Raw genomic sequence first — 57,671 nt, 5'->3', positions numbered from 1 at the left:
GCCAACGGCGGCTATTCGGTGAAACAGGCGCTGGGGCTCGCCGAGCGTTACGCCGTACTCGGCGTCAGCTGGTTCGAGGAGCCGGTTCCGCACCAGGATTTCGCCGGCCTGTGCCTATTGCGCGAGCGGGTCCCCGCTGCGATGGAGGTCGTCTCCGGCGAGTACGGCTTCGAGCTGGACTACTACCACCGGTTGTTGCAGGCCGGTTCCGTCGACGTGGTCCAGGCCGATGCCACCCGCTGCGGCATCACCGGTTTCCTCCAGGTGGCGGCCCTCTGTGCGGCTTACCGGCTGCCGCTCTCTTCGCACTGCGCACCCTCGCTGCACCTTCCCCTTTGCTGTGCGGTCGAATCCGCGCGGCACCTCGAATACTTTCACGACCACGTCAGGATCGAGCAGCACCTGTTTGAAGGGACCCGCGAACCGGTAGGCGGCGAACTCGCCCCGGACCGGGGCCGCCCGGGGCTGGGGCTCTCCCTGCGCGAAGAGGTTGCCCGCCGCTACCAAACCGAGAACTTCTGCTGGAGGTAACCATGTCGAACCACCCGGAACAACGGAAGTTTGTACAGGAGAAGCTGAACCCGGGCGCCCTCGAGGCGGAGCTGCGCCGGGCGGTCGACGGCGAGGTCCGCTTTGATGCCGGGAGCCGGGCGCTCTACGCCACCGACGCCTCCAACTACCGCCAGATCCCGGTCGGCGTGGTGCTCCCGCGCAGCAAGGAGGCGGTGGTCAAGACCCTGGAGATCTGTAGGCGCCACGGAGCCCTGGTGGTTTCCCGCGGGGGGGGCACCGGGCTGTGCGGCCAGACCTGCAACGCCGCGGTGCTTATCGACCACTCGAAATACCTGAACCGGGTACTCGAAATCGACCCGCAGCAGAAGTTCGCCCGGGTGGAGCCGGGCACCATCCTCGACGACCTGCGCAACCAGGCCGAAGAGCACGAGCTCACCTTCGGCCCCGATCCCGCCACCCACAACCACAACACCCTCGGCGGTATGCTCGGCAACAACTCCTGCGGCGCGCACTCGGTCATGGCCGGCCGGACCGTCGACAACGTGCTGGAACTCGAGGTGGTCACCTACGACGGCGTCCGGATGACCGTGGGGCGCACCTCCGAGGACGAACTGGAGGCGATCGTCAAGGCGGGGGGGCGGCGCGGCGAGATCTACCAGGGGCTGCGCCAGATCCGCGACCGCTACGCCGACCTGGTCCGCTCCCGCTACCCACGCATCCCGCGCCGGGTCTCGGGGTACAACCTGGACGAACTTCTGCCGGAGAACGCCTTCAACGTCGCCGCCGCTCTGGTCGGCACCGAGTCCACCTGCGTGACCATCCTGGAGGCCAAGCTGCGCCTGGTGTACAGCCCGCCGGGGCGCAGCGTCCTCTTGCTCGGCTACCCGGACGTCTTTAGCGCGGCGGACCACGTCATGGACGTCCTCAAGTTCAAGCCGGTCGCCCTGGAAGGGATCGACGCGCTCCTGGTCAACTTCATAAGGACCAAGTCGCTGCACCTCGAGGACTTGAGCCTGCTTCCCGCCGGCCACGGTTGGCTCATCGCCGAGTTCGGCGGCAAGGACCGCCAGGAGTCCGACCTGGTGGCCCGGCGGGCCATGGAGGCGTTGCGCAAGCTCCCGGATCCCCCCTCGATGAAGCTCTACGACAGTCCGGACGAGGAGAAGCAGATCTGGGAACTGCGCGAGCAGGGGCTGGGCGCCACGGCCAACGTCCCCGGTCTCCCGCTGAGTTGGCCGGGGTGGGAGGACGCCGCGGTTGCTCCGGAGAAACTGGGCGGCTACCTGCGCGAGTTCAAGCACCTGCTCGAGGCCCACGGTCTGACCGCCGCCCTCTACGGCCACTTCGGGGACGGCTGCATCCATTGCCGCATCACCTTCGACCTGGTGACCCGGGAGGGGATCGACAACTTCAACCGGTTCCTCGACCAGGCTTCGGACCTGGTGGTGCGCTACGGCGGCTCCTTCTCGGCGGAGCACGGCGACGGGCAATCCAAAGCGATCTTCCTGGACAAGATGTACGGCGACGAGCTGATGCAGGCCATGCGCGAGTTCAAATCGCTGTGGGACCCGGAGTGGAAGATGAACCCGGGCAAGGTGATCGATCCCTACCTGCCGGACCAGAACCTGCGCCTGGGGACCGAGTACAACCCGTGGCAGGCCGAAAAAACCCACTTCCACTTCCCCGGCGATGCCGGAAGCTTCACCGCGGCCTCCTTGCGCTGCGTCGGGGTGGGGACCTGCCGGCGCACCCACGACGCCTTCATGTGCCCGAGCTTTCTGGCCAGCCGCGAGGAAAAGCACAGCACCCGCGGGCGGGCGCGGCTTATCTTCGAGATGTTTCGCGGCGACTTCCTGACGGACCGCTGGCGCAGCAAGGAGGTGCTGGAGGCCCTGGAGTACTGCCTCTCCTGCAAGGGGTGCAAGAAGGAGTGCCCGGTGAACGTGGACATGGCGACCTACAAGGCCGAGTTCCTGTCCCACTACTACGAGGGGCGCCTGCGCCCGCTGCCGGCCTACTCCATGGGGCTCTTCGGCATATGGGGGAACCTCGGCTCGCGGCTTCCGGGTCTGGCCAACTTCCTGTTCCAGACCCCGGGGGTGCGCGACCTGGTGAAGCTCATGGGGGGGATCGCGGCAGAGCGCGAGATGCCCCGCTTCGCGGCCGAGCCGTTCACCCGCTCCGCTGCCGGCAGGCAGGCGGCCGAGCTGAAGGATCCGACGGTCGTCCTGTACCCGGATGTCTTTAACGACTGCTTTTATCCGGGCTCCCTTAATGCGGCACTTGAGTCCTTGCAGCGGCTGGGATACCGGGTGGCCGTGCTGGCGCCGCGCCCACCGGCCGTGCGTCCCCCCATCGACTACGGGATGCTCGACTTCGCCAAAAAGCAGATCGCGAAGAGCGTCGACCTCTTGAGCCCCTTCGTGCGTCGCGGCGTCCCGGTCGTCTACTTGGAGCCGAGTGAGGTCGCGGTGTTCCGCGAGGAGCTTCCCAACCTGATGCCGCATCACCTGGATGGCGAGCGGGTGACCAAGCACAGCTTCCTGTTCAGCGAGTTCCTCATGAGGGAGGGACACCAGCCGCCCAGGCTTTCGGGTCATGTTGTCCTGCAAAGCCACTGTCACCAAAAGGCGGTCCTGAAAGGGGAGAGTGCCCATAAGCTGCTCACCACAATGGGGCTCCAGGTATCCGAGCCACAGACGGGGTGCTGCGGCATGGCAGGTTCCTTCGGGTTCGAAAAGCACAAGTACCGCATGTCGCAGGACATCGCCGAGGAGGCGCTCCTGCCGGCGGTGCGCAAGGCTGAGCCGGAGACCTACCTGGTCGCCGACGGCTTCAGCTGCCGCACGCAGATTGGCCAAGCGACCAACCGCCAGGTGCTGCACAGTGCCGAACTGGTGCGGCTGGCCTGGGACGGAAAGTGAACGTTACATCAGGCGGGGGAGGGCGCCCGCAGCGGGGGAGATCATGAGCGAGAGACTGCAGGGGAAGGTGGTCGTGGTAACGGGGGCGTCGGCGGGGGTAGGGCGGGCTACCGCCCGTGCCTTTGCCCGCGCGGGGGCGAGCGTGGCCCTTCTGGCACGCAACCAGGAGCGTCTGGACCAGGCGTGCGCCGGGCTCGAAGGGGCCGGGGTGCGCGCTTTGGGGATCGTGGTGGACGTCGCGGATGCGGAGCAGGTTGAGGCGGCCGCGGCGCGCGTCGAGGCGGAGCTTGGCCCGATAGAGGTCTGGGTGAACAACGCCATGGTCTCGGTGTTCTCTCCGGTCAAAGAGATGCAACACGAGGAGTACCGGAGGGTTACCGAGGTCACCTACCTCGGCGCCGTGTATGGCACCTGTGCCGCCCTGAAACGGATGCTGCCGCGTAACCGCGGGACGATCATCCAGGTGGGGTCGGCCCTGGCCGAGCGGAGCATTCCGCTCCAGTCGGCATACTGCGGTGCCAAACACGCCCTGAGGGGCTTTACCGATTCGCTGCGCTGCGAGCTGATCCACGACCGCTCCAAGGTGCACCTCACCATGGTACAGCTCCCCGCGCTCAACACCCCGCAGTTTGCCTGGGTGAAGTCGAGGCTCCCCAGGAAACCGCAGCCGGTGCCGCCCATTTTCCAGCCCGAGGTCGCAGCAGACGCCATCGTCTGGGCGGCACTGCACCGCCGGCGCGAGCTCTACGTAGGGTTTCCCACGGTACAGGCCATGTGGGGCAACAAGTTCATCGCCGGCTGGCTGGACCATTACCTCGCCCGGACCGGCTATGCCTCCCAGCAGACCGATGAACCTGAGGATCCCGGCCGCCCCGACAACCTCTGGCAGAGCGTCTCCGGCCCCTTTGGCGCCCATGGCAGCTTCGACTCCAGCGCCCATCCCGCCAGCTGCGAGGTCTGGATGGCGGAGCGCAAGTGGTGGGGCGCCGCACTGATCGGAGGCGGATTGGCCGCCGCCGCGCTTCTCTGCAGCCGTCGGCGGTGCTGCTGACCCGCTGCCGGGACGGTGTTCCGCTATCGACAGCGTCAGGAGAAAAGAGTTAGCATTAAATAAAACACATAATAACCCGGCGATATCCGATAGAGGCAGCCATGGCAAGCGCAGCGGTGAGTATCACGAAATACTTGAGGTTCTTCAGGAAACAGCGGTTGCACTCGGTGCTGGACTACGGTGCCGGCACCTTGCGCAACGCACGATATCTGGCCGAGGAGGGGTTCGAGGTGTACGCCGCCGACCTCCCGGCGCAGGTGGAGCGGATCATGGCGATGGCCGGGCGCAGACAACTGGCTGGTGTTTTGAACTGCGACGAGTTGGGAGCCAGCAGGCTCGGCGTCGACCTGGTCATCTCCAATTACGTGCTCAACATCATCTCCGACGGCAGCGAGAAGAGCAGCTATCTGAAGAACATCGTGTTGAACCTGCGTCCCCAGGGGTATTTGCTGGTCGAGGTGCGCTGCCGGAACCAGTCTCTGGAGTGCTGCCAGGGCACCTGCGCAGGCGGCCACAGATGCTCCGACTGCATCAAGACCTACAGCCATGGCGAACTGAACGACCTCCTGGCGCCCTACGGGTTCCGGCACGTTTGTCACTACTACCGCCGCCACTCGGTTGCGGTTCTCTATCAAGTCATGGGCCACTGAAATTCCCTCGGGACAAGGCAGGTTGCCCGGATCGAAGCTGGCCCGCTTCCTGGAATTACTCCATCCGTTCACGCTTTTGATTACCCTCCTTAAATCCCACCACGGCACCATACAAATCCACCCTGTTTTTGTTTGACCATTTCCGCGCTGCCGGGATGGACTTTCTGTGTCTCAACCTCAATCCGGGTCAGCTACTCGACAGCGAAAAGACATCAGAAACGCATGGAGAGTCTGCAGGGCCACCTCGCTTGCGGCACTCAAGAACCTGCGGCGAGCACCGATCCATGGAGGTTCAGGCGCCCCGTGATTCGCCTGTTTACCCTGATTGTCAGGAGATTTGAATACCCACGTTAGCTGCTGTGTTTACTTCGCTCAAATATATACAAGCAAAATGCTGTGACAATAAGAGATATTTTTCTTGACTAAACAGGTTGAGTTATTATATACGTCAGTCCCAGAACAAGTGGCGCACCAGGTGCGCATGTGAACACGCGAAAGGATCTCTCAATGAACGTAGTCCCCGTAGTCCCCGCAAACGCCTCGGCTCAGGATATTCTGAAAACCGGCGTGGCCGCAGCCGGCGGGCCCGTAAAACTCGCCTGCTCCTTCTCCCTGGAAGACGTCGCCATCATCGAACTGGTTAAGGAGTTGGGACTCGACGTCGGTGTCTTTGCCTTGGATACCGGGAGGCTGAACGAAGAAACCTACGAGGTCGCCGACGCCCTGACCGAGCGCTACCGGATCAAGATCGACTGGTACTTTCCCCGCCACGAGGCGGTGGAAAAGCTCGAGCGGGAAAAGGGGCTCTTCTCGTTTCGCGAGTCCCTGGAAAACCGCCACGAGTGCTGCCACATCCGCAAGGTGGAGCCCCTGGGGCGTGCGCTGAAGGATCTCAAGGGGTGGGTGACCGGCATGCGCCGGGAGCACGGCGTGACCCGCGGCGATCTGAAGGCGATCGAGATCGACCAGGTAAACGGCGGGATATTGAAGCTGAACCCCCTGCTTGACTGGTCCGAGGAACAGCTGCTCGCCTTCGCCAAGGAGCGCCGGCTGCCTCAGAACCGACTCCTTAAGGAAGGCTACCGCTCCATCGGTTGCGCCCCCTGTACCCGCGCGGTGCAGCCCGGCGAGGACGCCCGTTCGGGACGCTGGTGGTGGGAAAACCCGGAACACAAAGAGTGCGGCCTGCACAGAAGATAGCGGGCATCAGTTACTGCTCTTCTTCAGTATCCCGTCCGTGGCGCCGCCGCGTGACTGATCAAAACCTGGTGTCCCACTGGCAGTAACCCGCTTACGGCGTATACTGATCTATTCAACGGCACGATATAAACCTCCACCTTCTAAGAGAATCGAGACATGACCAGTAACCTGACCCACCTGCAGCAACTCGAAGCCGAAAGTATTCACATCATCCGTGAGGTGGTGGCCGAATTCGACAACCCGGTAATGCTCTACTCTATCGGCAAGGACTCCGCGGTCATGCTGCACCTGGCGCGCAAGGCCTTCTACCCGGCTCCGGCTCCCTTCCCGCTTTTGCACGTCGACACCACCTGGAAGTTCCGCGAGATGATCCAGTTCCGGGACCGGATGGTGCAGGAGTCGGGCTTCAAGCTCATCGTGCACGTCAACGAGGAGGGGGTCGCCCGCGGCGTTTCCCCCTTCACCCACGGTTCGGCGCTCTACACCGACGTGATGAAGACCGAGGGGTTGAAGCAGGCCCTGGACCGCTACAAGTTCGACGCGGCCTTCGGCGGCGCCCGCCGCGACGAGGAGAAGTCCCGCGCCAAGGAGCGCATCTTCTCCTTCCGGAGTGCAAACCACCGCTGGGACCCGAAAAACCAGCGCCCCGAACTCTGGAGCCTCTACAACACCCGGATCAAGCCCGGCGAGAGCATCCGCGTCTTCCCGCTCTCCAACTGGACCGAGCTCGACATCTGGCAGTACATCCACCTGGAGAATATCCCCATCGTGCCGCTCTACTACGCCGCCGTGCGCCCGGTGGTCGAGCGCGACGGCATGCTGATCATGGTGGACGACGACCGGCTGGAGCTGAAACCGGGCGAGGTGATCCAGCACAAGTCGGTGCGCTTCCGCACCCTCGGTTGCTACCCGCTCACCGGCGCGGTCGAGTCCGAGGCCGACACGCTGCCGCAGATCATCCAGGAGATGCTCCTGACCCGCACCTCCGAGCGCCAGGGGCGCCTCATCGACCACGACCAAGCGGGCTCCATGGAGAAGAAAAAACAGGAAGGGTACTTCTAATGGCACATCAATCCGAACTCATCGAGAAAGACATCCTCGCCTACCTGAAGAGCCAGGAAGAGAAGTCCCTGTTACGATTCATCACCTGCGGCAGCGTGGACGACGGCAAGAGCACCCTGATCGGGCGTCTTTTGTGGGACTCCAAGATGGTCTTCGAGGACCAACTGGCGGCCCTGGAGGCGGACAGCAAGAAGGTGGGGACCCAGGGGGGCGCCATCGACTACGCACTCCTATTGGATGGGCTGCAGGCCGAGCGCGAGCAGGGAATCACCATCGACGTCGCCTACCGGTTCTTCTCCACCGACCTGCGCAAGTTCATCGTGGCGGACACCCCGGGGCACGAGCAGTACACCCGCAACATGGTGACCGGTGCGAGCACCGCCAAAGTCGCCGTCATCCTGGTGGATGCCCGCAAGGGGCTCTTGACCCAGACCCGCCGGCACAGCTTCCTGGTCTCCCTGGTGGGGATCCGGCACATCGTCCTGGCCATCAACAAGATGGACCTCATCGACTACGACGCTGAGAAGTTCAAGCGCATCGAGGACGACTACCGCGAGTTCGCCGAGCCCTTGGGCTTCTCGTCCATCACCGCGCTCCCCATCTCGGCGTTAAACGGCGACAACATCATCGAGAAGAGCGCCAACACCCCCTGGTACACCGGGCCGACCCTGCTGCGCTTCCTGGAGACGGTACAGGTCGAGGACGACCGTGCGGAACAGCCCTTCCGGATGCCGGTGCAGTGGGTGAACCGCCCGAACCTCGATTTCCGCGGGTTCTGCGGCACCATCGCCGCCGGCATCGTGCATCCGGGTGACGAGGTCCGGGTCTCCTCCTCGGGGCTGGTGAGCCGGGTGGACCGGGTGGTCACCATGAACGGCGATCTCGACGAGGCCGTGGCCGGGCAGGCGGTGACCCTCACCCTCAAGGGCGAGATCGACATCAGTCGCGGCGACATGCTCACCGTGCCGGAGGCGGCGCCGCTCTTCACCCGTCACCCCGAGGCGCACCTGGTCTGGCTGCACGACGAACCGCTTCGCCCCGGGCAGCTCTACCTGGTGAAGAGCGCCACCGGCATCACCCCCGGCCGGGTGACCGACGTGCAGTACGCGGTCGACGTGAACACGCTGGAGCAGAAACAGGTGACCACCCTGGGGCTGAACGAGATCGGGCTGGCGCGCCTGGAGTTGGACCGTCCGGTGCCGTTTGATCCCTACCGCGAAAACCGCGACACCGGCAGCTTCATCCTCATCGACCGTTTCACCAACGCCACCGTGGCGGCCGGCATGGTATCCGAGGCCGTGGAGCTCGAGTCCCACAAGGCACTGCTTGCCGATCTGGAGCCGGAAAGCGGCAGTACCTGGACCCGACGCATCAGCCTGAGCGAACTGAGCGCCACGAGCCTCAATGTGGTCGATCTCACGGCGGAGTACGGCGCCTTCATCCTGGAAGCCCCGATAACGCTCCTTGCGCACCTGGAGAAGGGTAACCGGGTGCTCTTCCGGTTGCGCGACCTGGGGCAGTTGCCGGCGGTGGCGCTGCTCGCCTACGAGCACAACCTGGCCTTCGAGTTCGACCGTACCCTCGAGGGGATCAGCGTGCTGCTCTTCAAGCGCGGCAACCTTCCGCAGGACCGAGTTGAATCCGATACTGGCACCGGGATCTAGGGCGCAAGCGCGGGATACCGGCGGTTCCAGAACCGTCAATACTTAGAGGCAGAACCGGAAATCCCGGGCCATTCGTGGTCCGGGATTTTTTTGTACCACTGGGCGATTTGGGGGCGGCCAAGCTCCGGCTGGGGAGAGGTCTCGCGGGAGCGATGGTGGGGGATCACTCTGCGGCGTGCCCGACGCGCTTCGGGCAGCGCTGTTGGTTACTGCCCCGGGCGCGCTGCACCACGTGGCGGATGGCCTTAACCACTGCGTGGGCGTGGTCGCGCTGGGTGACCAGTGTCACGTGGTCGGCAGCAGGCACCACGAAGTGCACGCTGTCCGTGGAGAGCCCGGCGAGCTCTGCCTGCAGCTCGGGTTGGCCGGCCAGGACATCCTTTCCCGCCGTCACCACCGCCAAGGGGAGAGCGTCGAGCGCCTTGGTCTGGCGCACCTCGCCGCACATGGTGTCCCAGGCCAGCGATTCGTCCCGGGTGGTTTTCAGATGCTCGTAGGAGGCGAGAAAGGCGTCCGATTCCGCGGCCTGGCGCTCGGGCAACCCCTGTGACCAGGCGTTGAAAAGTCCGGTGAGCCGTACGTAGCCGGTGCGGGCCAGCAGCGGTACCGCTTTCAGGAAACGGAAGCCGGTGGACATGTGTTCCGCGATGGCCGCCGAGCGCAGGTGCTGGTCCGGGTGCACGGCGTCTACCAGCACGAGGCCCGCCACCTCCTGCGGGTAGAGATGGGCGAAGACCCGGATCAGCAAGCCACCCATGGAGTGCCCCACCAGGACAAAGGGAGGCGCTGCCCCGCAGGCCGACAAGAGACCGCGCAACCTGCGCGCTGCCGATCGAGCCGATTTGGCTCCCGCGACGGGGGCGCTCCAGCCCAGGCCGGCCCGGTCGTAGGAGACGACTCTGGTGTACTGGGCGGTTTCCGGTTGGATCCAGGCCCATGCCGAGGACATGCCGCCGAGCCCGGTCTCCAGCACCACGGTCGGGCCTCCGGCACCTGCAGCGCGCAGGTGCATGCCCGCCCCCTCCACCTGGAACAGTTGCCCGGGCGCTGGAAACCGGCGCCGGTCTAGCGTCGAGGCGATGGCCTGGTACAGGCTGCCGACCCCTAAAAGGCAGGGGAGGGCGGCGCTGATAAGCCTCGACTTCTGGAGTACCCCAGGCGAAAAGCGCGGGTCTGCGCAGTACTGGTAATGGTTTGTCGCGAGTGCACCGCGGAGCGATTTCGTCATGCCAAGCTCCCTTTGTGCCTGAGCCGGTTGGTGATTGGTCTTGCGCCGCCATCCTCGTGTTCGCGGGGACGTGCGGTACCGGGAAAAAACGATCTTTATAGTACCTACTGCTCCACCCCATAGCAACGGTTGTAACTCATTTGTTACACAACTGTTGCAAACCAAATCCCTCACAGTTCTGACGGGTTAGCTGTCTAAACCTCCACGTCGTCCGGCGCGATCATCCCTCCCGGCCAAGTGCTGGAATGCTCAAAGTTTGCACCGCTGTTCAAGCTCTGGTCAGGGTCGCAGAACTGTAAACAATTCTGTTCTATGTTCAATCAATAGGATAGTAAACATTGTATCTGGTAAAGTAATTGCTGTTAAAAGTACACAATAGCTTGTCACCTGGCCTTTTAAATGAACCAGGTGAGGCGACAAACACATCGTAGGGGCAGATAATCTGCCCCTATTGTCGTTTTGAAGGCAAGAAGATACACAAATGTAGCACAGCCGTAACATTAAGGTTGCATAGTTGCCCGAAAAAGACGCCAAAAATCGATGGGGGGAACGAAGATGAGAAAGTGGTATGTGTCCCTGACGTTGGGGAGAAAGATCCTCGCCGGGTTTCTGCTGGTAGCCTGCCTTTCGGGGCTCAGCGGGCTTTTGGGTTCCGGCAGCATCTGGGAGGTGAGCCGGCGCGGCGAGCTCATGTACACCGCGAACCTCGTTCCGGTGAGCGATCTCACCGAGGTGGTCAAGGGGTATCAGATGGCGCTCAACCTGCTGCGCGACATCGTGATCGACAAGTCGCCCCAAGAGCAGAAGGAGCATCTGGAAAAGCTGCTGCAGAGCGAGCAGGCCATGGCCAAGGGGCTCAACGCCTTCTTTGCCGCACAGCGCTCCGGGGAGGCTCTGGCGCTTAGAAAGGGGATCGACGAGGACCTGAAGCTCTTCGATTTTTTCAGGGACAAGATCGTCGACCTCTCCGGCACCGACCGGCGCGACGAGGCGGTGAACATCCTGCGCAGCCAGGCTGCCGACGTTACCGAACGGCTCGATGCGAGCATCGCCAAACTGGTTTCCCTCAACAAGCTGCAGGCGCGCAAGCGCTACGGCGACAACCTGCTGGCAGCACGCTCCGCACTCGGGGTGAGCTTTGCCTGTCTCGCCCTGGGTGTCGCGGCGGCCCTTGGCATAGGAATCTTCCTCTCCCGCAGCCTGACCCGTCCGTTGCGTGCCATCAGCGAGCGGGTCTCCGCCATCGCGGAAGGTGACCTCACCGCCCGGGTCGGTCTGGACGCGGGTGCCGAGGGGGGCAACGAATTGGCGACCCTCGCCCGGCATGTGGATCGGATGGCGGATACCCTGCACGAGGTACTGACCCGTTTGGCCGAGCAGGCCGGAAAGCTTTCGAGCTCATCCTGCGAGCTCAACGGGACCTCGGACTACCTGGCGCGCCAGGCGGAACTCACCGCCCAGGAGGTGACCACCGTTGCCGGTTCCTCGGAGGAGATGCACCAGACCGCGAGCGAGATTGCCCGCAACTGCGGCACCGCCGCCGACAACGTCGGCGCAGCCAATGCGGCCCTCGTCCAGGGGCGCGAGGTCATGGACCAGACGCTTTCGGCGATGCGCGGCATCGGCCGTCAGGCGCGGGACACGGCCGGCGTCATGGCCCGTCTCGGGGAGTGCTCTGAACAGATCGGGGCGATCACCCAGACCATCGACGACATCGCCGATCAAACGAACCTCTTGGCACTCAATGCCGCGATCGAGGCAGCCCGGGCAGGCGAGCACGGGCGCGGCTTTGCGGTGGTGGCGGACGAAGTGCGCGCCCTGGCGGCCCGGACCTCGGTGGCGACCAAGGAGATCTCCGCGACCATCCGCTCCATCCAGGGTGAGACGCGGCACGCCATCGACGCGATGGACTCGGGTGTGGCCGAGGCGGACCTGGGGGTCGCCAAGGCGGTGCTGACCGGCGAGGTCCTGGCGACCATCGCCGCCACCATCGAGGCCATCTTGTCCGAGGTGAGTCACATAGCGATTGCCGCCGAGGAGCAGAGCGCCACGGTGGGTGGTATAGCCGAAAACATCCAACAGGTGACCCAGAACGTGAACGCGAGCACCCAGTCGAGCCAGGAAGTGGCCGCTGCCGCCGCCGGGATGCACGAGATGGCCGACGCGCTGAACCGGATCGTGAGCGGCTTCGTCCTGAAGCGTGCCGCGCATAGCGAGGCGCCGGCCGCCAGCGCGCCGGCCGAGGCTGTGTCTGGCCGAGCGCTTCGTGGCCGCTGAAGTTTTCCAAAATTTGCCGCCGTTGCCACAAGTCCGTAACTCTCATGAGGGATACTGCCGTAAAAACAGAGGAGAGTTATATGTACAGGTCGGTCCTCCCCTTCGTCAGAAAGACTCTGGTTGGAAACCCCGCACTGCTTGGTGCCGCCACGGTGGCCACCGGCTTCATGAGGCAGTTGTCCATCAAGCCGTTCACCCCGAAACTAAGAAGGCGCGAGTTCCAGCTCAAGGACCGGGTCGATACCCTGCACGGCTGCCGGGCCCAAATCTACAAGGAGAAGGGGAGCGGGTCGATTCCCACTGTCGTGGTCGGGGGCTTCGTGCCGGACGCCACCGAGCAGGTGGAGTTCCAGCGCTCGCTGTTTCGCGAGTACGGCAGCATCTACTACCTCAACTACCCCAGGAACGGCTTTTCCTGCGAGATGTTCTTCGCCCAACTCGGGGACCTCATCGAGCACCTCAACAACCGGGATCAGCGCCCGGTCCTCTTCGGGGTGAGCTTCGGCTGCGGCCTCTTGACCAGGTTTCTCCAGGAGAGCGAGGAGACCCAGGCCTTCCGCATCCGCGGTGTGGTTATGGCGAGCCCGGTACTTTGTACCGACGACCTGATCCGCCCGGAGGAGGACAAGGAGGGCGGGGTGCGCATGCTGGAGAGCAACCTGCGCCGCATCCTTAAGGCGGGGAGCGACGGTGGGGAGTTGCTGGCGCGCCAGATCGAGCGGGCCCGGCGCTGTTTTCAGGCGCTTTTCGAAGCGGGGGCGCAGAACCGGGTGCTCTCCACCCGTCACCTCTCCATCAGGAAGAAGATCATGCAGGTCATCGAGACCACCCCTGCTACCGGCGGTTACCAGCGGGTGCTCGCCTTGAAGCAGTTCGTCCGCCCCGACGGCCGGCGTCCCATCTTCACCGGACCCGCGCTCGCTCTTTTGGCCGAGGACGAGGAGAACCTGCTGGTGCCCACCTCGCCGACCTTGAACCTTTTGCAGCACCCGGAGCGTAAGAAGGCGCTCTTCCCGCGCGGCCTTTTGTGCCAGGTGAGCTCCCGCACCCCGGGTGACGCCGTGGCCCACGCCTCGCTCATCTTCCACCACCACTGCTATAACCCACTGATCCGGGTCTGGTACGACAGGCTCCAGGCTCCGATGCTCCTTGCGGCGGTATGATGAAGACTTCCCTGCGCCACGCCGCATATCCCTTCCTGGACCCCCTGCTGAAGGGCGGCTCCCTCCTGCAGGCGTCCCGCTTCGCCGCCCGGGATCCCCTGCAGGAGCAGCGCCGGATCTTCTCCTGGCTGCTTGAACGCGGCGCCCGGACCCGTTTCGGCGCCGACTACGGGTTCGCCGAGCTGGCCCGGCTCCCCTTTGCCCAGGCCTACCGGCGCTACCAGGGCAAGGTCGCCATCCGGACCTACGACGACTTCTGGCGCGACTACTTCAGCCGCGGCGCGCGGGAAGGGGAGCGCGGCCTCACCCTGAACCTCGAGAACCTCACCTGGCCGGGCCGGATCCCCTTTTTCTGCGAGACCTCCGGGACCACCGCCCCCAGCAAGTTCATCCCGTTCTCCCGGGAGATGTTCGCCGCCAACCGGCTGGCCGCGCTGGATCTCACCTCCTGCTACCTGAAGGGAAACCGCAAAAGCCGTCTCTTTCAGGGGCGGCTTCTCTACATGGCCGGGAGCACCGAGCTCAACGAACTCGGTCCCGGGGTGCTGAGCGGGGACATGAGCGCCATCACCCTGCGCTACCGCCCCCGTTTCCTGGATCCCTTCATCGCCCCCGACGAGACGACCGCTGCGCTCCCCTGGGAGGAGAAGCTGGAGGCGCTGGCCCGGCTGCTCCTGAAGGATCCCTGCATCCGCGGCATCTCCGGAGTTCCCCCCTGGATCATCCTGCTCTTAAAGCGGGTCGCCGAACTGGGGCAGGACTCCCCGGAGCGGCTCTTGCCCAACCTGGAACTGGTGATCCACGGCGGCACCAGCATGAAGCCCTACGCACGAGAGTTCAGCGAACTCTTCCCGGAACGCGCCCCCAACTTCCTGGAACTCTTGCCGTCCTCAGAGGCATTCATGGGGTTCCAGGTGCACGGCGAACCCCAGATGCGGCTTACCCCCTACTACGGGGTTTTCTTCGAGTTCCTCCCCTGCGAGGATCTGGACGAGCGGGGGCGTCCCCGGCCCGACGGCAGCTGCGTGCCGCTGGAAGGGATCGAGCCCGGTCGGCGCTACGCTCTCATCCTTTCCACCTGCGCGGGGCTTTGGCGCTACCACATCGGCGACACCATACGCTTCACCGAACGCGGCCCGCTCTTCTTCGAATTCACCGGGCGCGATAAATTTCTGGACCGGTTCGAGGAGAAGGTAACTCAAGGAGAGGTCGAGGAGGCGGTGGCGCGTCTGAACCGTTTGCCCGGGGTCGAGGTGCGCGAATTCATGGTGGGGCCGCAGATTGCCCCGCGCAGGCACCTGTGGGTACTGGCGCTTTCCGACGGGGGGGGGGTGGCGCCCGGAGTCCTGGCGGAGCGTCTGGATCTGGCGCTTGCCGAGCAGAACGCGGACTACCGTACCTTCCGGTCCCAGGGGAGGATCACCTCTCCTTCAGTACTGGTGCTCAAGGAGGATGATATCTACCGCTGGTCCAAGGAGGTGCGGGGGAAGCTCGGCGGGCAGAGTAAGATCCCGCACCTGGATCCGACCCTCGAGGGAGAACTGGTGGAGAGCCTCGCCCGGTTTGCCGCCTCTTCCTGAGCAAGTTTCACCATTTCTTGTCGCGGCTGTAACAGGATCTTCATAATTTGAGGCCTATACTCCCGAAAAACAAACACCACAGGAGGGCAACATGTTCCAATCCTTAAGAAGAGTTGCGGTCGCCTTGGCGCTGGTATCGCTCTGCGCCGCCGGTACGGCATCGGCCGAAACCCTGATCAACGGTGCCGGGGCGACGTTCCCGTACCCGCTCTACTCGAAATGGTTCAGCGAGTACGCCAAGGTCGATTCCGGCGTCAAATTCAACTACCAGTCGATCGGCTCCGGCGGCGGGATCAAGCAGATCACCGCGCAGACCGTGGACTTCGGCGCCTCCGACAAATTTCTCTCCGACGAGGAGCTGAAAGCCGCCCCTGGCAAACTGGTCCACATCCCGACCGTGATGGGCGCCGTCGTGGTGACCTACAACCTGCCGGGCATCCCCAGCGGCCTCAAGCTCAACTCCGAGGACGTGGCCAACATCTTCCTGGGGAAGATCACCATGTGGAACGATCCCAAAATCGCCGACGACAACCCGGGTGTGAAGCTGCCGGCCAAGCCGATCATCGTGGTGCACCGCTCGGACGGGTCCGGGACCACCAGCATCTTCACCGACTACCTCTCCAGCGTGAACCAGGAGTGGTCGCACAAGGTCGGCAAGGGGACTTCGGTCAAGTGGCCGGCCGGTTTGGGTGGCAAGGGTAACGAGGGTGTTGCCGGCCAGGTGAAGACCACCCCCTATGCCCTGGGTTACGTGGAACTTGCCTACGCCTTTGAAAACAAGCTCCCCTACGCCTCGCTCAAGAACAAGTCCGGGCACTTCGTGGAGCCCTCCATCCACTCGACCTCGGCTGCCGCAGCTGGCGCGGTCAAGCACATGCCGGCCGACTACCGCATCTCCCTGGTGAACCAGCCCGGCAAGGACGCCTACCCGATCGTCGGCTTCACCTGGCTTCTGGTCTACGAGCACGCCAAGGATCCCGCCAAAGGGAAAAAGCTGGTCGAGTTCCTGAACTGGAGCCTGCACAAGGGGCAGAAGATGGCCGCACCGATGCTCTATGCGCCGCTTCCGGAGAACGTGATGAAGATGGTGGAAAAGACCATCAAGACCCTCAAGTAGAGGTTAAGGATCCCGGTTGGCATAAGGGCCTGGAGGCTACAGCTTCCCAGGCCCTTTTTGCCGTCGCTCTCCAACCTACGTGACGCTCGCATGGCCGCGCTTCGGCCTGCTGTGCCGGTTGAAGCTGGAGGCTCCAGCGGCTTCGCTTCGGCTGCCAAAAATCTGGCGTTACCGGTGATTATTTCTTGTGCAGATTGCTGGAGCCTTGGAGTTTACTGACATTGGGGAGAGTATTGCACAGGAATTTGTTAGTTTTCCACAGACGCAGTGGAAATCTCCACAGTCACTTAATGGGGCCTGGCTGACACAAGAGGTGGTGGATAACTGACTATTTTGCTGATTGTTCGAAAAAATTAGTAAAATACAATGTTGGCAGTTATGGTACATCTATCAGAATTCATAACAACTTTTGTAGCAAGAAGCAGAAAAGCTCCGCGCCGGTTTCGTTATGACAGTAGTCGCTGGTGAGTGCGAACAAGGACTTCCCTCCTGCTCAAGATGTCGACAACCAAATAACATCTGCAGCGTCCCCTCACGCATATAAAAGAGCCGCTCTCCTGCGGTGGGGAGGGCGGCCCGATCTATCCTGAGAGCCTGGCGCTATGCTTTTGAACCGTCTGGCTTCCTGCCGGGAAGCTACTTCACCGCCTTGCGCACCGTTTTGCGGGCCCGCTTGAGGGTCTTGCGCACCTTTTTCAAGCTGGCGTCCTCAGCGAGTCCGCCGACCCGTTTCTGCACCTTGTCGAGCGCCTTGCCCGCCCGCTTGCCCCCTTTTTTTCCGGATAGGTTGAGCCTGTCCAGGGTGTCTTCGATGGAAACCAGGTCGCAGGTGAGTTTCTTGCCGTGTTTGCCGGTAAGTTCTGCACCGAAGCGGTCCCGGGTCGCCTGGGCCAGGGCCTGCACCTGCAGCTTTACCTCGCCGAGGCGCTCGAGCAGCGCGTCGATGGCAGCCTGGCGGTCCGCTCCGGCTCCTTGCGCCAGCTCTTTTGCCTGGGCCTGAAGGGACGGGATGTTTCTGGCGTTGAGCCCCTTTATCTTTCTCAGCTGTTGTTCATCGGCTTCGGCTATCTTGCTGAAGCCGTCCAGCCCTGCCTCCTTAAGGCGCTCCACCAGGATGCTTCCTACTCCCTTCAGTTGCTGTAAGTCCGCTGCGGTCTGTTCCATTTCAGTCAAACCTCCCTGGTTGCTGTGTCGGCTTGCACACACGTGGTGCCGACTGTTTTAAGGTTGCCAGATTACTCTCTGCTTGTTGGTTCCGGAAGCGCTATGACAGTGCTTGGCAGGGTAACTGACAGTAGTCACTGTAGCTAAGCAGGAATTTAATGCAAGTCATTCCTTAGTCGTCAATGAAAGTTCACACAACTGTAACAAATGGACCGCTGTATAAAGGAGAACGGAGTACGGGCGTGGCGGATCGGTTACCAAAGGGTGAGTTGGCGGGTTTTGGGAGGAAGGCTCGGTAAGACGCTGAGATCCGAGTTCTGTGCTGTGGGGGCGGGTCTATGCTGCGGGAAAGGAGCTCGCTCCCGGGCGCCGGGGCGCTCGGGACTGGAGGCGGGGCAGGGCGGCAAGCGGAAGAACAGCCCTCTCACGCGGGGGCTTTTTCTTCCGCTGGTTCCGTCCGGCTGCTGCTACGCATTCAGATACCGCGGTAGAATTCCCCGCAGCTGTAGATCCCCTGGCTGCCGTTGAGGTCCATGGCGAGGCAGCCGGTTACCAGTTCACCGTTTACCGTCCACCCTTCTTCCTCTGCGTCGGTGACCACGAGGTTGTCGGCGTCCAGCCACTCGCCGGTGATGCTGGCGGAGTAGGTCTTCACCGCAGCCTGGTGCTTGTTATGCCAGATGGTGACGGTGCCGGCGCACCCCAGCGAGGAGTTGTTGAAGAAGACCACGCTCAGGGTGTCGCCAACATCGATCATCGCGTGCTGCTCGCTCGCGGTAACTCCCTGGATCTCTCTCAGGTTGTCCTCGGAAACGATGGTGTGGGAGATCACATCTACCTGTGCATTAGGGAGCGTCGGCCAACTGGGATTTCGTGTGCTCATGAGGTTTCTCCTTTTTTGGGGAAGACAATTCAGTACAGCGCTGCGTCCCCAATTTCAGTCCCGTCGGCAGGTTGGAACTGCCGGTAGCGGCCGGGTGGAGACGACTCCATTGGTAACTGATCGGTCTATCCGTCCTTTTCTTGAATTTTTTTCTGTGGTACCAGGCTGGGCGCCTCGACTCCTGTCCGCTTCGGCACCCACCAGTCCCAGAAAACTTTTAATGAGGCTGGTTGGTGTCGAAGATGTTTGAGTATCATTAGATAACACAAATCCTTCCGTTGTCCACCGCCCGTCGTGACACGTATTCCCGGCGATTCTAGAAGGCAACTGTTGCAGTTTCATTTCGGGGAGGTGAAGATTCGCCCAAAAAACTGCGCGTCACGGTGTGTCAAGGGCCGTCCCGCCGCGTTGCCGTGAGTGGTTCCGCGCGTCCCTCGGTCAGCTGGATGCACTTCTCTTCTCGGTCACCGACCTTTTACCCAGAGTTCACCTGATCTCCATATTGCTCAGGTACATAGGAGCTGCGGGCCAACCGAGGGCCGCGAAGGAGGTCTCAATGCCACGACAACAGGAACCGCTCTTTGGCGCATCCTGGGACAACTCACCGTCAACCGTCACCGAACTGCACCCTCATTTCCTCAAGAACATCATGTCGCGTCTGCTGGCCCCGGAAGGGGACGGACGCTCCCTCCTGGAACGGCTCCCTTTTGCACCCGACGACGCAACCGGCGGCACGGAAACAGAACTGCAGGCCGTAGTTGCCGGGAGCAGGGGAGACGTCGATCTCCCGCTTACCATCGAGCAATCCGACTACTATGCCAACATCGCCAAACGCGCCGCGGCCGGTGACACCCCCAAGCGGCTCATCGCGGACCTGGACGGCTACCTAAGCGGCAACCGGGACCAGGTCTGGGAGAACAGCTGGGTCCGCTTCCCGCTGCGCAAACTCTCGGGTTTTGCTCTCGAGGTCCTGGAAGCAGATCTGCAAGCCGACAAGAAGCACCCTGACGCAGGGAGGCGCGGCGATGCGGGGCGCTTCTTCGTCAGTGCCCCTTCCGGCGAACGACTTTTGCGGGTACCGGTGAGCTATCTTCTCAAGCTCGCCCTCGCCGACCTCCTGGGCTCGCAAACGCTCCCCCACGAGCTCGAGGCGACCGGCCGCCGCCTGATGGGTCACTACTTAAACGACAACACCTCCCCCGAGACCTTCTCTTTCCAGGTGGTGCCGCTCACCCGGCAAGGCGGCATGGGACGCGCCCTGGCCCGGGAAACCTCCAAGCGTTTTTTGTTCACCCAACTTTTACTCCACTACGCGAACGAGAGTTTCGGCCTCAAGGAGAGCGGGCAGCGCGCGCTGGTCTACTTCGCGCCGCACCCCCCGGTGCGCCAGAAGGAACTGAACGGTCAGGTGGCCGACGCCTTCTACCGTGAACTCTTCATGAGCCCCTGTCTCTCCGGCTGGGACCGCGGCGAGGAGAAGTACCGCTACATGCAGCTGTGCCACCAGGTACTCTCCCGAAGCCAGCTCAACGCCGTGGCCAAGCTCCGCGAAGCGGGAATCATCATTAACAACCTGGTGGTGCTCCCCAACGTCTCCAACGTAAGCCTCGCCAACAACGGCACCCACGTAAGTCTCGGAAGCCGCAAGCTCGGCAGGCTCCTGGGGGATCCGCACTCCGGGTTAGACGCCGCCCACGAGAAGTACCTGGGCGATCTCACCATCAAGATGGCGGAGCACTTCCTGCCGCTTTTCGTCGGCACCTTCTCCGCCTCCCCGTACCGGCTGGGGTACACCGATTTCCATCCCGAGCGAGCCCTCGGGTTCCTGCCGCACGAACTCGACTACACCCACCTGCGCATGCTCTGGCGGCGCTGGCAGAAAAAGGCGAGCCTCTCGGTTCTCGGCCAGCCAGTGACCCCCTTCGGCCCTCCCTGGATCGACCGGATGGTGAGCGGCCTCTTCGGTCTCAAGGGGGATTTCGTCCCGGACTACCGCTTGGTCGACTACCTGATCTGCCTCCTGAGCACCCCGCAAAGCCCCGCCTTAAACGGCCGGCTCGGGAACTCGGACAAGCTCAAGCGCGACCTGTGCGAGCTGGGGGTCTTCGACCGGCAGATGTCGCTCTATCTCCTCTACAAGCTGCGCGAGCACGCCGTCATGGGGTTCTCCGGGTTCGAGGGGCGCCACTACAGCCAGTTCGATTCGCTTTTGGACGACCTGGGGGGCGGCTGCGATCTGCAGTTGCTGGTCAATGCCCTCGCATTCAAGTACCTGGCCCAGGGAAAACTGACCCACGCCGACATCCCCGACGATCCCACCCTGGAGAGCGAGCGGCGCCAGATCTTCTTCGCCGCCGCCATCGGAAACCCCACCTTCTTCGTGCACCGGGAGAGTAAGAACCGCTTTTTGATGCGCATCATCGAGAAGACCCGCGAGGTGCGCGCCAGCCACCGCTATCCCGGGTATCTCAGGGTCAAGGTGCAGGAGTACCGCCTGGCGCTTCTCTCCCTGGTGCGCCGCGATGCCCGAGACCTCATCGAGATGCTCGGCCTGGAGCGGACCATCGACAACCTCGAACAGCGGCTCGTCGAACCCGAGCGGCACTCGGCGTCCGGCAAGCTGACCCACGGCATCCTGTCGGAGCTGAACGCGACCGACCCCATGAAGGTGCCCGCCGACGAATTCAACCTAGGGGCCGAGCGCTACTACCGTAACGGCCTCAGGCGCCGGCATATCGTTGAAGGGTTGGCGTTCCTCGAGGAGGATTTCCTGGCACTCGATGTCGCCGCGGCCAGGGGGGACGAACTGGAACGCGGCATGTTGAGAGCCTGCGCCCGCGGGGGAGCCGCACCGTTTCTCACCCAGGTGCGCGAGGACCTGATAGCGGAGCGCCTGGACCTTGAGCGCCTGACCTCACTTCTCAACCTGGCCCTGGTCACCGTGAACCGCGACCAGGAGAAATCCCACGCCTATCTGCAAAGGAGAACCGGACATGCCGACCAGGCAGCACCAATTTATCGCGCGGGATAGCGGCGCCCTGTGCAACGAACCGCTTTTCGGCGACCGGCTGGTCCGGCTCATGTACCACCAGGTGCGCGAGAACGCCCCGGGGCTGTTCCGGCTCCTCACCAGCCCGCGGGCGACGGAGATCTTGGGGTATCTGAACTACGATCTCCCCTTCGGTCGTCTCGGTTCGGCGACCGGCCGTTTTTTGAAAGAGCTTGCCGTGGACCTTGACGAGTGCCTGGCCAGTCCCGAGGAGCTCGACACCCCGCGCAAGGTCTTCGAGCGCCAGATCCGCTACTGGGAGTGCCGGCCGATGGATAACGATCCGGGGCAGGCGGTTTCTCCGGCGGATGCCCGGGTGCTGGTCGGCTCCTGCCGGGAGACCTCGAGCCTCTTCATCAAGGAGAAGTTCTTCAGTTTTGAGGAACTTCTGGGCGGCGACCGGCGCCCTTGGCTTGCCGCGTTTAAGGAGGGCGATTTCGCCCTGTTTCGGCTCACCCCGGACAAGTATCACTACAACCACTGCCCGGTCTCCGGCGAGGTGGCCGACATCTACGAGATCGACGGCGCGTTCAACTCCTGCAACCCGAGCGCCATCGTCACCGTGGCGACTCCCTACTCGAAAAACCGGCGGGTGGTGACCGTGATCGACACCGACGTGCGCGGCGGCACCGGCGTGGGGCTCGTGGCCCTGGTGGAGGTGGTGGCGCTTATGATCGGCGACATCGTGCAGTGCTACAGCAGTGAGGAGTACCGAGATCCCACATCGGTGCGCCCGGGTATGTTCCTTGAGAAGGGGCAGCCCAAATCGCTCTACCGGCCGGGGAGTTCCACCGACATCGTCTTGTTCCAGCGCGGGCGGGTCGAGTTTGCCGGCGACCTGGTCGCCAACCAGAAACGCCGCGACGCGGTGAGCCGGTTTTCCCTGGGGTTCGGTGCGCCGCTTGTGGAAACCGACATCCGGGTGCGCGCGCTGCTTGCGCGCGCACGCTGACGGGTGGGACGTTAGATAGGTAGCCAACGGAGGAATGTTCAACATGGCACAACCCCTTTTTCTCATTACCCTTAGCACCTTCTCGGCCCTCTACCTCGCCTGGGGCGTCACCAGGCTGCCGGCGGAAAGATGGCAGATCGCAGCGGCCGTGCCGCTTAACAAGGCAGGCGACGGCAGTTGGGGCGGGGTCAACCTCACCTGGTACGGCGTCCTGACCGCCAACGCCTATCTCGCCGCTACGGCACTGGCCCTGTTGCTCATGGGTGCGGCAGGGATCTCGCTTAGGGCCATCGTGTTTCTGGTGGTCCTCCTGCTGCTCTGCTGTGTGCCGGCCTCACGCCTGGTGGCTCAGGTCGTGGAGAAAAAGGCCAACACCTTCACGGTCGGGGGGGCGGTCTTTATCGGCACCCTGGTCGCGCCCTGGATCGTGGAACTGGTGAACCGCCTCGCGCTGGGGGACCAGGGGGACCGGGTGCCCCCACTTGTGGCTCTCTCCGCTATCTCCATCGCCTACGCCTTCGGTGAAGGGTTCGGCAGGCTCGCCTGCCTGAGCTTTGGCTGCTGCTACGGCAAGGCACTGTCGCACTGCCACCCGAGACTGGCCCGGCTGCTGGCACCGCTCGCGCTCACCTTCACCGGAAAAACCAAGAAGATTGCGTATGCTTCACAGCTCGACGGGGTGAAGGTCGTACCGGTCCAGGCGCTCACCTATGTGCTCTACTGCGGAGCGGGCCTTGCCGGTTGCATCCTCTTTCTCGCGGGGAGTTATGCGGCGAGTTTTCTGGTAACCCTGGCGGTAACCCAGGCCTGGCGGGTGGTCTCGGAGCTCCTCCGCGATGACTACCGCGGTGCTGGGCGGATCTCCGCCTACCAGATCATGGGGATCCTGGGTATCGCCTACGGGTTCGTCATGGCCTGGCTTTTCGGGGACGACCGGTCCCCCGCTGCAGATCTTGCCAACGGGTGGTCCCTTATTTGGAGCCCCGGAACGCTTTTGGCGCTGCAGCTTCTTTGGCTGGTCATCTTTCTCTACACAGGCCTGAGCCGGGTAACCGCAGCGACGCTGAGGTTCCACGTCGAGCCCGACAAAGTCTAGTCGCCTCCGGTGGGGCTATCGGGAAAGGTGCCTCATAGGGGGGAAGTTCGGAACTTGCCAGCCGTCACCGACCGGTTTGGTGTTGCCTTGGTGGGCGAGCAGGCAGGAGGGGAGGGGGCGCAGGTGCTGCAATCTGCGACCGGTTTCGCGGGGCTAGACCTGGTCAACGGTCTCGGTGTCAGGTCGTGGGACTAATCCCGTGAGAGGTGGGGGAAGAGAACGAGGCTAGCGCCAGGAGGGAGCGTATGGAGTGCCCGAAGTGCAAAGCGAGGATCGGCATCATGAAGCATCTGATAATGGTGGAGACCGGAGCGATTCACTCCCTTAAATGCTTCATCTGCGGCTTTTGGGTGCAGGTCGATCACGGCAAGGGGATGAACGAGACGGGGCCTAGTCTGAGGACTGCCGGCGCACCAGGACGCGGCGTAGGGGTGCCTGGATGAGGAGTGCGAGCGGCAGGACGGTCACCAGCCAAGCCGCGAGGCCGTGGAAGGTCCCCCAGACGATGAGCGTCGCCGACGTGCCGATGTTGCCGTGCAGCGCGGCCTCCAGCACCTCGCGGCCGAGGGGCGGCCCGTACGGCAAGATTCGTTCGCCCAAGCGGCACAGCGGCAGAAACAGCGCGATCTGTAGAGGATAACAGCAGTAGTTCACGGCCTGTATGGCGGCCTGGTTCAGCCGCATGAGGGTCGCGAGCCCGGCGCAAATAAGCGACGTCCCCCAGATAAGTGGCAGCATTCCCACGGCCGCACCAAGGCAGAGCGTCTGCGCGAGCTTGTGCGGCGTGAGCCCGCTCGAAAATACCGTGGCGACTGCCCGTCTCGTTTTCAGCGCGAGACGAGGGAAGAACCCAGCCATCTCCTACCTCTCTTTCGTCGATTCCGAAACAAAAAACTCCGGATCACGGTCGCCCTATACAGGCGCTCATGGTCCGGAGTTGTGTTTTTCTGCTCTGCTACTGGTAGCAGATGGTGGGCGAGATGGGATTCGAACCCATGACCCCTGGCTTCGGAGGCCAGTACTCTATCCAACTGAGCTACCCGCCCTAGTGAAAGACATCTTGTACACCACTTTTCCCGGCAACTCAAGATTTAATTACAACTTTCTCCGCGACTGCCGCGATCTTGCTGTTTTTGCACCGGTTCCCGCACCTCGATAGGTGATGGTGCTGGCCCTACTTCGCGAGCGAGGCGTACACCGGGATGGTCAGTTCCTTCTTCTGAGCCGAATCGGTGATGATATGCAGATAGCCGCTCATCACCCTCGCGTCGGGGCGCGGGATGAAGGTGAGTTCGATCGTGCCGGTCTCCCCGGGCTTCAGTTCGCTCTTCTTCATGCTGGTCTTAAGCTGCAGCGTGTTCGAGGTGAGGGTGACCGAAAGGATACGCACCGCGGCGCTGTCGCGGTTGGTGATGCTGACCGTCGCCTGCTTGCTGCCGCCGGGCCTGAGGGAGCCGAGGTTCACCTGGCGCGGGGCGTACTGCAGCGGCTCCAGGATGTTCCCCTCCATGTTGAGCACGAAGCTGGGGGCCTTGCCGGCGTTACTTATCACCGCGACCGACTTCTGCACCTTGCCGGAGAAACTGGTCGAGTCGAAGACAACCTGGATCTCGGCCGACTTTCCCGGCGCGACCTGCGAGGCCGAGGGCTTGGCTGCGGTGCAGCCGCAGGCGACGTTCACCTCTTTGATGTGCAGGGGGGCGTCGCCGCTGTTGCGTATCACGAAGTTGTGCTGGACCTTCTTTCCCTGGGTGATGGTGCCGAAGTTGTAGGTGGGCTCGGTTACTGTCAGTTCGGGTGCGGCAAAGGCCGTCGCGGCAAGTAGCAGGTTGGTCAGTAGGGCGGCGTACAGGCTGTTTTTCATCATTGAACCCCTAAATTATTGCGTGTACTTCTGATTTGCGCTATTTATAGCACAAAGATGCCACTGAGACCAGAATGATTTGACACTGCAAATGGTATCTGCTATACGAAATTGGGAGAAAATTAATGGAACGTGCTTACTGGTTGGAACAGGGCTTTAACCTCAAAGAAGTGTACTCGAAGGATCGGATCGCGGCGGAAATAGAGAGACTGGGGCAGGAAATCAGTGCTGCGTACGCCGGCGAGCGACTTCTGGTTGTAGTTGTTCTTAATGGAGCAGTTTTCTTCGCCGCCGACCTGGTACGTGCCCTGCGCGTTCCGGTGGAGATGGACTTCGTGAAGCTCTCCAGCTATGCCGGAACCGAGACTACCGGTACCGTGCGGGTCAAGAAGGACCTGGAGCAGAGCGTAGCCGGCCGGCACGTCCTGGTCGTGGAAGACATCGTCGACACCGGTCTCACCCTGACCTACCTCCTCGATCTCCTCAAAGAACGCGGTGCCAAGAGCCTCAAGGTCTGCACCCTCATCGATAAAAACGAGCGGCGCCTCGCCGAGATCACCCCGGATTTCGTGGGGATCGACTGCCCCGGCGGCTTCCTGGTCGGCTACGGTCTGGACCTGGATGAGAGGATGCGCGAACTCTCCGCTATCTATGAAATTATCCAAACTCCCTCTGGAGGAGATGCATGATTCTTCAATGCGACCAGTGCCACACCAAATTCCGACTGGACGACTCGAAACTCAAGCCGGGCGGCGTGAAGGTGCGCTGCTCGAAATGCCGTCACGTCTTTCTGGCCGGAGCTGAGGTGAAGCAGGAAGAGTCCGAGTTCGATGCGATCCTTTCCGGTTTGGGGGCTCCGGTTGCAGCGCAGGGGGCGGCAGAGGACGAAGCCGCCCCGGCGCCGGAACCCGCCGGCTTCGGGTTCGAGGCTGCACTCGAATCGGCCGGTGCCGGTTTGCCAAAGGAGGCCCCTGCTGCCGACGAGCCGGAGACCCAGGGGGTCCCGACCGAGGAGTTTGCGGCTTTCGATTTCCCGAGCGAGCCAGCAACCTCGACTGAGCCCGCTGTTGCGGCAGAGGTCTCCGAGGTATCCTTCGGCGATTTCGAACTTCCTGCTACCCCCGCTGAACCGGAGTCCGCCAGCGCTGGTGCGACCGGTCTGGACTACGGGGATTTTTCTTTTGACGACGCGCCGGCTCAAGCCCAGGAGCCGGCGGCGCCCTCGTCCGGCGAGCTCGATTTCGGCGAATTCTCTTTTTCGGAGGAACCCGCGCCGCAGCCGGTTCCCGAAACTGCCGCCCCGGCTCTCGACTTCGGCGAGTTCGAGTTCTCCAGCGAACCTATGGTGAGTGAGCCGGAACCGGCGCCTAAAGGTCAGGAACTCGATTTCGGTGAATTCTCGTTTGACGAGGCTCCCAGTGCACCGGTGACCGAGCAGGCTGCGGCGCACGACGATGCGCTGGACTTCGGGGAGTTCAGTTTCTCGGAAGAGCCGGCGCAGCCGCAGCCGGCACCCGCTTCCAAGGAGGAGTTCGACTTCGGGGACTTCAGCTTCGATGAGGGGAGTGCGCCCCGGGAACCGGTGCCGTCCACCACCTCGGAGCCCGAGGTTGCCCCGGCTCCTTTCTCCTCGACCGCCGATCAGGAGCCGGAACCTTTTGCCTTCTCCGGCGCTGCACAACCTGGAGCGGGCGGCTCCAGCAGTTCGGCCAGCAGCGATGGGTTTGAGCTGGGAGACTTCTCCTTTTCGAGCCAAACTGCGGCTCAGCCGGCAACGCCTGCTGCGGACATGGCAGCTCCGGCCGTTGCCGCCGGGCTTGCCGCAGCAGCCGTCGCCGGTGCCGCCGCCGTGGCGGGCAAGTCCAAGGAAGCAGGGCAGTCGTCCCCCTTTCTCTTCGGCGCCGCGGCAGCCAAGGAGAAGACGGCGCCGTCCGAGGAGGAGTTCGATCTCGGCCCGGTGCCCACCAAGGTCCCCGACGATTTCGAGGAGGATGGGCTGCCGCCGCTTTCCATCGCCTCGCGGCGCAAGGGACGTTCGGTGCTCGCCGTCTCTGTGGTCGCCATTTCCGTACTGGTCATCGTTGTGCTGAGCGGCGCCGGGCTCTACCTCTTGCAGAGCGGTCCGGCCGCGTTCGACAAGGTGGGCCTGGGGTTCGTGGCCAAATGGTTCGGGATGGAGAGTCCCGAGGAGGGGCGCATCACCATCCGCAACCAGCAGGCCTCCTTCTCCCAGAACAAGGAAGCCGGCGAACTGTTCGTGGTGACCGGTGAGGCTGTGAACTCCTTCCGCAAGGCACGCGCTTCTATCCACGTACGGGTCAACATCTACGACAAGAAGGGGGCGGTCTTGGTGCAGAAAACCGCCTACTGCGGCAACCACATCACGTCCGAACAGCTGAGCTCTCTTCCGATGAGCAAGATTGAATCGATCATGAGTAACCAGTTCGGCGACTCGCTCTCCAACCTCGGCGTTCAACCGGGCAAGGGGATCAACTTCGTGGTCGCCATCCCGAACGTTCCCAAGGACGCGGCCGACTTCGGCGTCGAGGTCATCGGGTCGACGGTAGCCGGCAAGTAGTTCGCCACTGTGCAGAGAACAAAAAAGGCCGGCGCTTTGCCGGCCTTTCCCTTTTTGGGGACGCAAAAAAACCTGCACGGGATAACCCGCGCAGGTTTAGGGGTATTGCATGTAACGCGTTCCTTAGGCTGCGCTGATAGCGGACACCGGGCAGGTGTCGACGCAAGCTCCGCAGTCGATGCAGGTGTCTGCAGCGATGGTACGCTTGTCGCCAGCTTCACTGATTGCGTTCACCGGGCAGGAATCGTCACATGCGCCGCAGTTGATGCACTCGTCAGAAATGGTATGTGCCAAAGTATTCACCTCCTTCAGGTAGTTTCCTAATTTTTGGCAAAAACTAGCATACCCCGGATAAAAAGTCCACCAATAATGCTGCTGCAAATCGGGGAGGGCGGGCCCCAGAAATATGTTGAACTGAAAGTCATACTACGCTATTATAAAAAGAGGTTTTATTTTGATGGTCGGCCGGCCGCGACTGAAGCTGGACGCGATGCCTGTACCGATCACCCAATCCCGAGGAGGGTCGCTGATCGATGGATATTCTGGCGCTTAACTGCGGAAGTTCTTCGGTAAAATACCAGTTGTTCGACTGGTCGAAGAAGGTTGTTGTTGCCAAGGGGATGGTTGAACGTGTCGTGATCGGCGACTCGTTCATCCTCCACGAGGTCCCCGGGCGCGAGACCTACCGCGAGAACTCCGACTGCCCCGACCACAAAACCGCTGTCGATCTCATTTTGCGGACCCTCACCTCGCCCGAGTACGGGGTCTTGAAGGACATAAAGCAGATTGCCGCAGTCGGTCACCGCGTGGTGCATGGCGGTGAGCGTTTCACCAAGTCGGTACTCATCAACGAGGACGTGCTCGAGGCAGTGACCGAGGTCCAGCACCTCGCCCCTCTCCACAATCCGCCCAACATCGCCGGCATCGAAGGTGCCATGGCCGTGTTGCCGGGGGTTCCGCAGGTTGCAATTTTCGATACGGCGTTCCATCAGACGATGCCCGAACATGCCTACCTGTACCCGCTTCCCTTCGAGTGGTACGAGAAGTACGGTGTCCGCCGCTACGGTTTCCACGGCACTTCCCATCTCTACGTTTCCAAGCGTGCCGCCGCCATTTTGGGGAAACCGGCGCGGGAGTGCAACCTGATCACCATGCACATCGGCAACGGCGTCTCCCACTGCGCCATCAAAAATGGGGTCTCCGTTGATACCAGCATGGGGCTCACCCCGCTGGAAGGGGCCATGATGGGGACCCGCTGCGGCGACATCGATCCCGCCATCCCGGCCTTCATGATGCAGAAGGACAACCTCTCGGCCAAGGAGATCGACGGCATCCTCAACAAGAAGAGCGGCGTCTTCGGCATTACCGGCCGCTTCACCGACCGCCGCGACGTCATCGAGCACGCCCAGGGGGGCGACAAGCTCTGCTCCCTGGCCTTGGACATCGAGGGGTACCGCCTGAAGAAATACATCGGCACCTACCTGGCCGTGGTCGGGCGTCTGGATGCGGTCATCTTCACCGCCGGGGTGGGGGAGATGGGGGCTCCGATCCGGGCCAAGGCCATCGAGGGGCTCGAGCATCTCGGCATTCACCTGGACCGCGAGCGTAACGCCGCAGCGATGACCCGCAAGCGCGAAAGCCTGATCACCACCGACGACTCTCCGGTCAAGGTCTACGTGATCCCGACCGACGAGGAGCTGGTCTTCACCGAGGACGTGGCGGCGATTTTGGACGGGAGTTACACCGACCACATGCATTTCGAATACAGTTTTTCCAAACCGGATTTCGTGAGGAAATAGGCGGGATTCACACCGGCATCGGAAGCTGTAAACTAAGAGCTCATACATGAATAAGGCCGACAGGGAAACTGCCGGCCTTTTTTGCGTCAGAGCGATGGCGGGTGCAAACCCAAGGTAGCACCTCTCCCGCCAGGGGGGAAGGGGGCCTTCTGTTAATAGTTCGGCCTCCATCGTTAACGAAGGAGGCCGAAATGGGTTGCAGGGATTTTCCTTTTTTTGCCTTTTGCGGCCAGGAAGTCTTCTAGCCTTGCGCCTGCACGGCGGTGATGGCGGTGACGTCGATGATGTCCTGGATCGAGCAGCCGCGCGAGAGGTCGTTGACGGGCTTGGCGAGACCCTGGATGACCGGGCCGATGGCCTTGGCGCCGGCGATCCGCTCCACGAGCTTGTAGGCGATGTTTCCGGCGTCGAGCGTCGGGAAGACCAGTACGTTGGCGCGGCCGGCCACGTTGGAGCCGGGGGCCTTCTTCTCGCCCACGGCCGGAATGATGGCGGCGTCGGCCTGCAGTTCGCCGTCGATGCTCAGCTGGGGATCCATCGACCGGGCGATCTCGAGTGCCTTGAGGACCTTGTCGGCGTCCGGATGCTTCGCGCTCCCCTTGGTGGAGAAGGAGAGCATGGCCACCCGGGCCGGGACGTCGAGGAACGCCTTGCAGTTGCGCGCCGTAGCGATGGCGATCTCGGCCAGCGCCTGCGCGTCAGGGTTCGGGTTCACCGCGCAGTCGGCAAAGAGGATGACCCCTTCCTGGCCGAAGGTGGGGGTCTTGGTCGCCATGAGGAAGAAGGAGGAGACCGTCTTGATGCCGGGGGCGGGGCCCACGGTCTGGAAGGCGGCACGGAGTACGTCGCCGGTAGTCCCGGTGGCACCTGCCACCTCGCCGTCAGCGTCCCCTTCGCGGACCATCATGCCGGCGAAATAGAGGTTGTCGGGAGCGATCAGGAGTTCCCGCGCCGCCTGCGGGGTGAGTCCCTTGGATTTGCGCAGCTCCACCAGGAGCTCGACGTAACGGCTCAGCTTGGGCGCGTTAGCCGGCTCGAGGATCTCGACGCCGGTCAGGTTGATCCCTTTCCCCGCCGCCTCGGCCTGAAGTTTCTCCGGGTTGCCCAGGTGTACGATTTTAGCCAAACCCTGTTCGACAATGTTCTGTGCGGCGAAGAGCATCCTCTCGTCGTAGCTCTCCGGCAGCACGATCGTTTTCAGGTGAGTGCGCGCCTTTTCTTTAATTAGCTTCACCAGCGGCATGAATATCCTCCCTTTTCTGACTTAAAACTGTGTTAGGTTTATATCCCAGCTGAGGGGGCAGGTCAATAGAAAACGCTCATCCGGCCGGGGTGCCGCATTCCTCGGGATCTCCCTGCATCTTGGCGACGGCATGAGGGATAGCCGGCCAGACGAAGGAGATGCACTCGGTGGCCCCCTTGGGGCTGCCGGGGAGGTTCACGATCAGGGTCTGTTTGCGGATGCCGGCGACGGCGCGGGAGATCATGGCGTTAGGGGTCTTCTTCAGGCTCTCCATGCGCATCACCTCGCCAAAGCCAGGAAGCAGCCGGTCCACCACGCGTTCGGTCGCCTCCGGTGTGACGTCGCGCGGCGAAACGCCGGTGCCTCCGGTGGTGAGGACCAGGTCGTACTGGCCGGAGTCGGCCCATTCGGCGAGGCGCTGGGAGATGAGTGCGCCCTCGTCGGGAATCACCTCGGTGTGGGTGACCTGCACCCCGCGCTCTTCCAGCCAGGTCTTGAGCGCCGGGCCGCTTCCGTCGGCACGCTCTCCGGTGGAACAGCGGTCGCTCAGCGTTAAAATTGCGGCTTTCATCGAATTCTCCTCTGCGGGGCAGGCACCCGGAAACGGCACCTGTGCCGCTGCACGGTTACGGGGCGGTGCGCTGGAAGGTGCCGCTCTTGCCGCCTTCCTTGAAGATGAGTGCGATGTCGGAGATGACGATCCCCTTGTCGCTCCCCTTGCACATGTCGTACACGGTGAGCGCCGCGACCGCGGCGGCGGTCATCGCTTCCATCTCGACGCCGGTGCGCTCGAAGGCGCGCACGGTGGCGCGGACCTCGATACGACCTTGAGCCGCATCGACCTCGAAATCGACGGCGACGTGATGCAAGGCCAGCGGGTGGGAGAGGGGGATCAGGTCGGGGGTCCTTTTGGCGCCGGCGATGCCGGCCAGGCGCGCCACGCCGAGGACGTCCCCCTTGGCGACCTTCCCTTCCACGATGGCGAGTACCGTTTCCGGTTTAAGGGTCAAGACCGCGCCGGCTATCGCGGTACGCATGGTCGGCGCTTTCTGGCTCACATCCACCATGATCGCGTTGCCGCTGGCGTCGAAGTGGTTAAAAGACATCGGGTTATTCCTCCATGGCGAGGGACGGGGCGAGGAGCAGCGCCTCCACCTGATCCCCCGGTGCAAAGTCACTGCGCTCCTTAGGCAAGAGCGCGAGTGCGTTCGGGGTGAATGGTTCGTTGCGGCCGCTGCGTGAGCGGGCCTTTTCGATGATCAGCTTTCCTGCGCTAAAGCGTGCCTGAACCGCGACTACCCCGAGGGCGCCCGGTCTGTTGCGCAGCGGCACCTCCAAGGTGGCAGCTATCCTGCGCCGGAAGAACGTTTGGCGCCCCAGCATCTTGAGCAGTACCGGCCGCACCAGCAGTTCGAAACCGATCAGGGTGGCCGAGGGGGTGCCCGGCAGGGAGAAAACCGGGGTGTTCCCTTTGACGCCGCAGGCGCTCGGGCCGCCCGGCCTGATGGCCACCTTCCAAAAGAGCGGCTCGACGCCCAACTCGCTTAGCGCGCCGCGCACCAAGTCTCGGTCGCCGCCGCAAACGCCGGCCGAGGTGATCAGCACATCGGCCTTCAGCCCCTGGGCCAGGAGAGCCAGGTGTTTTTCGCGGGAATCGCGCGCGATGTCGAGGATTTCGGGGAGTGCGCCCGCCTCTTTTACCGCGGCGGCGAGGGCGAAGGCGTTACTGTTGACGACCTGGCCCGCTCCCGGTGCCGTGCCCAGTTCGACCAGTTCGTCGCCGGTGCACAGGATGGCCACCCGCGGTCTGCGGTACACCGGAACGACCGCGTGCGAGCAGGAGGCGAGCAGGCTCACCTGGTGGACCCCGATCTCCGTGCCGCGGCGCAGAATGGTTGCGCCGCTGGCAATCTCGGCACCCCGGAGGCGGATGTGGCTCTCTCCGGTGACGGGACTGGGGAGGATTACCGTGTCGGCCTCCTCCCTGACCTCCTCGAAAGGCACCACCGTGTCGGCTCCCGGTGGGATCGGGGCTCCGGTCATGATGCGGGCCGCCGAGTTGGGCTCAAGCGGCGCCGGCGCCGTAGTCCCTGCGGGAATGAACGCGCGGACCGCAAGGCGGACTCCAGGGGATGCCTCGGCGCTGCGCACCGCAAAACCGTCCATGGCAGAGGTGTCGCAACCCGGCAGATCGTAGGGTGCGGCCAGGTCCTCGGCCAGGGTCCGGCCCAGTGCATCGAGGAGCGGAACCCGTTCACACCCGGTCGTGCCGATCCTGTCGAGGATGATAGTGGTGGCTTCTTCCAACGTTGCCATCGTAAGCTTGAGGTCCTTGTTTAAAAGCGGCAGGATGGCCAACAACTATGACTCTACCTGGAAAGCCATAGCATATTTGCCTTCAAATAGAAAATTATTTCGGCTTAAACTTGTCGCTCCATGGTCGGCTGAATGTATAGGAAAGACAACGAAATCAGTTAGATTAGCGTGCTGCTGAACTTCCTGGATCCCTGCAAACAGTGGGTTGTATCATTTTGGCAAACAGAGTATCTTTTTGGGTCAGGCTGGCAAGCTTTTCTTGCGCCAGGTTTGTGAAATGAAAGCACCAGTCACTGAAACGGCTGGGGCGGGATGGATGTGTATGGGACTCATCGATACCTACGGCAGACGGATAAACTACCTCAGGCTCTCCGTCACCGACCGCTGCAACATGCGCTGCAGCTACTGCATGCCCGAAGGCGGCGTGGAGAAACTTTCGCACTGCGAGGTCTTAAGCTACGAGGACCTGCTGAGGATCGCCCGTGAAGCCGTTTCGGCCGGGATCGAGAAGATCAGGGTGACCGGTGGCGAGCCCCTGGTGCGCAAGGGTATCCTCACCTTCCTCGAGCAGCTTGCTGCGCTGGACGGTCTAAAAGAACTGGTGCTGACCACGAACGGACTGCTTTTGAAGCAGATGGCGCAGGGACTGCGCGATGCCGGCGTGCAGCGGCTCAACATCAGCCTCGACTCGTTGCAGGCTGAAACCTTCAGTAAAATTACCCGCGGTGCCGGGCTTGCCCAGGTTCTCGAAGGGATCGAGGAGGCCGAGCGGGTCGGGTTTCCGCCACACAAGATCAACGTGGTGGTGATGCGCGGCGTCAACGACCACGAGATCCTCGACTTCGTGAAGCTCACCCTGACGCGCCCCTACGCGGTCCGTTTCATCGAGTACATGCCCACCAGCGGCGACGCCGACTGGCGCGATCTCTGCGTACCGGGTGCCGAAATCCGGGAACGGATCGCCGCGCAGTACCAGATTGAAGACGCCCCCAGCTCCGAGCGTTCGGGCCCTTCCAAGAACTTCCGGGTGGCCGGTGCTGCGGGTTCGCTCGGTATCATCACCGCCATGACCGGGCATTTCTGCGACGGCTGTAACCGTCTGCGCGTTACCGCCTCGGGCGTTGCCCAAAGCTGCCTCTTCGCCGGAAGCGGCGTCGACCTGCGGCCGGTATTGGCTACCGGTGACGATGCACTTTTGAGGAAAGAACTGCAGGCAATCGTGGCCGCCAAGCCAGGAAAGCACCAGCTGACCGAGGAAGGAGCCGAGGCCACGCCGTTTGCCATGTCGCGCGTGGGCGGTTAAGCCTAAGCGCGCCATCTTCGATTCCTAGTCGAAACATTCACCGCGGCCGCGAGGCCGCTGAGGGAGGTAGCCGCATGAAGGGTAAGGTGCTGGCGGTAAACGTCAGTTTGAATAAGGGAGAGCGGAAAACGCCGGTCGAGGAGGTAACCCTGCGCGAGGAGCACGGCATCGTCGGGGACGCGCACGCCGGGGACTGGCACCGCCAGGTGAGCCTACTTGCCATGGAGAGCATCGCGAAGATGCAGGCGCTCGGGCTTTCGGTAGGGGAGGGGGATTTCGCCGAGAACATCACCACCGAAGGGGTCGACCTGGTGAGCCTTCCGATCGGCACCCGGTTCACCATGGGCGAGACGCTTCTCGAGGTGACCCAGATCGGCAAAGAGTGCCACACCCGCTGCGCCATCTTCTACCAGGCCGGCGACTGCGTAATGCCCAAAGAGGGGATCTTCGCCAGGGTGCTGACCGGCGGCGTGGTACGGCCGGGGGACGAGATCGTTTTGCTGTAAGAATCACCTAGGCATGTTGAAAATGAAACGGGCGAACCCTTAGGGTCGCCCGTTTTTTTGTGAGCTAAAGGCAAAAAGCTTGACCACAGGTACACAGAGGAAACCGCGAGGAACACAGGGGGGAAATCGGGTAAAGCGGTAAGGCGTTAACCACAGAGGCACACAGAGGAAAAGCAAGAACAGCATCGGGTTTAAAGTCTTAACCCCAAGCCGCTCTTTTTGACGTTAGTTCTCCCCCTGTGTTCCTCGCCTTTCCCTCCGTGATCCTCTGTGGTCATGCTTTTAGGACTCACGTTTGTGTGTAAGTCTCCTACGCTTCGCGCGGCAGGACCACGCTGAAGGTGGTGCCGCTGCCCGGGATGCTCTGGATGTCGATGGTGCCGCCGTGCTCGCGCACGATGCCGTAGGAGACCGAAAGCCCCAGGCCGGTGCCGCTCGGCTTGGTGGTGAAGAAGGGGTTGAAGACTTGGCTTAGGTTCTCGGGCTGGATCCCCACCCCGGTGTCCGCGACCTGCACCTCGTAGAGCTCGGTGTCGGTAACCGGCGCCGTCTTCAGGCTCAAGACGCCCCCCTGCGGCATCGCCTGCACGCCGTTTAACACCAGGTTCGTGAACACCTGGCGCAACTGGTCCCCGTCTCCCGCCACCACCTCGACCGCCCGCGAGTAGTTCTCCACCACCTTGATCCCGTCCAGGGGCACCTGGTGCCGGATCTGCGCCACGATCTCGTGCAAGAGCTCGTTTATGTGCACCGGGGCGTTTTCCCGTTTCTGCTTCCTGGCGAACTTCTGCAGGTTCGAGACGATGCGCTCGACGCGCTTTACCTGCTGGAAGATGGTGTCCACTTCCTCGCGGTTCTCCGCATCCTCGGGAACCGTGATCTGCAGGAGTTCCACGTTGCCGCGGATGATCGCCATGGGGTTGTTGATCTCGTGTGCCACCCCCGCCGCCAGCTCGCCGATGGCCGCCAGCTTCTCCACGCGCAAAAGCTCCTCCCTGGTCTGCAGCAAAAGCCGGTTGTTCTCCTCCAGTTCGGCGGTGCGCAGCTTCACCTTTTCCTCGAGGTTGCGGTTCAGCTCGATGATGCTGTCCTCGCGCTCGGCGAGCGAGCGGCTCATGACGTTGAAACGCTCGGCCAGGTCGCCTATCTCGTCGCGCGACTCGATGTGGCTTTGCACGTTGCGCTCGCCGGCCGCCACCCTGCGGGTCAAAAGCTCCAGCTCCTTGATCGGATGGGCGAGCTTCTTCCCGAGGAATCCCGCCATGGAAACCCCCACCAGGCAGCTCACCAACAAAACGAAGCTCAAAAGGACCGCCATGTCGATCTTCACCGCCGAGTACTGGCTCTCCAGCATCCCCACGGCCAGTGCGCCGATCGGGACCCCCTGCAGCGAAAGGATCGGCTCGTAGGCGCTTAAGTACCAGTCGTTGCCGACGTAGCTGCGCCCGACCCAGCGCGTCTTGGCCAGAAGCACCTTGCCGTTCACCTGGCGGGTCAGCTTCATGTCGGCCAACCGCTCGCGGCCGTGCAGGGGGAGGGTGGTGGCGATCATCTGGTCGCCGAGGTACAGGGTCGTGGTGCCGATGTCGTTGCCGTGCAGGCGGGCCCCTTCGTAGACTACCGATTTGATCTTTTCCACGAAGAAGCGGCTGTTGTTGAGCAGGATCCCGCCGTAGAGCGCACCTAAGACGTTGCCGGCGCGGTCGCGGACCGGTGCGGCCACGAAGAGGAACATGCCGGCGCTCGGGACGCTGGCAGGGGGCTCCCCCTTGGCTCCCGGGACCGGGGCCGGGACCTTGGCCTGGTGCAGGAGCGCGTCCCCCTCCAGGGCCAGTTCGGCGGCGGGGAGTACGGTGGTGCCGCTCACGATCTCCCCCCTGAGAGCCCGCGCCACGAACTGGTTGCGGCCCTTGTCGTCCCCGGCCCACTCCGGGTTGGAGGCGCGGTAGATGACCTTTCCCGAGGCGTCTACCGCCCCCAGCAGGTCGAGATGCTCGTTGGAGCGGACCGGGGTCAGGATGTCGGCGACCGCCTCGCGGTTCCCCGAGACGAGGGTTTCGCCGGTCTTGCCGAAGGCTGCGGTGAACTTGACGACGTCGTAGAGGCGGGTGAGTTCGTTCTGGTAGGCTTCCCGGGCCACGTTCAGGTCGTAGCGGACCTTCTCCTGGGCCTGGGTTGCCACCTTGGCGCTCAGGATGAAGACACCGGCCATCCAGCAGATGAGGATGGCGACACCGAGCGGGATCAAGGTCGCGACGGTGAGCTTGGTCTTGATCGGGAAGCGGAGCTTGCGCAGGTTCATGCGGGGATATGCAACGAGTACTCGGCGATCTTGCGGTCCAGGGTCTTGCGCGAGATCCCCAGGATCTCGGCGGAGCGGCTCTTGTGGTAGCCGGTGTTCGCGAGGGTTCTCTCGATATGCTCGCGCTCGATGTTCTCAAGCGACACGAGCTCCACGTCGCGCTTGGCCGGAACCTCGGGCTGCTTGCGCCAGATGGGGAGTTCCTTGGGGGTCAACTGCTCGTTTCTGGCCAGGATGATCGCCCGTTCCATGACGTTTTCCAGCTCGCGGATGTTGCCGGGCCAGTCGTAGCCGATCAAAAGCGCCAGCGCCTCCGGGGTGACGCCGGTCACCTCCTTCTTCATGCGCACGCTGTATTTCTTCAAGAAGTGCAGCGCCAGGGGCTCGATGTCGTCCTTGCGGTCGCGCAAGGGGGGGAGCGGGATGTTGATCACGTTCAGGCGGTAGTAGAGGTCCTCGCGGAAGCGACCCTCGGCCACCTCGCGCTCCAGGTTCTTGTTGGTGGCCGCCACGAAGCGGATGTTGGCGCTTTTGGGGCGGGTGGCACCGACCGGGATGAAGTCGCGCTCCTGGATCACGCGCAAGAGCTTCGCCTGGATGGGGAGGCTCATGTCGCCGATCTCGTCCATGAAAAGGGTCCCGCCGTCGGCCTCCTCGAGGAGCCCCTTCTGGGTCGAGATGGCGCCGGTGAAGGCGCCGCGCACGTGGCCGAAGAGCTGGCTCTCCAAGAGCGTCTCGGTGAGCGCCGCGCAGTTGATGGACAAAAAGCGCCTCTCTTTCCTCGGGCTGTTGTAGTGGATGGCGCCCGCGATCAGCTCTTTGCCGGTACCCGACTCCCCGAGCACCAGGATGTTCGCCTCGCTCGCCGCCACCTGCAGGGTCAGCTCGAAGGTCTCCCGGAACACCGAGCTTCTGAAGATGATCGATTCCTGGAGGATCGGCTTGCCGAGTTCCTTTTTCAGGGCCCGGTTTTCCTGGATGAGCTGCTCCTTTTCCAGGGCGTTTTTGATGACGCTTAAGATCTTCTCCTTGGGGAAGGGCTTGGTGACGTAGTCGTAGGCGCCGAGCTTGATGGTTTCCACGGCGGCGTCGATGGTGCCGAAGGCGGTCATGATCACAACCGGCAGCTCGGCGCGCAGGCGCTTTACCTTCTTTAAAACCGAAATGCCGTCCATGTCCGGCATGCGCACGTCCTGCAGGAGAAGGTCGGCGTCTCCCGTTTCACCCTCCTCGACGCGGCGCAAAAGCTCGCGCCCCCCCAGAAATGTTTCCACCTGGTAGCCCTGCGACTGGAGAAGTTTTTTCAGGTAGGTCAGTATTCCCTGCTCGTCGTCGCAGATGAGAATCTTTTCCTGTGGCATCGTCTCGGTACCTCGTTGTCCCGTTATTGCTGGGCCTAGGCAAATTTGACTAGGTCATTATGTTACAGGTCGTGACAAAACTGCGCAGTTGTGAGTCCGGGCTAATTTTGTCTCTTTCTAATCTTGCAGCCGGACAATACTATCATTCCGGAGGTTTATCCGTATACAATTTTTTTCGCTAAAGAAAATTTTGTATGGCACGACAACTGTATACGTTGTCCGAATCGTGATGGCGGATGCCTAATTTTTTTGTATGGAAAGGGAGTTCAAAACATGGCTGTTTCACGAAGGAAGTTTTTGCAGGGAGGGGCGGCTGCTGCGGCGCTGGCTCTGACCGGCGGGAAGGCGGAGGCAAGTGCCGACTCGTCAGAGATGCGCACCAAGGGGCTGAAAAGCTCCACCACCATCTGTCCGTTCTGCGCGGTGGGCTGCGGCCTGGTCGTCTCCACCAAGAACGGCAAGGTGGTGAACATCGAAGGGGACACCGAACACCCGATCAACCAGGGGGCCCTGTGCTCCAAGGGGAGCGCGCTGTTCCAGGTGGCCAACAACGAGCGTCGTCTGCAGAAGGTGATGTACCGCGCACCGGGCAGCGACAAGTTCGAAGAGAAGTCGTGGGACTGGGCGATGGACAAGATCGCACAGCGCATGAAAGAGACCCGCGACAAGACCTTCAAGGCCAAAGAGGTCAACAAGAAGGACAACAAGGAGTACGTGGTAAACCGTACCGAGGGGATGGCTTTCCTGGGCGGCGCCGGTCTGGACAACGAGGAGTGCTACCTCTGGTCCAAGTTCGGGCGCGCCATGGGCGTTGCCAACCTCGAACACCAAGCCCGAATATGACACTCCGCTACAGTCGCCGGTCTGGCGGCTTCGTTCGGTCGTGGGGCAATGACCAACCACTGGATTGACCTGAAAAACGCCGATGCCATCCTGGCAATCGGTTGCAACCCTGCAGAAAACCACCCGATCTCCATGAAGTGGATCGAGGCGGCCATGGATCAAGGCGGCAAGCTGATCGCCGTCGATCCCCGTTACACCAGAACCGCATCCAAAGCCGATTACTACGCGCAGATCCGTCCCGGCACCGACATCGCCTTCCTGGGCGGGATGATCAACTACGCGATCCAGAACAACCTGATCCACGAAGAGTACGTGCGCGAGTACACCAACGCCTCCTTCATCGTCAACGAGAAGTTCGACTTCGAAGAGGGTATGTTCTGCGCCTTCGACGACCAGGAGAAGAGCTACGACCCGAAGGCCTGGGCCTACGCCTCCGACGCCGCCGGCAACCCCAAGCGCGACAAGTCGCTGAAGGACCCGCGCTGCGTGTACCAGCAGCTCAAGAAGCATTACTCCCGTTACGACGTGGACAAGGTCTGCTCCATCACCGGCACCAAGAAGGAAGACTACCTGGCGGTCGCCAAGGCGTTCTGCTCCACCGGGCGCGCCGACAAGGCCGGCACCATCCTCTATGCGATGGGGATCACCCAGTCCACCCACGGCACCCAGAACGTCCGTGCCACCGCAATGCTGCAGATGCTCCTGGGCAACATCGGCATCGCCGGCGGCGGCGTGAACGCCCTCAGGGGCGAGAGCAACGTACAGGGTTCCTCCGACTACGGTCTCTTGTTCCACCTGCTGCCGGGCTACCTGAAGTCGCCGGAGTTCGACAACGTCGACCTCAAGGCCTACCTCGAGAAGTGGACCCCGAAGACCAAGGACGCGAAGAGCGCCAACTGGTGGGGCAACACCCCGAAGTACACCGTGTCGCTTTTGAAAGCCTGGTACGGCGACAACGCCACCGCCGAAAACGGCTTCTGCTACGACTACCTTCCCAAGCGTAGCGGCAACTACTCCTTCATGAAACTCATGGAGAACATGGGCGGCGGCAAACTGGAAGGTCTCGTCTGCATGGGCCAGAACCCCGCTGTGGGCGGCCCCGACTCCCTGAAGACCCGCGACGCGCTCGGGAAACTCAAGTGGCTCGTCACCGTCGACCTCTGGGAGACCGAAACCTCGATCTTCTGGAAGCGCCCGGGCGTCAACCCCAAAGACATCCAGACCGAGGTCTTCATGCTGCCGGCAGCCTCCTCGGTCGAGAAGGAAGGTTCCATCTCCAACTCCGGCCGCTGGGCGCAGTGGCGCTACAAGGCCGTGGAGCCGGTGGGCAACGCGAAGAGCGACATGTGGATCATCGACAAGTTCGCTAAAAAGATGAAGGAACTCTACGCCAAGGGTGGGGCCTTCCCGGAGCCGATCACCAAGCTTGCCTGGAACTACGGCCACGGCGAGGAGCCGGAAGTGCACATGGTGGCCAAGGAGATCAACGGCTACTTCACCAAGGACATGACCATCGTCGACAAGGACAAGACGCTCGAGTTCAAGGCGGGCGACCAGGTCCCGATGTTCAAGTACCTGCAGGATGACGGCTCCACCGTGTCCGGCTGCTGGATCTACTGCGGTTCCTACACCAAGGACGGCAACATGATGGCACGTCGCGACAAGACCGACCTCCCCAACGGCCTGGGCATGTTCCCGAAATGGTCCTGGTGCTGGCCGGTCAACCGCCGCATCATCTACAACCGCGCCTCGGTGACCCCGGACGGTACCCCGTTCAACCCGAAACGCGCCGTCATCGCCTGGGACGGGCTCGAGAAAAAATGGAAAGGCGACGTGCCCGACGGTCCCTGGCCGCCGATGAACGACGCCAAGGAAGGGAAAAACCCCTTCATCATGGTGCCGGAGGGCTTCGGCCGTCTCTACGCACTGGACATGAAGGACGGTCCGTTCCCCGAGCACTACGAGCCGATCGAGAGCCCGGCGACCAACCTGCTCTCCAAGGTTCAGAACAACCCGGCCGTCAAGGTACCGAAAGACATCGTGCCCGACGCAGCCAAGTTCCCGTTCGTCGGTACCACCTACCGTATGACCGAGCACTGGCAGGCCGGCGCCATGACCCGTTCGCTCCCCTGGCTCACCGAGCTCGTTCCCGACATGTTCGTCGAGATCTCCGAGACCTTGGGCCGCGCCAAAGGGATCAAGAACGGCGACATGGTGAAGGTAACCTCGCAGCGCGGCTCCATCGAGTGCGTGGCACTGGTGACCTCGCGCCTCAAGCCCTTCAACGTACAGGGCAAACAGATCGAACAGGTCGGTCTCCCCTGGCACTTCGGCTACGCCGGTGCGGCAACCGGGGATTCCGGTAACGTACTGACGCCGTCGGTTGGCTGCGCAAACACGAGCATCCCCGAGTTCAAGGCATTCCTCTGCAACATCGAGAAAGGGGGTAAACGCGCATGAGCAGCGAAAACAAAGACTTCGGCAAGAACAAGGCGTTCTTGATCGATATGACCAAGTGCACCGGCTGCCGCGGCTGCCAGGTTGCCTGCAAGCAGTGGAACCAGCTGGACGCCGAGAAGACCAAGTTCTTCACCGGTGAGGGCTACCAGAACCCCCCCTTGATGTCGGAGTACACCTTTACCCGCATCAAGTTCCGCGACTACGAGAAGAACGGACAGAACGAGTTCGCCTTCTACAAAGAGATGTGCATGCACTGCAACGAGCCGGCCTGCGCATCGGTCTGCCCGGTAGGCGCCTTCGTGAAGACCAAGGAAGGCCCGGTCACCTACGACGCCAAGCGCTGCATCGGCTGCCGTTTCTGCATGGTCGCCTGCCCGTTCGGCGTGCCCAAGTACGAGTGGAGCAAGGCGTTCCCCTTGGTCCGCAAGTGCACCGGCTGCTACTCCCGCATTAAAGAAGGGAAGAAGCCGGCCTGCGCCACCACCTGCGTTTCCGCCATCACCTACGGTCCGCGTGAGGAGATGATCAAGGAAGCGGAGAAGCGCATCGCCGCACGTCCCGAGAAGTACCTGAAGAAGCTCTACGGCGCCGAAGAGGCGGGCGGTACCTCCGTCATCTACCTGACCGCGCTCCCCTTCGACGAACTGGGCTTCAAGCACGTCACCAAGCGTCCGCTTCCGTCTTATACCTGGCAGGCCCTCAGGCTGGTCCCGGGTATCTTCCTCACGGTGGGCAGCTCGCTGTCCCTGCTCTCCTGGTTCAACCACCGCAAAGAGCGCATCGCCAAGGAAGAAGAGATGAGAAAATCCGGCTCTGCGCCGAAGGAGGGATAGCTGATGACCGCTGCCAAGATTACCCAGGTTGTAGTTGATGAAGTGAAGGGCTATCACTCCTTCGTGAAGTTCCTTATTTTCCTGGTTGGCGCTGCGGCTGTTGCCTCGGCCATCCGTTTCATCTTCGGGCTTGGTGTCACCACCAACCTGAACGATACCTTCCCCTGGGGGCTCTGGATCTCCTTCGACGTCGTGACCGCGGTACCGCTCGCGGCCGGGGCGTTCACCCTCGGGGCAATCGTGCACTGCTTCCACATCAAGAAGCTGGAGCCGCTGGTCCGTCCGGCCATCGTAACCGGTTTCCTCGGTTACTCCCTGGTCTGCGTCGGTCTCTTGCTCGACCTGGGTCAGCCGCAGCGCGGCTGGCACACCATGGTGTACTGGAACCCGCACTCCCCGATGTTCGAGGTTTCCATGTGCATCATGGCGTACACCACGGTGCTTTTTTTGGAGTTCCTGTCGCCGGTGTGCGAGAAGTTCGGCTACCACGTTCCGCTGCGTCTTTTGCGTACCATCGAGATGCCGCTGGTCGTTCTGGCCGCTTCCATCTCCACCCTGCACCAGTCGTCGCTCGGCACCTTCTTCCTGATCGCCGTCGACAAGCTGCACCCGCTCTGGTACAACCCGCTCTTGCCGCTGCTTTTCTGGGTTTCCGCCATGTGCGCCGGTATGTCCATCATCACGGTGGAAGCAACCATGAGCCACAAGTACATGGGGCAGCCTGACGAGGGCGAACTGCTGGAGACCCTGGCAAAGATCCTCCCCTGCGTGCTCAGCTTCTACCTGGCGCTGCGCCTCTTCTCGCTGTTCGCACTCTCCGAGGGCGCACTGTGGGATCGTCCGGGGCTGACCGCTCTGTTCGTGCTGGAGATCGTCGCCCTGGTGCTGCCGGTCCTCATGCTGGCCCAGAAGAAGGTGCGTGAAAACGGGCGCCTGAGGGCCACCGCCGCCTGGATGGTCATCTTCGGCGTGGTGGTGAACCGCTTCAACGTCTCGATGTTCGGGATGGAGGCTCCGGGAACCTCGTACTACCCCTCTTTCCTGGAGAGCATCGTCACCATCGGCATCATCGCAGCACACATCCTGTTCTTCGTCTTGATCGCGAAGTACTTCCCGATCTTCGAGCACCATCCGGAGACCGTGGACTACTCGCTGCCGGACCACTTCCACAAGACCGAGAATGGCCACGGCCATGTGGGGAACGAAGCCTAAGTAACAAGGCCGGGGCAGCCCTCGCGGCTGTCCCGGTCGCAGTATCTCTTTCCGTTGCAATTCGGGGCGAACCTCGGTTCGCCCTTTTTATGGGGCGGGTAGCTCAGTCGGCAGAGCGCTTGGATCTTAAAGAGGCCGCGGTTCGATTCCGCGCAGCCCCCATTTTCCCGGTTACGGAAAAGTCCGGACCGCACGGTACGGGCGGCTAAAAGATTCACAAACCAACGAAGTGAGGAGTAGTTGTGGCAACAACGATCTACCATTTCAACAAGGGTGTATTCGAATCGGAGGCGGGGGAACTGGTCCAGGAGTACCCGCTCACCTTGCACGTGAACGGGCGCGAGATGGCAACCCTCATCGCCTCTCCGCACGACCTCCGCTTCCTGGTGGCCGGGTTTTTAAGGCTGCAGGGATTCGTATCTTCCGTTAACGACTTTTTAGCGCTCTCCATCTGCAGCGACTACGGCGCGGCCAGCGTCACCATACGGGGCGAGCTCCCGGAAAAATTGAAGCCGGTGCTCACCTCCGGCTGTGGCACCGGGATCAGCTTCAACCTCCCCACGGTGGAGCAGAAAAACCGTGCGCCCGGCGTCCACGATCCGGCCACCATCTTCGCCCTCATGGACGAACTCGCCCGGCGCGCCGAAGGGTACCGCGCCCACGGCGGGATGCACTCCGCCGGCATCGGCGACGACTCGAAAACCCTCATCCTGCACGCCGAGGACATCGGCCGCCACAACACCATCGACCGCATCGCGGGCGAGGCGCTTTTGAAGGGGATCGAGCTCTCCGGCAAGATCCTGGTCACCTCCGGCCGCGTCTCCACCGAACTGGTAGGGAAGGCGTCGCTTCTCGGGATTGAGGTGATCGCCTCGCGTACCTCCCCCACCGACATGGCCGTGCAGATGGCCGAGAAGGCCGGCATCACCCTGATAGGCTACGTGAAAAGCGACCGCTTCAAGGTCTACTCGCACCCCGCCGGGATCTGCGTCCCGACCGAGAAAGGGAAGATCGCCGGGGTGACCGGCGTGATCCTCGCGGGCGGCGCCTCCAGTCGCATGGGGAGCAACAAGGCGCTCCTGCCGCACAAGGGTGGGCGCTTCATCGAGAGCATCTACCGTGAACTCACCGAGATCTTCCCCGAGGTCATCCTGGTGACCAACACCCCGGAGCAGTACGACTTCCTTCCCTGCCGCAAGGTGGCCGACATCTACCAGGGGATGGGGGCCTTGGCCGGCATCCACGCCGGGCTCGCGCAGGCGGGGAACCCCGCCGTTTTCACCGTGGCCTGCGACATGCCGCACCTCGATCCCTGGTTGATTCGGCACATCGCGAACCGCGGCATGGGGTGCGACCTGGTGCTCCCCAAGAGTAACTACGGCTTCGAGCCGCTACACGCCCTGTACCGCAAGGGGTGCCTCCCGGTCATGGAAGAGTGCCTGGAGAACGGCCAGCGCCGCATCGTTTCCATCCTCCCCAAACTGAGGGTGCGCGAGATCGCCGCCGACGAGGTGGCCCGCTTCGACCCCGCTTTCGATTCGTTCAGCAACATCAACACCCCTCAGGAGTACTACGACCTGAGAAACGCCACCAAAGCCCAGTCCGGCGAGGCCCCGTGCCCGGTCGACGCGGCGCAGACCAAGACTCACGCAGAGGCTTAAGCTTACGTAAAAGGAGAAGAAAGAATGTTCGGTTTTGGCATGCCTGAAATGATTATCGTGCTGGTCATCGCCCTGGTGGTGGTGGGCCCCTCCAAACTCCCGCAGCTGGGCCAGGCCCTGGGGAGCAGCATCAGGAACTTCAAGAAAGCCTCCACCACCGACGACGTGGTGCAGGTGAACGAGGCGCCCAAGGCGTAAGCTTGTTTCTATACGAGCGCAAAAAGGCCCGAAGGTATTTTCCTTCGGGCCTTTTTAGTGTCCAACCATCTTGGACCGTAGGGTCCCCTCTCCCCTTGCGGGACAGGGTGAGGGGGAGGGCGCCACATCACTACTGATGTTAGCTTCACCCATCTTTCTTCCTCAGAACTTCCAGGTGGCTTTCCCGTACACGCTGCGCTGCACGGCGGTCGGGAAGGTGTTGATGAACTCCGGGTTGAACTCCTGCTTGTGGTCGTGCAGGAGGTTCTGCCCCACCACGGAGAGCTCCAGTTTGGGGATCGGCCTCCAGGCGAGCCGTGCGTCCAGGGTCAGGTAGCCGGGGATGGTGGTGCGGTCGATGTAGCTCAACTTGTCGGACCCGCGCAGCCAGAGGTCGAACTCGAGCCCCTTGCCGAGGTCCAACCCGGAGCGGACCGTGAACTGGTGCTGCGGACTCCCCCCTTCGGCATCCCTCTTGTTGATGTCGTCGATGCTGGGATTTTCCAGGTACATCTTGGAGACCAGGTACGAGTAGGTCGCGTGCAGGCGCCACCAGATGATGGGGGCCCACTCTGCGCCCAGTTCCGCGCCGTAGGTGTGCCCGTGCATCAGGTTCGCGAGGGATAGCGGCTGCACGATGTCGGTCGGCGCCTGGGCCGAGGGCTCGTACTGAAAGGGCTCGACCTTGAGGACCCTGAGCTTTTGGTAGTCGTTGTAAAATAGCGCCACGTCGAGGGCCACGTGCGGCAGAGGCTCGGTCCGGTAGCCCAATTCGTACGCCGTCAGGGTCTCCGATTTGAACGACTTGTTTCCGTCGATCTGGTAGCGGACCGGGAGGGGGGGCGTGGGGTCGACCAGGTAGCGGTAGACGATGTCGCTGTCGCCGCGTGCCGGGGTGCGCACCGCCCGGGATACCGCTCCCCAGAAGGTGTGGTTCGGGGCCGGTGTCCAAAGGAGCCTGCCGTTTGGCTGCAGTTCGAAACCGGTGTAGCTGTTGTGCTCGAAGCGGGACCCGACGATGAGGGAGAGCCGGTCCGGCACCAGTTTTACTTCGTCGTGCACGAAGGCGCTGTAGAGTTCGGTGCCGCGGGTGGGCGGGTTGAAGGAGATGGTGGCGGTCTGGGCGAGGGCGTCGTTACTGTAGCGGAACCCGAGCCCCCAGATGATGTCCTGGCGCTCCCAGAGGGTGAACCGGTGCTGCAGATCGAAATCAACGGTGTCCTGGCGCTCGCCCAGGATGATCATGTTGCGTTCGGAATGGTCGTAGTAAAACTGCAGCGACAGGTTGCTTGTGTCGCTTAAGGTGCGCTGCCAGCGCCCCAGGAGGTTGCCGCCGCGCATCTGCGAGTTGGCGTTTGGCTCGCTTATGAAGGTGGGGGCCTGCAGGGTGGGGACATGGTACAGGGTGTAGCGTTCCTCGGCGTTGCCGTCGTAGTAGTCCCCCGAAACCGTCAGGCTGTCGCTGCTGTTCGGCTGGGCGTCCATGCGGAAGCCGGTGCGGGTCATCTGCCAGGCGTCGTGGCTCGTTGTGCCGTCTCCGAAGACCTGGGAGGCGGTGTCCTGGTGTTTCACGAAAAACCTGAGGTGCGCGTCTTTTCCGAAGCCAAAGCCGTAGCGCGCGGTGACGAAGTCGCGCGACTCGGTCCCGCCTCCAGCACTCAGCATGCCCCCCTGGGTTGCCTCTGCCGATTTGGTGATGATGTTGATCACCCCGTTCACCGCGTTGGCCCCCCAAAGCGCCGCTCCCGGCCCCCGAATCACCTCGATGCGGTCGATATCCTCCAGGGGGGTGTCCTGCACCTCCCAGTACACCCCGGCAAAAAGCGGCGAGTAGAGGCTGCGCCCGTCCATGAGGACCAAGAGCTTGTTGGCGAAGCGCCCGTTGAGTCCCCGGATGGAAACGGCCCACTTGTTGGCGTCGATGCGCGCCACCTGGACCCCCGGCGCCATGCGCAGCGCCTCAGGGATGCTGGTCACCCCCGAGCGCCTGATGTCTTCCTGGGTGATCACGAAGACGGCCGCCGCCGCGTCGGAAAGCCGCTGCGTCTTCTTCGAGACCGAGGTGATCTCGATCTGCATCAGGTCTTCCAGGGGCATGGACAGAAACTCGCTCATGTTGGCGTTTCCCGCAGCCTCAACGGGCGTGGCGAGGCTCAGCACCAGGGCGGTGACCAGGCCTGGAAGCGCCGCTGCCAGGGATGGAGCTCCACAAATTCTGGCAGTGGATTCCGTCTTTGTACTCATAGGAGGACTCCTGCTCTGTGTTGTCCAGGGGGACGTGTCGTACTTCGACACTGTCTCTTGTCGGTTTAGTACGACTGGTACTTTAGTTTCTGATTGTGCTGCTGGATTTTTGTCGAAGATTGTGTTGCGGAACTCAGAAAGAAGCGCGCTATGAGTGCGGAGAAATAGTAGGGGAGGGGAGGGGTGGGGCTAGGCGAGGAAATCGTCGCTAAAGCGCCGCGCTGCGGGGAGGAAACACTGGAAGTCTTCCTCGAGCTCGCCGTACAACCGGATAAGCTCGGTCCCGCCGGCAGCGAGCGGGTTTTCGCGCGGGATGCGGCGCGACATGCGCATCAAGGCCCGGCCGATTCCCTCGGGATCGCGGTAGGAAGGGAGCAGGTCGTCGAAGATGAGCGGCACGATCTCGCGCAGGCGCTCAGGCAACAGGGCGTGGCGTGACTCGACAATCCTCCTGGTGCGGGCGAGGTAGGGCTCCAAGGGCTCCGGCGAGTAGCGGCTCCAGTAAAGGGCGAGGAAGTGGTCGTAAAAGAGGTCGACCAGGACGCCGCGGTAGAGCCCGAAGCCCTGCGCGATGCGGAGCCGGCTGCGGTTGAAGCTCTCGTCGTCGCGGGCAAAGGAGTCGATGCGCCGGTGCAGTTCGACCCCGCGGCGCACCCCGGCAGGGGTAAGCCCATCGAGCCTCCCCTTGACGAAATCGCCCATGAAGTTTCCGGTGATAACCTCGGGATCGGGTCCCGAGAGAAACAGGTGGAAAAGGTAGTTCATGGTTTTCCTCGTAGGAAAGGTATGTTGGCACATCAGCTGATCCTATGCAAACATCAATGATTCTGGTTGTGATAAAAGGGCGCCCCTTGGGTCTCTAGACGAGGCGGTTTCTAGTTGACGCGCTACCTGAATGCGTTTGACCTCTCCGGCGTTTTCGTGTAGTCTGTCATGGTTTGTATGTGCTGGAAATTACAATATAATCTTTGCCTTGGACTTCCATGCTTTTTAATAAACTCCCTGACGAGATATTCAAGCCGTTGGCCGGACCCAACCGGTACCTGTTTGAGGAGATACTGCTTTTTCTCTTCCGCTACTTCTCCGACGAGGATCTGACCAACGAGGCGGTCTTCCCGCGCCGCGGACAGGTGATCCGGGAGGTTGAGGAACTGTTGGAGCGAAAAGGCAGGCTTCTTCAAGTAGTGTACGAGGAGGAAGACACCGACGAGGAGTTTGGGAACGCTCCCGGTAGTGCTGCCCGCTACGTGTACCGGCGTTTGGTGGACACGGGGTGGCTCGAAGAAGAGGAAGACGGCTACCACGTCAATGTTTTGATGCCACCCCATGCAAGCCTGCTCCTGGAGGCGTTGGAGGGGGTTGCTCACGCGGAGAAAAAGAACTACGGCTCCACCATCGCCTCGATTCATCTGCAACTCGAAGCGATTGCAAACCAGCCCGAGGTGAACGCACGCGCTTTTATCGAGGTGGTCCGCTCGGCACGAGATTTTACCCGGCACCTGCAGAATATCTTCTCCGGCCTGCGCGGATTTCAGGATCTGATCACCAAACAACACAATCCCAGACTTGCCCTCGCAACCTTTTTCGACGACTTCGTGGAAAACCTTCTGATTTCCGACTACAAGTCGCTTCAAGCCGAGAACAACCCGTTTCGACACCGCGCCAACGTACTTACCCTCTTGGTACAGATCGAACATATCGATGCCATCATGGCGCAATTGGTCAAGGTCTACCAGGAGGACCGCAACCTCGACGAGGGACAGGCGCGCGAGAAGGTGATCTACGACCTGCACTTCATAGCCCGGGTGTTCCGCTCGGTGGACCGGCGTCTCGACGCCATCGACTTGTACCGGATGCGCCTCGAGTCCCGGGTCGCCCAGATGGTGCGCTACCTGGACCGCAACGTTCCGGACCTCACTAATCGGGGCATTCGGCTGCTGGAAGAACTCGGCAAGCGTTCGCAGGAGTTTGCTGAAGGCGAACTGCCAAGGCTTCCCGCGCCTCCGCGATGGATGTCAGCCGGGCTGTTGGGGCAGCGAAGTCTGCGAAGGCCGCAGCGGCGACGCTCGCCCCAGTTCATCGAGCTGTCTCAAACCAAGGAACTGTCTCCGGAGGTAATGGAGCGCAAGAGGCTGATTCAGGATTACCTGCAGCGTCGCGTGATGTCGCCGGCAAAGGTGGCCGCATTTGTCGATCGGCAGATGGGCGAGAAGACTATTTTGGCGGCGCAGGATTTCCGGATCGAGACCGTTGAGGATCTGGTTGCCTTCTCCTACGTCCCGTTCCTAGGCAATCTGAAAGGGAAACCGGTGCCGGGCATTCCGCTGTTCCAGGTGCGCCGAACCGGGCAGCGTGTCGACACCCCGTACCTCGAATGTAGCGATTTCATCATAGAACGTAAGGGATAACAGTGCTCCACGAATTGCGACGCATGCTGGATAAAGACGAGACCCTCGACGCCTTCGACCTGCGTCGGGCGGCAGCCGTTGCGTTGGAACGGCAGTTTCTTTTCGGCGACAAGAGCCGGGACCAGCGCCACTTCCACCAGATTCTCGATGCCGAGGATTACTACCGTAATCTCTTCGATGCCTTGAACCTCGATCTAGTCTGCGACCGCATCGCGGGCTACGTAGGGGTGGTGCCCCGCGAGTCCCAGCTTACTGTCGGACTGGACACCGAGCACTCGATGTTCCTGCTGGTCCTAAGGGTAATCTACGAACAGGCCGCTCGTGAGTGCCGTATCGGCGAGTACTCCCAGGCGTTTTCGGATTCCGAGGCGCTGGTGGACACCTTCGTGGCCCACAGCAACCGGAAGCGACCGGGCCTGGTCAGGCTCCGCGAGATCCTGCGCACCTTTTCCCGCCAAGGGCTCCTGGACATCGATCATGACGAGGATAAGGCTATCCGTTTCAGGATCCGCCCGTCGATAAGGGATATCGTTACGCCCGGGTTCCTCGCGGCCCTGGAGGATTACCTAACCGGCTCGGAGAACGTAGAAGAACGCGCCGAAGCGACAGAGGAGGATCATGAAGACTCTGACTAAAGTTATCCTCATCCAGTGGTTTCGGTTGGAAGCTGTAGAGATACCGATTGTGGGGAGTACCGCTTTTATAGGGGACAACGGAGCCGGCAAGTCGGCATTGCTCGACGCCATCCAGACAGTTCTGACGGGCGGCAACAAGCACCTTCTGGTCCTTAACCGCGGCAGTAACGAGCAGTCTTCGCGCAAGTTGTGGGAGTACGTCCTGGGTGTCATGTCCGACCCTAAGAAACCTGAACTATCCACAAAGATCAAACCCCGGGAGAAGGCCAATTGCTATCTCGCTCTTAATTTCCTCGACCAGGAGACAGGAGAGGTTACCTGCGTGGGGATGGGGATTTATGCCTCCCTTGCGGATATGGCGGAGAAGATCGAAGGGTATTTCATCTGCCCCGGACTGGTGGGGCACAAGGATCTCTTCTTGGAGCAAAGAAGCGGGGAGTCGATGGTGGTGCTCCCGTGGGCGCGCGTAAGGGAACGGTTGGCCAAAAGCTGTCACGCCACTCGTTTTCACCAGGAACCTGGGAAGTTTACCCAGGACATGTACGCGACACTGAGCGAACATCCGGGGCTCCCCAATAACGACCGCACAGTTCTCAAAGCTCTGCAGGCTGCCTTTAAGCTTGAACGGATTTCGGATCCCACCGAGTTCATCCGACGATACATGTTGGACCGCGACGACCTGCAGATCAAAGAACTGCAAAGTGCGCTCAAAAACTACCGGGATATGGCTGAGAAAGCAGAGTCCGTTAGCAGCCGGGTGATCGAACTGACTCGCCTTGAGGGGCTGTGCGAAAAAGTGGAGCACGCCCGCCTTCAGACGATTTTGGCACAGTACCTGTCGCTTGCGGTTCGTATCGAGCAGTTGGAGGAACGGGCTAATCCGCTGCGTGACGCCTTGGCCGACCTGGAAGAGGGATTGGAGCAGATGGCTGAGCGGCGGGCTAAACTGGAGACCCGTCAGGCTGAAAAACAGGAGCTTTTAGGCGAGAAACGGGCCGATCTCAAGAATAACGATCTTCAGATCCAACGCGACCGCCTGCAACTGGACCACGATCAGGCATCGGCAGGCGAGCGTACCGCCACCGCGGCGATAACTGAGCTACGGCTGCTGTTGCAGCGATTCGAGGATCAACGCCGGACGGCACTGAAGGAACCACTTTCGCGCGTGGTCGACAAACTGGTGCAGATCCTGCCAGGAGACGGCGTGCTGGGGGCCTCGACGTGGCCTGCAAACCCCGCCCAGGTCGACGCCTGTCTCACCGAGTTGGCCTCAGCTATCACGACGTCCCTGCCAGAGCTTGACGATCGCTACAACACCCTCTGTGCCGAGCTCAGCGGTCTCAACCTCCGTCTCAAGGAAATCACCGAAGCAATCAAGCTTCTGCAGCAGGGGAAGGCACCGCTGCAGGCCAGTACGCGCAACTTGATTCTCTTCTTCAAGAAACACGGGATAGATGCGAAGCCGCTGTGCGACTTGGTTGATGTTGCAGACGAGGCGTGGCGCGGAAGCATCGAGAGTATCCTCGGTAACATCCGTGAGGCGCTCATCGTTATCCCGGAACAGGCCAAGAAAGCTGTGCACCTGTATCGCCACGAGGGCAGGCGCGACTTTCCGGGCTGCCACATTGTCAACACCACGCAGACCGAGAGGTGGAAAAACACCGCCCAGCCCGGCACCTTGGCCCAGTGCCTGAGTACCGAAAACATACATGCCCGTGCCTTCGTCAACCGGAGGCTGGGGAACATCGTGTGTGTGGAAACCGAACAGGACCTTCTAAAATTCGACCGGGCCGCTACCGCCGACGGCATGCTGAGCTCCGGCGGCACGATTTCGGAGCTGAGGCCGTTGCCTCCTATCCTTGGACGCGGCTCCCGGGAGAGCTTGCTGGCCACCTACCAGCGCGACCTCGATACCCTTGCGCGGCGCCAAGCCGAATCAGAGAAGGCGGCTGGTAGACTGCGCTCCCTCAAAGATCTTTTGGAGGATTACCGTCGCAGGTACTGCAGAGACGGGGCCCCTTGCCTGAAAGACCTGGTTCGCGACCGTGAACTGCACCTGGAACAGATGCGTGTCTTGCAGACCAGACTCAAGGCCCTTTCTTTGGACGAGAGGGAACAGAAACTCCGCGATGAAATTGCTGAGCTGGAAAAAGATGCGGAGTCGCTCAAAGAGGAGCTGAAGAGCCTCAACGAACAGCACCGGCAGGCGGAACGGGATTTCGGGAAAAAGGAGGACGAGCTGGCTGGGCTTGAAAGGAGCATGGATGCCTTGCAGCAAGTCCTCCTGCAGACCCGTGCCGATCCGTTGCTCGACCGTGTAAAAGCTGCGGACATTCTCGATAGATGGCGCGAACAGTACTCCGACGACTACGTTGCGATGATCTCCCGAGCAGATCATGAGATCAAGACCGCAGAACGAAGCGAGAAAGAGAATAGTGACAAGATTTTGCAGGGGTACACCGGGTACTATTTGAAATACGCGGCCGAGGAGGGTGACGAGAGCGCTCCGGAGGGATTTGAACAGTACGCGGCAACCATTCGCCGGAAAAAGAAGCATTTGGTCGAAACGACACTGGCGGAGTATCGAGAAAAATCGGCGCGGGCGCTTGTGGAGGCGGAAGACACCTTCCGAAGTAAATTTGTCGGGCGGCTCATCGGGAAACTCGAGGCGGTACGGGTCTCCATTACCCAATTGAACCGGACCTTGGAGAAACACCCCTTCCATGGGGAGATCTATAAGTTCCGCCCCAGCCCGAACCCGGAGTTCAAGCACATCATAGAATTTGCAAAAGCCTGCAATAATCCGGTGACCGCCCAGGTTGGAGGGCTTTTCGACCCGGCAGCAGATCAGGATAGCCCGTACCGCAAGGCGCTCGAGGACATCACCGCTGCCTTGCAGGATCCCAAGGCCGCAGAGCGGTTGCAGGACTATCGCAACTTCCTGGTCTTCGACGTTGAGATGTGCGACACCGAGGGAACGCCGACCGCCGATCTTGAGCATCGAATCCAGAAGGGTTCGGGCGGCGAGAACCAGACTCCTTTCTACGTTGCCATAGGTGCCTCACTCGCGGCAGCCTATCGGCTCAAAGAGGAGTACGGGAAGCCGCGTGGTGGCATGAGCGTTGCGGTATTTGACGAGGCTTTTTCCAAACTCAGCGTGGCGACAAGCCAGAGTTGCATGGAGTTTTTGAAAAAGATCCAGTTGCAGTTGCTGATCGCTGCTCCCGACGAAAAATACGCGACCATGGCCGAGGTTATGGACACCATCGTCTGGGTAACCCGGGACGGCGGCAATGTTCAGACGGAGGTGATCTTCATCAAGCCGACCATGCGTGCCCTCCTGCGTTCGGACAACCCTTACCTGCAAGCTTCGGGAACTGCGGAGTTCCTTCATGAACCCATCTAGCCGCCGATTGCTGGAAAGGCTCCTTGACCAGTGGCAGGGTAATCCCGGCCGATCGAGGGTAATATCCTTGCCCATTACCCCAAAAAGGGCCAAGGAGTATCTCCAGGCGGTGCTTCCAACTGACAAGGAGGCGCTCCACGCAGGGCTTCAGGAAGCGGAGGCCGCCGGCTGCGTCCGCTTGGTGTGGCACAAGGGATATGACAGCCACATCCTCCAGCGTATTGAATTATCGGACCCGGTCTCTTTGTCTCGATATCTGGGAATACCGCTCGCTCGGCACAAAGCCGAAGAGGCGCGAGGGGTGCTGACTGGGATGTTGAGTGGGCGAGAGGCGTGGATCCAAGATTGGGTTGAAAGTCTTTTGGACAGGTGGTGCGTCAACCAGAAATACTGCGGTTTGCGGCCCGGCGATCTCACCACGGCCAGTCTGCTGGTAACCGCGCTGGAGGCAGTTGCTGCGCGGCGTCACCTCAATCTGGACATGCGAACCTTCAGCACTCGTGAGCTTGGCAACTCGAAGGCGATGGAGCGGTTGGTCTCGCGGTTTGTCGTGGTCTGGAAAAAATATCACCCGAGCGATTACTGTACCAAAGAGCTTCTTGCCAGCTTGGGTCTCTTCAAGTTTCCACAGCCACTGTATCTTCGCGGTGCGGTCTTTCTGCAGCTCCCCAATAAAAGGCTGGACTGCGGCGGAATCGAACCTTTTTTGGGGATTCCCCCTCAAGCGATAGTTGGTGTTTCGTTAGTTAGAGAGCCACAGTACCTTTTGACGATTGAGAACTATCCGAGCTTCTACCGGTATGCCGCAGAGGTCAAGGACTCCGGTATCGTGATATTTACCGGGGGATTCCCTGCGCCGGCCCTCGTTGACGTGTTGCGCTGGTTCGACCAGGTGATACCGGAGAGGGTTCCCTTCTTTCACTGGGGCGACATCGACGAAGGTGGCCTGAAGATTGTCGCCTTCCTCTCGGGTGCGCTTCGGCGGCGGGTTCAGCCTCACCTGATGACTCCCGAGCTCCTCAAGATCCACGGCCAACCACCCAAGACGGCACTCAGAAAGCAAGAGGTGCGTCGCATAGCGGAGCGCTATCCGGCATTGTCGGAATTGGCTCAGGCCCTTCTTGATCTGACCCCAACCAGAGTACTGGAGCAGGAGGCTATCGATCCCGTTACTCCACTTCTTGCCCTTGTCTGACCGAACTCGTTTCTAGCCCTGCTAATCAGTCGCTCGATCTGTCGTAACCGCGGTCTGTGCTGCTTGTTGCCCACGAGGATATATCCCATGAATGACACTCCGAATTGTCTCTTCTGCCAGGTGGATCCTGCCAAGGTCCTGGTGGAAAATGAACACGCCATTGCCTTTCTCGACGCCTTTCCGGTGACGGTGGGCCATGCGCTCGTGGTACCCAGGCGCCACGTGGCATCCTTTTTCGAGGCGACGCCAGAGGAGCAGGCCGCGCTCTTCGACCTGGCCGCCCAGGTTCGCGAGCTGCTCGTCGCAGAGCGGGCTCCGGACGGTTTCAACATCGGTATCAACGATGGAGCCGCTGCCGGACAGACCGTCACTCATCCCGCGCTATGCCGGGGACACCGACGACCCGCGCGGCGGCGTGCGCTGGATCATGCCGGAAAAGGCGCCGTACTGGAAAAGGGAAAAGGGGCTGCAAAACGGGGAAGCACGCGATCATGCCTGACCGAAACGACGGACTCACCCTCGCGCTTTTGAGCGGGCCAGAGGTGCGCGGGGTCCTTGCGGATCTGGCGGCGTTGCGGCTCACCATCTTTCGGGAATTCCCCTATCTCTACGACGGCAGGCTCGACGACGAACTGAACTACCTCGAACAGTACGCGACGACTCCCGAGGCGCTGGTGGCGACGGTTCGAGATGCCGGGCGGGTAATCGGCGCGGCCACCGGGATCCCGCTGGCCGCCGAGGGGGCCGAACTGGTCGATCCGGTCCGTACCACCGCCTGCCGGGTCGAGGAGATCTATTACGTGGGGGAACTGCTCTTCTACCGGGAGTACCGCAACCGCGGCCTCGGGCTTACCCTGTTGCAGCGGATAGAGGATGCGGTGCGCCGTTTCGGGAACTACCGGTACCTGGCCTGCGCTACCGTACAGCGTCCCGAGGACCATCCGGCACGGCCAGCGGACTACCTTCCGATCGAGCGTTTCCTGAAGAGGACCGGTTTCGCAGCTCTGGGTGACCTCGTGACGGGTTTCACCTGGCAGGAACTGGACGGAGAGAAGCGCTACCATCCGATGAAGTATTGGATCAAGCAGCTGGACTGAACCTCTGGCCTGTGCCGATCGGCAGGAGGAAGGGATATGGCCTGACCGATTTGAAATCGGGAGCGATTTAGATGATCTCAGCAGGTTTTATATATTTTGCACCGAATCCTATATAAACGAATCCCAAACCTGTATAAAATCGGCCGGATTTAGATGAGTTGGCCTTCGATTTAAATATTTTTTGGAAAAAATATATAAACCCAGGCCGAACTTATATGAGTTCGGCCATTTTTCATCTAAGTTGGGGCAAAACTATTTAACTCTGCCCGGAACTCGTATAAGTTTTGCCAGATTTATATAAGTTGACCCCGGATTTAAATTTTTTTGGGAAAACTTATATAAACTGGGGCCGAACTTATATAAGTTGGCCTTCGATTTAAATATTTTTTTGAAAACTTATATAAACTGGGGCCGAAGTTATATAAGTTGGCCGCCGATTTAACTATTTTTTTGAAAACTTATATAAGTTGGAGCCCAACTTATATATTTTCGGGGGTGTAAAGGATTTTGTGTAAATGTCCTATCGGCTACATAACGGGCATTCTACCTTCGTAAATGATCGAGAACTGGTTTAGGGCTAGCCTCCACCCCGGGATCGCTCTGCACCAAGTCTTGGAGACGTTCCTAAACGCCA

Annotated in this window: 44 protein-coding genes and 1 tRNA gene (1 of these 45 running past the window's edge); 30 read left to right on the top strand and 15 right to left on the bottom strand. The window is 61.6% G+C overall.

Going from position 1 to position 57,671, the window contains the following annotated elements:
• The 7 genes from GMST_RS00225 to cysN form a co-directional block, all read left to right on the top strand.
• Positions 1-531, top strand: partial view of an enolase C-terminal domain-like protein gene (locus GMST_RS00225; protein WP_183352494.1) — the end only. The gene continues 579 nt to the left of window position 1, outside the view; 531 of the gene's 1,110 nt are visible here — the last part of the coding sequence; the start codon falls outside the window, past its left edge; it ends in the stop codon at positions 529-531.
• A 2-nt stretch (positions 532-533) separates the two neighbouring features.
• Positions 534-3,437: an FAD-binding and (Fe-S)-binding domain-containing protein gene (locus GMST_RS00220; protein WP_183352492.1), complete on the top strand. Its 2,904-nt coding sequence runs from the start codon at positions 534-536 to the stop codon at positions 3,435-3,437.
• A gap of 43 nt (positions 3,438-3,480) precedes the next feature.
• Entirely contained in the window at positions 3,481-4,488 is a 1,008-nt protein-coding gene (locus tag GMST_RS00215; protein ID WP_183352490.1) for an SDR family oxidoreductase, read from the top strand.
• A gap of 101 nt (positions 4,489-4,589) precedes the next feature.
• Positions 4,590-5,138 (top strand): class I SAM-dependent methyltransferase, encoded by a 549-nt coding sequence (locus GMST_RS00210; protein ID WP_183352488.1) that lies wholly within the window; start codon positions 4,590-4,592, stop codon positions 5,136-5,138.
• 507 nt (positions 5,139-5,645) lie between these two features.
• Entirely contained in the window at positions 5,646-6,338 is a 693-nt protein-coding gene (locus tag GMST_RS00205) for a phosphoadenylyl-sulfate reductase (protein WP_183352487.1), read from the top strand.
• Between the two features lie 156 nt (positions 6,339-6,494).
• Positions 6,495-7,400, top strand: coding sequence for a sulfate adenylyltransferase subunit CysD (cysD, locus tag GMST_RS00200; protein WP_183352485.1), 906 nt, complete (start codon positions 6,495-6,497; stop codon positions 7,398-7,400).
• Positions 7,400-9,064, top strand: coding sequence for a sulfate adenylyltransferase subunit CysN (cysN, locus tag GMST_RS00195; protein WP_183352482.1), 1,665 nt, complete (start codon positions 7,400-7,402; stop codon positions 9,062-9,064). The genes cysD and cysN overlap by 1 nt, the downstream gene beginning before the upstream one ends.
• A gap of 163 nt (positions 9,065-9,227) precedes the next feature.
• Here the strand turns inward: cysN and GMST_RS00190 are convergent, their stop codons facing one another.
• A complete protein-coding gene (locus tag GMST_RS00190; protein ID WP_183352480.1) occupies positions 9,228-10,292 on the bottom strand; it encodes an alpha/beta fold hydrolase in 1,065 nt (354 codons plus the stop codon).
• 555 nt (positions 10,293-10,847) lie between these two features.
• Between GMST_RS00190 and GMST_RS00185 the strand changes: the two genes are divergently transcribed.
• The 4 genes from GMST_RS00185 to pstS all read left to right on the top strand — a co-directional run bounded on the left by GMST_RS00185 (position 10,848) and on the right by pstS (position 16,429).
• On the top strand, positions 10,848-12,569 hold the full coding sequence (locus GMST_RS00185) for a methyl-accepting chemotaxis protein (protein ID WP_183352478.1): 1,722 nt from the start codon (positions 10,848-10,850) through the stop codon (positions 12,567-12,569).
• An 80-nt stretch (positions 12,570-12,649) separates the two neighbouring features.
• Positions 12,650-13,732, top strand: a complete 1,083-nt coding sequence (locus tag GMST_RS00180; RefSeq protein ID WP_183352476.1) for an alpha/beta fold hydrolase — start codon at positions 12,650-12,652, stop codon at positions 13,730-13,732.
• Positions 13,732-15,312 carry a GH3 family acyl-acid amido synthetase gene (locus GMST_RS00175; RefSeq protein ID WP_183352474.1) on the top strand — a complete coding sequence of 527 codons (1,581 nt, stop codon included), beginning with the start codon at positions 13,732-13,734 and terminating at the stop codon, positions 15,310-15,312. The genes GMST_RS00180 and GMST_RS00175 overlap by 1 nt, the downstream gene beginning before the upstream one ends.
• A 91-nt stretch (positions 15,313-15,403) precedes the next feature.
• Positions 15,404-16,429 (top strand): phosphate ABC transporter substrate-binding protein PstS, encoded by a 1,026-nt coding sequence (gene pstS / locus GMST_RS00170; RefSeq protein ID WP_183352472.1) that lies wholly within the window; start codon positions 15,404-15,406, stop codon positions 16,427-16,429.
• A 636-nt stretch (positions 16,430-17,065) separates the two neighbouring features.
• Here the strand turns inward: pstS and GMST_RS00165 are convergent.
• The gene (locus GMST_RS00165) at positions 17,066-17,593 is read right to left on the bottom strand and encodes a helix-hairpin-helix domain-containing protein (protein ID WP_183352470.1); all 528 of its coding nucleotides are present in this window, start codon (positions 17,591-17,593) and stop codon (positions 17,066-17,068) included.
• 475 nt (positions 17,594-18,068) lie between these two features.
• A complete protein-coding gene (locus tag GMST_RS00160) occupies positions 18,069-18,476 on the bottom strand; it encodes a hypothetical protein (RefSeq protein WP_183352468.1) in 408 nt (135 codons plus the stop codon).
• Positions 18,477-19,032: 556 nt separating this feature from the next.
• Between GMST_RS00160 and GMST_RS00155 the strand changes: the two genes are divergently transcribed.
• The 3 genes from GMST_RS00155 to GMST_RS00145 are packed head-to-tail and all read left to right on the top strand — an operon-like array spanning position 19,033 to position 23,573.
• Entirely contained in the window at positions 19,033-21,507 is a 2,475-nt protein-coding gene (locus tag GMST_RS00155) for a hypothetical protein (protein WP_183352466.1), read from the top strand.
• Entirely contained in the window at positions 21,470-22,477 is a 1,008-nt protein-coding gene (locus tag GMST_RS00150) for a phosphatidylserine decarboxylase (RefSeq protein ID WP_183352464.1), read from the top strand. The genes GMST_RS00155 and GMST_RS00150 overlap by 38 nt, the downstream gene beginning before the upstream one ends.
• Positions 22,478-22,520: 43 nt before the next feature.
• Positions 22,521-23,573, top strand: a complete 1,053-nt coding sequence (locus GMST_RS00145) for a prolipoprotein diacylglyceryl transferase family protein (RefSeq protein WP_183352462.1) — start codon at positions 22,521-22,523, stop codon at positions 23,571-23,573.
• Between the two features lie 390 nt (positions 23,574-23,963).
• Here GMST_RS00145 and GMST_RS00140 read toward each other — a convergent pair whose 3' ends face one another.
• From GMST_RS00140 to GMST_RS00130, 3 genes are all read right to left on the bottom strand, one after another.
• The gene (locus GMST_RS00140) at positions 23,964-24,431 is read right to left on the bottom strand and encodes a DUF2062 domain-containing protein (RefSeq protein ID WP_183352460.1); all 468 of its coding nucleotides are present in this window, start codon (positions 24,429-24,431) and stop codon (positions 23,964-23,966) included.
• A 111-nt stretch (positions 24,432-24,542) separates the two neighbouring features.
• Positions 24,543-24,619: transfer RNA gene (locus tag GMST_RS00135), tRNA-Arg, on the bottom strand.
• Between the two features lie 128 nt (positions 24,620-24,747).
• Complete coding sequence (locus tag GMST_RS00130; protein WP_246399119.1) at positions 24,748-25,437, bottom strand: DUF1573 domain-containing protein; 690 nt, start codon at positions 25,435-25,437, stop codon at positions 24,748-24,750.
• Positions 25,438-25,562: 125 nt separating this feature from the next.
• Here GMST_RS00130 and hpt point away from each other — a divergent pair, with 125 nt between their 5' ends.
• Together hpt and GMST_RS00120 are read left to right on the top strand one after the other, a co-directional pair.
• Positions 25,563-26,126: a hypoxanthine phosphoribosyltransferase gene (hpt, locus tag GMST_RS00125; protein ID WP_183352456.1), complete on the top strand. Its 564-nt coding sequence runs from the start codon at positions 25,563-25,565 to the stop codon at positions 26,124-26,126.
• Positions 26,123-28,015, top strand: coding sequence for a DUF3426 domain-containing protein (locus GMST_RS00120; protein WP_183352454.1), 1,893 nt, complete (start codon positions 26,123-26,125; stop codon positions 28,013-28,015). Before hpt ends, GMST_RS00120 begins: the two co-directional genes overlap by 4 nt.
• 123 nt (positions 28,016-28,138) lie before the next feature.
• Here the strand turns inward: GMST_RS00120 and fdxA are convergent, their stop codons facing one another.
• Positions 28,139-28,309 (bottom strand): 4Fe-4S ferredoxin, encoded by a 171-nt coding sequence (gene fdxA, locus GMST_RS00115; RefSeq protein WP_183352452.1) that lies wholly within the window; start codon positions 28,307-28,309, stop codon positions 28,139-28,141.
• A gap of 239 nt (positions 28,310-28,548) precedes the next feature.
• On the opposite strand from fdxA, the gene GMST_RS00110 reads away from it, so the two are divergent.
• Entirely contained in the window at positions 28,549-29,814 is a 1,266-nt protein-coding gene (locus GMST_RS00110) for an acetate kinase (protein ID WP_183352450.1), read from the top strand.
• A gap of 241 nt (positions 29,815-30,055) precedes the next feature.
• Here the strand turns inward: GMST_RS00110 and pta are convergent, their stop codons facing one another.
• The 4 genes from pta to GMST_RS00090 all read right to left on the bottom strand — a co-directional run bounded on the left by pta (position 30,056) and on the right by GMST_RS00090 (position 33,373).
• Complete coding sequence (pta, locus tag GMST_RS00105) at positions 30,056-31,057, bottom strand: phosphate acetyltransferase (RefSeq protein WP_183352448.1); 1,002 nt, start codon at positions 31,055-31,057, stop codon at positions 30,056-30,058.
• Between the two features lie 76 nt (positions 31,058-31,133).
• Positions 31,134-31,628 (bottom strand): molybdopterin adenylyltransferase, encoded by a 495-nt coding sequence (mog, locus tag GMST_RS00100; RefSeq protein ID WP_183352446.1) that lies wholly within the window; start codon positions 31,626-31,628, stop codon positions 31,134-31,136.
• Between the two features lie 55 nt (positions 31,629-31,683).
• The gene (gene moaC, locus GMST_RS00095; RefSeq protein ID WP_183352444.1) at positions 31,684-32,163 is read right to left on the bottom strand and encodes a cyclic pyranopterin monophosphate synthase MoaC; all 480 of its coding nucleotides are present in this window, start codon (positions 32,161-32,163) and stop codon (positions 31,684-31,686) included.
• Between the two features lie 4 nt (positions 32,164-32,167).
• Positions 32,168-33,373, bottom strand: a complete 1,206-nt coding sequence (locus GMST_RS00090) for a molybdopterin molybdotransferase MoeA (RefSeq protein ID WP_183352442.1) — start codon at positions 33,371-33,373, stop codon at positions 32,168-32,170.
• Between the two features lie 322 nt (positions 33,374-33,695).
• On the opposite strand from GMST_RS00090, the gene moaA reads away from it, so the two are divergent.
• Together moaA and GMST_RS00080 are read left to right on the top strand one after the other, a co-directional pair.
• The gene (moaA, locus tag GMST_RS00085; RefSeq protein ID WP_183352440.1) at positions 33,696-34,676 is read left to right on the top strand and encodes a GTP 3',8-cyclase MoaA; all 981 of its coding nucleotides are present in this window, start codon (positions 33,696-33,698) and stop codon (positions 34,674-34,676) included.
• Between the two features lie 74 nt (positions 34,677-34,750).
• Positions 34,751-35,182 (top strand): MOSC domain-containing protein, encoded by a 432-nt coding sequence (locus GMST_RS00080; protein WP_183352438.1) that lies wholly within the window; start codon positions 34,751-34,753, stop codon positions 35,180-35,182.
• Between the two features lie 310 nt (positions 35,183-35,492).
• On the opposite strand, the gene GMST_RS00075 is transcribed toward GMST_RS00080, so the two are convergent.
• Together GMST_RS00075 and GMST_RS00070 are read right to left on the bottom strand one after the other, a co-directional pair.
• Entirely contained in the window at positions 35,493-37,484 is a 1,992-nt protein-coding gene (locus GMST_RS00075; protein ID WP_183352436.1) for an ATP-binding protein, read from the bottom strand.
• Positions 37,481-38,845 carry a sigma-54-dependent transcriptional regulator gene (locus tag GMST_RS00070; RefSeq protein WP_183352434.1) on the bottom strand — a complete coding sequence of 455 codons (1,365 nt, stop codon included), beginning with the start codon at positions 38,843-38,845 and terminating at the stop codon, positions 37,481-37,483. Before GMST_RS00070 ends, GMST_RS00075 begins: the two co-directional genes overlap by 4 nt.
• 273 nt (positions 38,846-39,118) lie before the next feature.
• On the opposite strand from GMST_RS00070, the gene fdnG reads away from it, so the two are divergent.
• The 5 genes from fdnG (at position 39,119) to GMST_RS00045 (ending at position 46,052) form a co-directional block, all read left to right on the top strand.
• Positions 39,119-42,148 (top strand): formate dehydrogenase-N subunit alpha, encoded by a 3,030-nt coding sequence (gene fdnG / locus GMST_RS00065; protein WP_183352432.1) that lies wholly within the window; start codon positions 39,119-39,121, stop codon positions 42,146-42,148.
• Positions 42,145-42,981: a 4Fe-4S dicluster domain-containing protein gene (locus tag GMST_RS00060; RefSeq protein WP_183352430.1), complete on the top strand. Its 837-nt coding sequence runs from the start codon at positions 42,145-42,147 to the stop codon at positions 42,979-42,981. Before fdnG ends, GMST_RS00060 begins: the two co-directional genes overlap by 4 nt.
• Before the next feature lie 3 nt (positions 42,982-42,984).
• Positions 42,985-44,193, top strand: a complete 1,209-nt coding sequence (gene nrfD / locus GMST_RS00055; RefSeq protein WP_183352428.1) for an NrfD/PsrC family molybdoenzyme membrane anchor subunit — start codon at positions 42,985-42,987, stop codon at positions 44,191-44,193.
• Between the two features lie 242 nt (positions 44,194-44,435).
• Positions 44,436-45,854 (top strand): formate dehydrogenase accessory sulfurtransferase FdhD, encoded by a 1,419-nt coding sequence (fdhD, locus tag GMST_RS00050; protein ID WP_183352420.1) that lies wholly within the window; start codon positions 44,436-44,438, stop codon positions 45,852-45,854.
• Between the two features lie 24 nt (positions 45,855-45,878).
• Positions 45,879-46,052 carry a twin-arginine translocase TatA/TatE family subunit gene (locus tag GMST_RS00045; protein WP_183352418.1) on the top strand — a complete coding sequence of 58 codons (174 nt, stop codon included), beginning with the start codon at positions 45,879-45,881 and terminating at the stop codon, positions 46,050-46,052.
• A gap of 162 nt (positions 46,053-46,214) precedes the next feature.
• Here GMST_RS00045 and GMST_RS00040 read toward each other — a convergent pair whose 3' ends face one another.
• Complete coding sequence (locus GMST_RS00040; RefSeq protein ID WP_183352415.1) at positions 46,215-48,296, bottom strand: TOL_0244 family TonB-dependent receptor; 2,082 nt, start codon at positions 48,294-48,296, stop codon at positions 46,215-46,217.
• Between the two features lie 189 nt (positions 48,297-48,485).
• Positions 48,486-49,061, bottom strand: coding sequence for an acyl carrier protein phosphodiesterase (locus tag GMST_RS00035; protein ID WP_183352413.1), 576 nt, complete (start codon positions 49,059-49,061; stop codon positions 48,486-48,488).
• A gap of 218 nt (positions 49,062-49,279) precedes the next feature.
• Between GMST_RS00035 and GMST_RS00030 the strand changes: the two genes are divergently transcribed.
• The 6 genes from GMST_RS00030 (at position 49,280) to GMST_RS00005 (ending at position 57,037) form a co-directional block, all read left to right on the top strand.
• The gene (locus tag GMST_RS00030) at positions 49,280-50,704 is read left to right on the top strand and encodes a Wadjet anti-phage system protein JetA family protein (RefSeq protein WP_183352411.1); all 1,425 of its coding nucleotides are present in this window, start codon (positions 49,280-49,282) and stop codon (positions 50,702-50,704) included.
• Between the two features lie 23 nt (positions 50,705-50,727).
• Positions 50,728-51,339: a DUF4194 domain-containing protein gene (locus tag GMST_RS00025; RefSeq protein ID WP_246399116.1), complete on the top strand. Its 612-nt coding sequence runs from the start codon at positions 50,728-50,730 to the stop codon at positions 51,337-51,339.
• A complete protein-coding gene (locus tag GMST_RS00020) occupies positions 51,323-54,745 on the top strand; it encodes an SbcC/MukB-like Walker B domain-containing protein (RefSeq protein WP_183352407.1) in 3,423 nt (1,140 codons plus the stop codon). The genes GMST_RS00025 and GMST_RS00020 overlap by 17 nt, the downstream gene beginning before the upstream one ends.
• The gene (locus GMST_RS00015) at positions 54,732-55,940 is read left to right on the top strand and encodes a Wadjet anti-phage system protein JetD domain-containing protein (RefSeq protein WP_183352405.1); all 1,209 of its coding nucleotides are present in this window, start codon (positions 54,732-54,734) and stop codon (positions 55,938-55,940) included. Before GMST_RS00020 ends, GMST_RS00015 begins: the two co-directional genes overlap by 14 nt.
• A gap of 87 nt (positions 55,941-56,027) precedes the next feature.
• Positions 56,028-56,471: an HIT family protein gene (locus GMST_RS00010; RefSeq protein WP_246399114.1), complete on the top strand. Its 444-nt coding sequence runs from the start codon at positions 56,028-56,030 to the stop codon at positions 56,469-56,471.
• Positions 56,432-57,037, top strand: a complete 606-nt coding sequence (locus GMST_RS00005; RefSeq protein ID WP_183352403.1) for a GNAT family N-acetyltransferase — start codon at positions 56,432-56,434, stop codon at positions 57,035-57,037. Before GMST_RS00010 ends, GMST_RS00005 begins: the two co-directional genes overlap by 40 nt.
• The last annotated feature ends 634 nt before the right edge of the window (positions 57,038-57,671 follow it).

The sequence above is a fragment of the Geomonas silvestris genome (genome assembly GCF_014193515.1).
Taxonomy (GTDB): Bacteria; Desulfobacterota; Desulfuromonadia; order Geobacterales; family Geobacteraceae; genus Geomonas; species Geomonas silvestris.
This window is presented reverse-complemented; position numbering and strand designations above follow the sequence as displayed.

Excerpts from the sequence above, each read along its gene's own strand:
- GMST_RS00220 (WP_183352492.1), top strand. The coding sequence starts at position 534 with ATGTCGAACCACCCGGAACAACGGAAGTTTGTACAGGAGAAGCTGAAC.
- GMST_RS00215 (WP_183352490.1), top strand. The coding sequence starts at position 3,481 with ATGAGCGAGAGACTGCAGGGGAAGGTGGTCGTGGTAACGGGGGCGTCG.
- GMST_RS00210 (WP_183352488.1), top strand. The coding sequence starts at position 4,590 with ATGGCAAGCGCAGCGGTGAGTATCACGAAATACTTGAGGTTCTTCAGG.
- GMST_RS00205 (WP_183352487.1), top strand. The coding sequence starts at position 5,646 with ATGAACGTAGTCCCCGTAGTCCCCGCAAACGCCTCGGCTCAGGATATT.
- cysD (WP_183352485.1), top strand. The coding sequence starts at position 6,495 with ATGACCAGTAACCTGACCCACCTGCAGCAACTCGAAGCCGAAAGTATT.
- cysN (WP_183352482.1), top strand. The coding sequence starts at position 7,400 with ATGGCACATCAATCCGAACTCATCGAGAAAGACATCCTCGCCTACCTG.
- GMST_RS00190 (WP_183352480.1), bottom strand. The coding sequence starts at position 10,292 with ATGACGAAATCGCTCCGCGGTGCACTCGCGACAAACCATTACCAGTAC.
- GMST_RS00185 (WP_183352478.1), top strand. The coding sequence starts at position 10,848 with ATGAGAAAGTGGTATGTGTCCCTGACGTTGGGGAGAAAGATCCTCGCC.
- GMST_RS00180 (WP_183352476.1), top strand. The coding sequence starts at position 12,650 with ATGTACAGGTCGGTCCTCCCCTTCGTCAGAAAGACTCTGGTTGGAAAC.
- GMST_RS00175 (WP_183352474.1), top strand. The coding sequence starts at position 13,732 with ATGAAGACTTCCCTGCGCCACGCCGCATATCCCTTCCTGGACCCCCTG.
- pstS (WP_183352472.1), top strand. The coding sequence starts at position 15,404 with ATGTTCCAATCCTTAAGAAGAGTTGCGGTCGCCTTGGCGCTGGTATCG.
- GMST_RS00165 (WP_183352470.1), bottom strand. The coding sequence starts at position 17,593 with ATGGAACAGACCGCAGCGGACTTACAGCAACTGAAGGGAGTAGGAAGC.
- GMST_RS00160 (WP_183352468.1), bottom strand. The coding sequence starts at position 18,476 with ATGAGCACACGAAATCCCAGTTGGCCGACGCTCCCTAATGCACAGGTA.
- GMST_RS00155 (WP_183352466.1), top strand. The coding sequence starts at position 19,033 with ATGCCACGACAACAGGAACCGCTCTTTGGCGCATCCTGGGACAACTCA.
- GMST_RS00150 (WP_183352464.1), top strand. The coding sequence starts at position 21,470 with ATGCCGACCAGGCAGCACCAATTTATCGCGCGGGATAGCGGCGCCCTG.
- GMST_RS00145 (WP_183352462.1), top strand. The coding sequence starts at position 22,521 with ATGGCACAACCCCTTTTTCTCATTACCCTTAGCACCTTCTCGGCCCTC.
- GMST_RS00140 (WP_183352460.1), bottom strand. The coding sequence starts at position 24,431 with ATGGCTGGGTTCTTCCCTCGTCTCGCGCTGAAAACGAGACGGGCAGTC.
- GMST_RS00130 (WP_246399119.1), bottom strand. The coding sequence starts at position 25,437 with ATGAAAAACAGCCTGTACGCCGCCCTACTGACCAACCTGCTACTTGCC.
- hpt (WP_183352456.1), top strand. The coding sequence starts at position 25,563 with ATGGAACGTGCTTACTGGTTGGAACAGGGCTTTAACCTCAAAGAAGTG.
- GMST_RS00120 (WP_183352454.1), top strand. The coding sequence starts at position 26,123 with ATGATTCTTCAATGCGACCAGTGCCACACCAAATTCCGACTGGACGAC.
- GMST_RS00110 (WP_183352450.1), top strand. The coding sequence starts at position 28,549 with ATGGATATTCTGGCGCTTAACTGCGGAAGTTCTTCGGTAAAATACCAG.
- pta (WP_183352448.1), bottom strand. The coding sequence starts at position 31,057 with ATGCCGCTGGTGAAGCTAATTAAAGAAAAGGCGCGCACTCACCTGAAA.
- mog (WP_183352446.1), bottom strand. The coding sequence starts at position 31,628 with ATGAAAGCCGCAATTTTAACGCTGAGCGACCGCTGTTCCACCGGAGAG.
- moaC (WP_183352444.1), bottom strand. The coding sequence starts at position 32,163 with ATGTCTTTTAACCACTTCGACGCCAGCGGCAACGCGATCATGGTGGAT.
- GMST_RS00090 (WP_183352442.1), bottom strand. The coding sequence starts at position 33,373 with ATGGCAACGTTGGAAGAAGCCACCACTATCATCCTCGACAGGATCGGC.
- moaA (WP_183352440.1), top strand. The coding sequence starts at position 33,696 with ATGGGACTCATCGATACCTACGGCAGACGGATAAACTACCTCAGGCTC.
- GMST_RS00080 (WP_183352438.1), top strand. The coding sequence starts at position 34,751 with ATGAAGGGTAAGGTGCTGGCGGTAAACGTCAGTTTGAATAAGGGAGAG.
- GMST_RS00075 (WP_183352436.1), bottom strand. The coding sequence starts at position 37,484 with ATGAACCTGCGCAAGCTCCGCTTCCCGATCAAGACCAAGCTCACCGTC.
- GMST_RS00070 (WP_183352434.1), bottom strand. The coding sequence starts at position 38,845 with ATGCCACAGGAAAAGATTCTCATCTGCGACGACGAGCAGGGAATACTG.
- GMST_RS00060 (WP_183352430.1), top strand. The coding sequence starts at position 42,145 with ATGAGCAGCGAAAACAAAGACTTCGGCAAGAACAAGGCGTTCTTGATC.
- nrfD (WP_183352428.1), top strand. The coding sequence starts at position 42,985 with ATGACCGCTGCCAAGATTACCCAGGTTGTAGTTGATGAAGTGAAGGGC.
- GMST_RS00045 (WP_183352418.1), top strand. The coding sequence starts at position 45,879 with ATGTTCGGTTTTGGCATGCCTGAAATGATTATCGTGCTGGTCATCGCC.
- GMST_RS00040 (WP_183352415.1), bottom strand. The coding sequence starts at position 48,296 with ATGAGTACAAAGACGGAATCCACTGCCAGAATTTGTGGAGCTCCATCC.
- GMST_RS00035 (WP_183352413.1), bottom strand. The coding sequence starts at position 49,061 with ATGAACTACCTTTTCCACCTGTTTCTCTCGGGACCCGATCCCGAGGTT.
- GMST_RS00030 (WP_183352411.1), top strand. The coding sequence starts at position 49,280 with ATGCTTTTTAATAAACTCCCTGACGAGATATTCAAGCCGTTGGCCGGA.
- GMST_RS00025 (WP_246399116.1), top strand. The coding sequence starts at position 50,728 with ATGCTGGATAAAGACGAGACCCTCGACGCCTTCGACCTGCGTCGGGCG.
- GMST_RS00020 (WP_183352407.1), top strand. The coding sequence starts at position 51,323 with ATGAAGACTCTGACTAAAGTTATCCTCATCCAGTGGTTTCGGTTGGAA.
- GMST_RS00015 (WP_183352405.1), top strand. The coding sequence starts at position 54,732 with ATGAACCCATCTAGCCGCCGATTGCTGGAAAGGCTCCTTGACCAGTGG.
- GMST_RS00010 (WP_246399114.1), top strand. The coding sequence starts at position 56,028 with ATGAATGACACTCCGAATTGTCTCTTCTGCCAGGTGGATCCTGCCAAG.
- GMST_RS00005 (WP_183352403.1), top strand. The coding sequence starts at position 56,432 with ATGCCTGACCGAAACGACGGACTCACCCTCGCGCTTTTGAGCGGGCCA.